The 57,671-nt window shown below is 61.1% G+C and carries 42 protein-coding genes, 1 tRNA gene and 1 pseudogene (2 of these 44 only partly in view); 23 read left to right on the top strand and 21 right to left on the bottom strand.

The genetic code is table 11. From position 1 onward, the window contains the following. The 3 genes from LU684_RS14280 to gnd form a co-directional block, all read right to left on the bottom strand. A protein-coding gene (locus LU684_RS14280) for a glycoside hydrolase family 15 protein (protein ID WP_016488152.1) crosses the window boundary here: on the bottom strand, window positions 1-1,724 show its 5' portion. It extends 73 nt beyond the left edge of the window; the window shows 1,724 of its 1,797 coding nt (coding positions 1-1,724); it begins with the start codon at window positions 1,722-1,724; the stop codon falls past the left edge of the window. Between the two features lie 162 nt (window positions 1,725-1,886). Next, entirely contained in the window at window positions 1,887-3,392 is a 1,506-nt protein-coding gene (gene zwf, locus LU684_RS14275) for a glucose-6-phosphate dehydrogenase (RefSeq protein ID WP_095115628.1), read from the bottom strand. Continuing rightward, window positions 3,389-4,372 carry a phosphogluconate dehydrogenase (NAD(+)-dependent, decarboxylating) gene (gene gnd, locus LU684_RS14270; RefSeq protein WP_016488154.1) on the bottom strand — a complete coding sequence of 328 codons (984 nt, stop codon included), beginning with the start codon at window positions 4,370-4,372 and terminating at the stop codon, window positions 3,389-3,391. The genes zwf and gnd overlap by 4 nt, the downstream gene beginning before the upstream one ends. A gap of 203 nt (window positions 4,373-4,575) precedes the next feature. Between gnd and LU684_RS14265 the strand changes: the two genes are divergently transcribed. Further along, the gene (locus LU684_RS14265; RefSeq protein ID WP_016488155.1) at window positions 4,576-4,743 is read left to right on the top strand and encodes a DUF6026 family protein; all 168 of its coding nucleotides are present in this window, start codon (window positions 4,576-4,578) and stop codon (window positions 4,741-4,743) included. 9 nt (window positions 4,744-4,752) lie between these two features. Here the strand turns inward: LU684_RS14265 and LU684_RS14260 are convergent, their stop codons facing one another. Then, complete coding sequence (locus LU684_RS14260) at window positions 4,753-5,502, bottom strand: RHS repeat-associated core domain-containing protein (RefSeq protein WP_232894751.1); 750 nt, start codon at window positions 5,500-5,502, stop codon at window positions 4,753-4,755. 621 nt (window positions 5,503-6,123) lie between these two features. Between LU684_RS14260 and glgA the strand changes: the two genes are divergently transcribed. The 8 genes and pseudogenes from glgA (at window position 6,124) to LU684_RS14220 (ending at window position 18,783) form a co-directional block, all read left to right on the top strand. Continuing rightward, window positions 6,124-7,683 (top strand): glycogen synthase GlgA, encoded by a 1,560-nt coding sequence (gene glgA / locus LU684_RS14255; RefSeq protein ID WP_016488156.1) that lies wholly within the window; start codon window positions 6,124-6,126, stop codon window positions 7,681-7,683. 14 nt (window positions 7,684-7,697) lie between these two features. Continuing rightward, window positions 7,698-9,440 carry a malto-oligosyltrehalose trehalohydrolase gene (gene treZ / locus LU684_RS14250; RefSeq protein ID WP_016488157.1) on the top strand — a complete coding sequence of 581 codons (1,743 nt, stop codon included), beginning with the start codon at window positions 7,698-7,700 and terminating at the stop codon, window positions 9,438-9,440. Then, the gene (gene malQ / locus LU684_RS14245; protein ID WP_070086565.1) at window positions 9,437-11,503 is read left to right on the top strand and encodes a 4-alpha-glucanotransferase; all 2,067 of its coding nucleotides are present in this window, start codon (window positions 9,437-9,439) and stop codon (window positions 11,501-11,503) included. Before treZ ends, malQ begins: the two co-directional genes overlap by 4 nt. Then, on the top strand, window positions 11,500-14,274 hold the full coding sequence (locus LU684_RS14240; protein ID WP_070086564.1) for a malto-oligosyltrehalose synthase: 2,775 nt from the start codon (window positions 11,500-11,502) through the stop codon (window positions 14,272-14,274). The genes malQ and LU684_RS14240 overlap by 4 nt, the downstream gene beginning before the upstream one ends. A gap of 14 nt (window positions 14,275-14,288) precedes the next feature. After that, window positions 14,289-14,573, top strand: coding sequence for a DUF2934 domain-containing protein (locus tag LU684_RS14235; RefSeq protein WP_016488160.1), 285 nt, complete (start codon window positions 14,289-14,291; stop codon window positions 14,571-14,573). Between the two features lie 153 nt (window positions 14,574-14,726). Next, on the top strand, window positions 14,727-16,880 hold the full coding sequence (gene glgX / locus LU684_RS14230; protein ID WP_016488161.1) for a glycogen debranching protein GlgX: 2,154 nt from the start codon (window positions 14,727-14,729) through the stop codon (window positions 16,878-16,880). Between the two features lie 142 nt (window positions 16,881-17,022). Further along, window positions 17,023-17,358: pseudogene (locus LU684_RS14225) on the top strand (endonuclease/exonuclease/phosphatase family protein); the annotation flags it as partial. Between the two features lie 348 nt (window positions 17,359-17,706). Then, the gene (locus LU684_RS14220; RefSeq protein ID WP_016488163.1) at window positions 17,707-18,783 is read left to right on the top strand and encodes an autotransporter domain-containing protein; all 1,077 of its coding nucleotides are present in this window, start codon (window positions 17,707-17,709) and stop codon (window positions 18,781-18,783) included. 116 nt (window positions 18,784-18,899) lie between these two features. Here LU684_RS14220 and glgB read toward each other — a convergent pair whose 3' ends face one another. The 3 genes from glgB to LU684_RS14205 all read right to left on the bottom strand — a co-directional run bounded on the left by glgB (window position 18,900) and on the right by LU684_RS14205 (window position 26,608). Beyond that, window positions 18,900-21,110 carry a 1,4-alpha-glucan branching protein GlgB gene (gene glgB, locus LU684_RS14215; RefSeq protein WP_016488164.1) on the bottom strand — a complete coding sequence of 737 codons (2,211 nt, stop codon included), beginning with the start codon at window positions 21,108-21,110 and terminating at the stop codon, window positions 18,900-18,902. Further along, on the bottom strand, window positions 21,111-24,428 hold the full coding sequence (gene treS / locus LU684_RS14210) for a maltose alpha-D-glucosyltransferase (protein ID WP_016488165.1): 3,318 nt from the start codon (window positions 24,426-24,428) through the stop codon (window positions 21,111-21,113). A gap of 161 nt (window positions 24,429-24,589) precedes the next feature. Next, entirely contained in the window at window positions 24,590-26,608 is a 2,019-nt protein-coding gene (locus LU684_RS14205; protein WP_232894750.1) for an alpha-1,4-glucan--maltose-1-phosphate maltosyltransferase, read from the bottom strand. 140 nt (window positions 26,609-26,748) lie between these two features. Here LU684_RS14205 and LU684_RS14200 point away from each other — a divergent pair, with 140 nt between their 5' ends. Next, window positions 26,749-26,910: a hypothetical protein gene (locus LU684_RS14200; RefSeq protein WP_016488167.1), complete on the top strand. Its 162-nt coding sequence runs from the start codon at window positions 26,749-26,751 to the stop codon at window positions 26,908-26,910. Window positions 26,911-26,988: 78 nt separating this feature from the next. Here the strand turns inward: LU684_RS14200 and LU684_RS14195 are convergent, their stop codons facing one another. Continuing rightward, complete coding sequence (locus LU684_RS14195) at window positions 26,989-28,671, bottom strand: AMP-binding protein (protein ID WP_016488168.1); 1,683 nt, start codon at window positions 28,669-28,671, stop codon at window positions 26,989-26,991. A 239-nt stretch (window positions 28,672-28,910) separates the two neighbouring features. Here LU684_RS14195 and LU684_RS14190 point away from each other — a divergent pair, with 239 nt between their 5' ends. The 4 genes from LU684_RS14190 to LU684_RS14175 are packed head-to-tail and all read left to right on the top strand — an operon-like array spanning window position 28,911 to window position 34,469. Next, entirely contained in the window at window positions 28,911-30,074 is a 1,164-nt protein-coding gene (locus tag LU684_RS14190; RefSeq protein ID WP_095115639.1) for an isovaleryl-CoA dehydrogenase, read from the top strand. 19 nt (window positions 30,075-30,093) lie between these two features. Next, window positions 30,094-31,701, top strand: a complete 1,608-nt coding sequence (locus LU684_RS14185) for a carboxyl transferase domain-containing protein (protein ID WP_016488170.1) — start codon at window positions 30,094-30,096, stop codon at window positions 31,699-31,701. A 3-nt stretch (window positions 31,702-31,704) separates the two neighbouring features. Continuing rightward, complete coding sequence (locus LU684_RS14180) at window positions 31,705-32,520, top strand: gamma-carboxygeranoyl-CoA hydratase (RefSeq protein ID WP_016488171.1); 816 nt, start codon at window positions 31,705-31,707, stop codon at window positions 32,518-32,520. Beyond that, window positions 32,517-34,469, top strand: a complete 1,953-nt coding sequence (locus LU684_RS14175) for an acetyl/propionyl/methylcrotonyl-CoA carboxylase subunit alpha (RefSeq protein ID WP_232894749.1) — start codon at window positions 32,517-32,519, stop codon at window positions 34,467-34,469. The genes LU684_RS14180 and LU684_RS14175 overlap by 4 nt, the downstream gene beginning before the upstream one ends. A gap of 216 nt (window positions 34,470-34,685) precedes the next feature. On the opposite strand, the gene LU684_RS14170 is transcribed toward LU684_RS14175, so the two are convergent. After that, a complete protein-coding gene (locus tag LU684_RS14170) occupies window positions 34,686-35,339 on the bottom strand; it encodes a LexA family protein (protein WP_016488173.1) in 654 nt (217 codons plus the stop codon). Window positions 35,340-35,469: 130 nt separating this feature from the next. Between LU684_RS14170 and LU684_RS14165 the strand changes: the two genes are divergently transcribed. Both LU684_RS14165 and LU684_RS14160 read left to right on the top strand, forming a co-directional pair. Continuing rightward, complete coding sequence (locus LU684_RS14165) at window positions 35,470-35,781, top strand: DUF6124 family protein (protein ID WP_016488174.1); 312 nt, start codon at window positions 35,470-35,472, stop codon at window positions 35,779-35,781. Window positions 35,782-36,217: 436 nt separating this feature from the next. Continuing rightward, the gene (locus LU684_RS14160; RefSeq protein ID WP_016488175.1) at window positions 36,218-36,733 is read left to right on the top strand and encodes a DUF4880 domain-containing protein; all 516 of its coding nucleotides are present in this window, start codon (window positions 36,218-36,220) and stop codon (window positions 36,731-36,733) included. 19 nt (window positions 36,734-36,752) lie between these two features. Here LU684_RS14160 and LU684_RS14155 read toward each other — a convergent pair whose 3' ends face one another. Then, the gene (locus tag LU684_RS14155) at window positions 36,753-37,730 is read right to left on the bottom strand and encodes a LysR family transcriptional regulator (protein WP_016488176.1); all 978 of its coding nucleotides are present in this window, start codon (window positions 37,728-37,730) and stop codon (window positions 36,753-36,755) included. 163 nt (window positions 37,731-37,893) lie between these two features. On the opposite strand from LU684_RS14155, the gene LU684_RS14150 reads away from it, so the two are divergent. Further along, window positions 37,894-38,910 (top strand): histone deacetylase family protein, encoded by a 1,017-nt coding sequence (locus tag LU684_RS14150; RefSeq protein ID WP_016488177.1) that lies wholly within the window; start codon window positions 37,894-37,896, stop codon window positions 38,908-38,910. Window positions 38,911-38,969: 59 nt separating this feature from the next. Here LU684_RS14150 and LU684_RS14145 read toward each other — a convergent pair whose 3' ends face one another. The 3 genes from LU684_RS14145 to LU684_RS14135 form a co-directional block, all read right to left on the bottom strand. Next, complete coding sequence (locus LU684_RS14145) at window positions 38,970-39,824, bottom strand: endonuclease/exonuclease/phosphatase family protein (protein WP_023047563.1); 855 nt, start codon at window positions 39,822-39,824, stop codon at window positions 38,970-38,972. A gap of 1,188 nt (window positions 39,825-41,012) precedes the next feature. Further along, window positions 41,013-42,773 carry a S8/S53 family peptidase gene (locus tag LU684_RS14140; protein ID WP_224372352.1) on the bottom strand — a complete coding sequence of 587 codons (1,761 nt, stop codon included), beginning with the start codon at window positions 42,771-42,773 and terminating at the stop codon, window positions 41,013-41,015. Window positions 42,774-43,064: 291 nt separating this feature from the next. After that, window positions 43,065-44,156, bottom strand: coding sequence for a hypothetical protein (locus LU684_RS14135; RefSeq protein WP_232894748.1), 1,092 nt, complete (start codon window positions 44,154-44,156; stop codon window positions 43,065-43,067). Between the two features lie 749 nt (window positions 44,157-44,905). Here LU684_RS14135 and LU684_RS14130 point away from each other — a divergent pair. Next, on the top strand, window positions 44,906-45,583 hold the full coding sequence (locus LU684_RS14130; protein ID WP_232894747.1) for a thioredoxin domain-containing protein: 678 nt from the start codon (window positions 44,906-44,908) through the stop codon (window positions 45,581-45,583). A gap of 119 nt (window positions 45,584-45,702) precedes the next feature. Here LU684_RS14130 and LU684_RS14125 read toward each other — a convergent pair whose 3' ends face one another. From LU684_RS14125 to LU684_RS14105, 5 genes are all read right to left on the bottom strand, one after another. Beyond that, entirely contained in the window at window positions 45,703-46,974 is a 1,272-nt protein-coding gene (locus LU684_RS14125; protein ID WP_232894746.1) for an OprD family porin, read from the bottom strand. 247 nt (window positions 46,975-47,221) lie between these two features. Beyond that, window positions 47,222-47,917 (bottom strand): hypothetical protein, encoded by a 696-nt coding sequence (locus tag LU684_RS14120; RefSeq protein WP_210668405.1) that lies wholly within the window; start codon window positions 47,915-47,917, stop codon window positions 47,222-47,224. Window positions 47,918-47,933: 16 nt separating this feature from the next. Beyond that, window positions 47,934-48,827: a fumarylacetoacetate hydrolase family protein gene (locus LU684_RS14115; RefSeq protein WP_060516994.1), complete on the bottom strand. Its 894-nt coding sequence runs from the start codon at window positions 48,825-48,827 to the stop codon at window positions 47,934-47,936. A 3-nt stretch (window positions 48,828-48,830) separates the two neighbouring features. After that, a complete protein-coding gene (locus LU684_RS14110; RefSeq protein WP_172455916.1) occupies window positions 48,831-49,631 on the bottom strand; it encodes a 2-keto-4-pentenoate hydratase in 801 nt (266 codons plus the stop codon). Window positions 49,632-49,636: 5 nt separating this feature from the next. Then, a complete protein-coding gene (locus tag LU684_RS14105; protein ID WP_232894745.1) occupies window positions 49,637-50,431 on the bottom strand; it encodes an IclR family transcriptional regulator in 795 nt (264 codons plus the stop codon). A gap of 274 nt (window positions 50,432-50,705) precedes the next feature. Between LU684_RS14105 and LU684_RS14100 the strand changes: the two genes are divergently transcribed. The 4 genes from LU684_RS14100 (at window position 50,706) to LU684_RS14085 (ending at window position 55,240) form a co-directional block, all read left to right on the top strand. Beyond that, complete coding sequence (locus tag LU684_RS14100; protein ID WP_016488188.1) at window positions 50,706-52,136, top strand: MFS transporter; 1,431 nt, start codon at window positions 50,706-50,708, stop codon at window positions 52,134-52,136. 155 nt (window positions 52,137-52,291) lie between these two features. Then, window positions 52,292-53,116, top strand: coding sequence for a shikimate dehydrogenase family protein (locus LU684_RS14095; RefSeq protein ID WP_060516988.1), 825 nt, complete (start codon window positions 52,292-52,294; stop codon window positions 53,114-53,116). A 288-nt stretch (window positions 53,117-53,404) separates the two neighbouring features. Beyond that, a complete protein-coding gene (locus LU684_RS14090) occupies window positions 53,405-54,403 on the top strand; it encodes a Gfo/Idh/MocA family protein (RefSeq protein ID WP_024717564.1) in 999 nt (332 codons plus the stop codon). A 30-nt stretch (window positions 54,404-54,433) separates the two neighbouring features. Then, complete coding sequence (locus tag LU684_RS14085) at window positions 54,434-55,240, top strand: IclR family transcriptional regulator (RefSeq protein WP_082421987.1); 807 nt, start codon at window positions 54,434-54,436, stop codon at window positions 55,238-55,240. Between the two features lie 69 nt (window positions 55,241-55,309). On the opposite strand, the gene LU684_RS14080 is transcribed toward LU684_RS14085, so the two are convergent. Then, a complete protein-coding gene (locus tag LU684_RS14080) occupies window positions 55,310-56,119 on the bottom strand; it encodes a sugar phosphate isomerase/epimerase family protein (RefSeq protein ID WP_095115666.1) in 810 nt (269 codons plus the stop codon). Between the two features lie 268 nt (window positions 56,120-56,387). Between LU684_RS14080 and LU684_RS14075 the strand changes: the two genes are divergently transcribed. Then, the gene (locus LU684_RS14075; RefSeq protein WP_024717565.1) at window positions 56,388-57,179 is read left to right on the top strand and encodes an SDR family NAD(P)-dependent oxidoreductase; all 792 of its coding nucleotides are present in this window, start codon (window positions 56,388-56,390) and stop codon (window positions 57,177-57,179) included. 289 nt (window positions 57,180-57,468) lie between these two features. Here the strand turns inward: LU684_RS14075 and LU684_RS14070 are convergent. Both LU684_RS14070 and pgsA read right to left on the bottom strand, forming a co-directional pair. Beyond that, a tRNA-Gly gene (locus LU684_RS14070) sits at window positions 57,469-57,544 on the bottom strand. A 63-nt stretch (window positions 57,545-57,607) separates the two neighbouring features. Further along, window positions 57,608-57,671: the 3' portion of a CDP-diacylglycerol--glycerol-3-phosphate 3-phosphatidyltransferase gene (pgsA, locus tag LU684_RS14065; RefSeq protein ID WP_016488197.1), read on the bottom strand. Its footprint extends 497 nt past the window's final position; 64 of the gene's 561 nt are visible here — the last part of the coding sequence; its start codon lies beyond the right edge, outside the window; it ends in the stop codon at window positions 57,608-57,610.

The raw sequence follows: 57,671 nt of genomic DNA, 5'->3' as shown, positions 1-57,671 counted from the left end.
ATATGGCTGAACGCCTGGGGGAAGTTGCCGAGCATGCGCTGGCCGGCCGGGTCGTACTGTTCCGCCAGCAAGCCAAGGTCGTTGCTCAAGCCGGTGAGGTGCTGGTACAGCGCTTCGGCTTCAGCCTGGCGCCCCAACAATACATAAACGTCTGCCAGCCAGAACGAGCACACCAGGAAGGTGCCTTCCCCCGGCGTCAGGCCGTCGCTGCAGCTGTCACTGTCGTAGCGCATCAGCAGGCCGTTCTTCAGCAGGCGCTGTTCGACCTGCTCCAGCGTGCGCAAAAAGCGTGGGTCATCTGCGGGCAAGAAGCCAGTCAGGGCGATCTGCAACAGGCTGGCATCCATCTCGGACGAGCCGTACGCCTGAACAAAAAACCGGCCACTGGGGTCCAGGCCTTTCTCGCAAACTTCGCGGTGAATGTCGTCAGCCACCTGGCGGTAATGGTCCCCGCGCTCGCGGCCTTCTTCAGTGGTGTCGGCCAACCCTGCGGCACGGTCGAAGGCGACCCAGGCCATCACCTTGGAGTGCACGAACTGTTGCCGGCCGCCGCGCACTTCCCAGATGCCTTCGTCCGGCTCGCGCCAGATGCCTTCGACGTAAGGCATGATCAGGCGGGAGATGGCGGCGCTGCGCGGATGGCGCGGCAAGCCGCCCTTGATCGCCTGGGACATGGCATCGGCCAGTTCGCCATAGATGTCCAGCTGCATCTGCTGCGACGCGGCATTGCCTACCCGCACGGGTTGCGAATGCTCGTAACCGGCCAGCCACGGCAAGGTGTATTCCTGCAGGTCACGCTCGCCGGCCAGGCCATACATGATCTGCATCTGCTCAGGGTTGCCGGCCACCGAGCGCAGCAGCCATTCGCGCCAGGCCTGGGCTTCGTCAAAGTAGCCGAGGTTCATGAAGGCCAGCAGTGTCATGGTGGCATCGCGCAGCCAGCAGAAGCGGTAGTCCCAGTTGCGCTCCCCACCCACACGCTCGGGCAGCGAGGTGGTGACGGCGGCGACGATACCGCCGGTGGGGGCGTAGGTCATGGCCTTGAGGGTGAGCAACGAGCGGCGCACCAGGGCGGTGTATGGCCCTACCTGCGGGCAGCGGGTGGCGAAGGCCTGCCACTGCTCGACGGTTTGGGCAAAAGCCTGGTCGATATCGCAGTCGGGCTGCACGGGCAGGTGCGAGGGTTGGTGACGCAGGCTGAAGATTTGGCGCTCGCCCGTGCCAACACGAAAGCGCGCGACGGTATGGTGGTCGAGTGCATGCGGGGGGACGGTGCTGCACAGGATCAGCCGGTCAGGGCCGGCAACGGCGCTGAGGGTCAGTGGGGCGAGCCGTTCCACCCATGGCACACTGCGACCGTAGTCGAAGCGCATGACCAGGTCCATTTCAAAATTGGTTTCGCCACTGAGACCCTCGACGATCCGCACCACCGAATTGACGTCGCCCAGCGGCATGAAGTCGAGCACCCGGGCACGGCCGGTGGCAGTGACCCAGGTGGTTTCCAGCACGAGGGTGTCGTCCAGGTATTGGCGGCTGCTGTGCTCGACGGGGTCGCAGGGGGCCACGCGCCAGCGGCCGTTTTCTTCGTTGCCCAGCAGGGCCGCAAACACGGCGGGGGCGTCGAAGCGTGGCAGGCAGAGCCAGTCGAGCGAGCCATCGCGGCTGACCAGGGCGGCGCTGCGGCAATTGCCCAGCAGGGCATAGTCTTCGATGTGGGCAGGCATTGAGTCTCCTTTCGGTTGAACCGGTTTGTTGCCTGTGCCGGCCGCTTCGCGGGGCAAGCCCGCTCCCACAGGTACTGCACACGGCTTAAGTGCAGTAGGGTTCCCTGTGGGAGCGGGCTTGCCCCGCGAAGCGGCCGGCACAGGCAACCCAGCTTGATCAGGTCAGCCCAAGCGGTGCCACTCGCGCTTGTCGCGGGTCAGCAATTCATTGCCAGCGTCAGGCCCGTCTTCACCGGCCGGGTACTGGTGCACCTCGCCATCCTGGGCCCAGGCATCGAGAAACGGCTGCACCGCTCGCCAGCCGTTCTCGATGTTGTCAGCCCGCTGGAACAGGGTCTGGTCACCGGTCAGGCAGTCGTAAATCAGCGTCTCGTAGCCGGTCGCCGGGGTCATCTTGAAGAAGTCTTTATAGGCAAAGCCCAGCTCCACATTCTCCATCACCAGCTCCGGCCCTGGCCGTTTGGCCTGCAGGTCGAACCACATGCCTTCGTTGGGCTGAATCTGGATTTTCAGGTAGTTGGGCTTGGGCCGCTCCAGCTCCGACTCGCGGAACTGCGCATACGGCGCCGGCTTGAAGCAAATGGCAATTTCGGTGTCGCGCACGCTCATGCGCTTGCCGGTGCGCAAGTAGAACGGCACGCCGGCCCAGCGCCAGTTGTCGATCATCACCTTCAGCGCCACGTAGGTTTCGGTCTGGCTGTCAGGCGCTACATTGGGCTCCTGCCGATAACCGGGCAGCGGCTTGCGCCCCTGCTTGCCGGCACTGTACTGGCCGCGTACCGAGTTCTTCAGGGCCATTTTCGCCGACCATGGGCGAATAGCACCGACCACCTTGGCCTTTTCGCCGCGCACCGCGTCAGCCCCGAACGCAGCCGGCGGCTCCATGGCCACCATCGCCAGCAACTGGAACAGGTGGTTGGGAACCATGTCGCGCAGGGCCCCGGTGCTGTCGTAGAACGCACCACGGGTTTCGACGCCGACCGTTTCCGCAGCGGTGATCTGCACGTGGTCGATGTAGTGGTTGTTCCAGAACGATTCGAACAGGCCGTTGGAGAAGCGGCTCACCAGAATATTCTGCACCGTCTCTTTGCCCAGGTAATGGTCGATACGGTAGATCTGCCGTTCGCCCATCACTTTCAACAGGCAGGCGTTGAGCGCCTCGGCGCTGGCCAGGTCGGTGCCGAATGGCTTCTCGACCACGACGCGGCGAAAGCCGCCGCCAGACTCGTCGAGCAAGCCGGCCTGCCCCAGGCGCTGCGCCACCTCGGGGAAGAAACGCGGCGAGGTGGCCAGGTAGAAGATCGCATTGCCGTGGCTGGTTTTGTCGATGCGCTTGGCGAGGGCCTGGTAAGTGGCCGGGTCGAGGAAATCGCCCGTCTGGTAATCCAGGCGCTTGGCCAGGCGTGCCCAGAGCTTTTCGTCCAGGCACTTGGCGCTGCCCTCGCCGCCTTTATCCCGCTCGAGCATGAACGCATGCAGGCGCTCTGCAAATTCCTCGGCGCTGGCCGGGTTGTGGTCCACGCCAACGATGCGCAAGTTGCGGTCCAGCAAACCGTCGCGGCTGAGGTTGTACAGCGCCGGCATCAGCAGGCGCTTGACCAGGTCGCCATTGGCGCCAAACAGGAACAGGGTACAGGGAGGTGCGGCTGGAATGGTCTGTTTGGTCATTCGCCTTTCTTCTCGACGTGGCCACCGAAGCCCAGGCGCATGGCCGAAAGGATCTTGTCACCATACGTGCCCTGCTGCTGGCGCGAGCGGAAGCGCGCAAACAGTGCGCTGGACAGCACCGGCACCGGCACCGCCTGCTCAACGGCGGCATCGATGGTCCAGCGGCCTTCGCCACTGTCGGATACCGAGCCACTGAACTGCGACAGCTGCGGGTCGGCCACCAAGGCATCGGCGGTGAGGTCGAGCAGCCATGAGGTTACCACGCTGCCACGCCGCCACACCTCGGCGATCTCGGCCACGTTCAGGTCAAAGCGCTGGTCTTGCGGCAGCTCGTTGCCGCCTTTGCTGCGCAGCAGGTCGAAGCCTTCGGCATAGGCCTGCATGAGGCCGTACTCGATACCGTTATGCACCATTTTCACGTAGTGCCCGGCGCCGGGTGGGCCCGCGTGGATATAGCCGTGCTCGGCGCGCTGATGCTCGCCGCTGCGGCCATGAGTACGCGGGATGTCACCCACGCCCGGGGCCAGCGCCTTGAACAGTGGCTCCAGGCGCTCGAACACGTCCTTTTCGCCGCCGATCATCATGCAGTAGCCACGGTCCAGGCCCCATACGCCGCCAGAAGTGCCGACGTCCAGGTAATGCAGGCCGCGTTTTGCCAGCTCGGCAGCACGGCGCATGTCGTCCTTGTAGAAGGTATTGCCGCCGTCGATGATCGCATCGCCCGGTTCCAGCAGGTCAGCCAACTGCGCGATGGTCTGCTCGGTGGGCTCGCCGGCCGGCAGCATCACCCACACTGCGCGTGGGGCTTTCAGCTTTTGTACCAGCGCACCAAGGTCGTGCGCGCCTTGGGCACCCTCGCCCTCCAGCCCGGTAATGGCCTCGCGGTTGCGGTCGTGCACCACGGTGCGGTGGCCGGCGCGCATCAGGCGCCTTGCGATATTGCCGCCCATGCGGCCCAGCCCGACGATTCCCAATTGCATGAGCCGATGCTCCCTTACGAAATGGATGACAACACAGTCCAGCGTTTCAGATTAGTCCAGCCTGCCGCCCGAGGGTTCAGCGACGAACGGCAAGACCACGATAAACAAAAAAGTTCCCACCAACTGCAAAAGAATTCAGAATGCGCCCCGCGTGAAGCGTCTACGCTTTGACTTGTCACCAGCCAAAACCGCGAGGTGTGCTCATGGGTACCTTGATGCCTGCAACCCCAACCCAGACACTTTATGTCTCCGTGCGCCGTGATGAGCTGCGTAAACTGAAAGACGAACGTGACCAGTTGCGCCAACAGGTCGCCCAGTTGAACCTGTTGCTGGCGCAACAACGTGATGGCGAAAAGGCTGTAAGCCTCTGATCGATTTCTTCAAATCAGGCTTCTGGTAATGCGCAATCGCAACTCACTATGGCTGTGCCAGCTGGCTGAATCTGAGACGGATAATCCGTGATTTTTTGTTTCACGAATCCTTTCCCGTACATGCAAGGCTAGCCATACCTGATCCCTCGGTTTAATCCGCTTGTGGGCATCAGCAAGTCGATGCTGCAAAACAGATAGGGTTTCGAGCTGAGCATTGACCTCACGAGGATTTTGCGGCGAAAAAACCCTCACATCCATAATGTCGCGTTCAAGACGCTGAATTTCCTCGAACGTTGTTTGAACGTGACTCGCACCGCTACCTCCCGAAGGCGCCCCAAAAGAGAGATCTGAACTCCGCTTAACTGAACCGGGTTCGCTTAGGGTAGTAGCGGTGATTGAATCTGTTCGGCGTCCTGGCGACCTGCCGGAGTTGCCAAAAATGCTGGCTACACCCCGTTTCAACCATTTGAAGAAATGGCCTGAGGGGTCCAGGCGATTCACCGGGTCGTTAGCGCAGTAGGCGTATGCGTTCGCCCCCCCTTTGCCGAACGGACTGAGCGTATCGGGTGAGTTAAACCGCATAAGTTCGGGCTTATATCCCCGATACCCGTTACCGAGCAGGTAAAATTTTGAGTGCAAATCCCTGTGTTGAGCGTTGAAGCTCAGAGATGAGTCGAGCCACACAGAGTATCCGTAGGGTGCATAAGGGATGCCTGAAGAGTGCTTATGCACTGAGGTCAGCTGATCAATTTTTTCCATGACCTTCGTCCTAGGGGAGATCCGGCACAATGGTGGTGCCCTAGCCCTGAATGACACAACTGTCAGAAATGCCAGCCAAGGGATTCACTGCGCGTAGAGAATCCAATGCCATGATGACCGGGTTGTCCACGATGAAGAAGTGACTTGCTGCTAGCACCATCATGGTGCGCTACCCCACCCTAGCCACAATTTGGCGCATCCTCCAAACACCCCGCACTGCCTTCGCCCACCTCTTTTCACATCCGGTCACATACGCCAACGTTTGCGTCTATTCCGCGCATGGCAATAGTGACCAATGGGTCACCTTTTTATCTTTTTCTCTCCTACACTCGGGTTTCGGCCCGCCATTTGCTCAACGGAAGAGCGACGAAAAAAAGTCGAACTTTCGCAAACGCCGGCAGGTCAGGAACTAAGTAGGCCAAACGCAAGGGACATTCCCTGGCTCGGCCCACCCATCCCAACCAGTCCAATCGCCTTCGGCCGGAGTGCTGATCGCGTTGTGCCTGCGCGCACGAACCTGGGGCATGGAACGCACTACGCAGAATCCAGAAACAGAGAGAACCAACACGCAATATCGTCACGGGTGCCAGCACCCGGTCAAGCATAGGGACGGAGAGAAGTATGATCAGTGCCGCTGTCGAGCCTCACGTAGATTCATTCAAACCGGACAACCGCGAGCCGCTCACCCCGGATTTCGCCACGACAGGCAAGGCACCCGGCGCCCAGCGCCAGCACAACCCGAACATGCGCAAGATTCTGTTCGTGACCTCGGAAATCGCAGACCTGGTGAAGACCGGCGGCCTGGGCGACGTGTCCTCCGCCCTGCCCCGTGCCCTGGCCCACCTGCACGATGTGCGGGTGCTGATCCCTGGCTACCGGCAGGTGATGGAAAGTGACAACCCGATCCACATCGTGGGTGAGCTAGGCGGCCACGCGGCCCTGCCGCCGTGCAAGATCGGGCGTATGGACATGGCCGACGGCCTGGTCATCTATGTGCTGATCTGCCCCGAGCTGTACCAGCGCGACGGCACACCCTATGGTGCCAACAATGGTCGCGACTGGCCCGACAACCACATCCGCTTCGCACGCCTGGGCCTGGCTGCTGCCGAAATCGCAGCTGGCGAAGGCAAGATCCACTGGACGCCAGAAGTGGTGCACGCGCATGACTGGCCCGCGGGCCTGGCCCCGGCCTACATGCATTGGCGCGGGCTGAACACGCCCACCCTGTTCACCATCCACAACCTGGCCTACCAGGGTGTGTACAGCCGAGGTTGCAGCCCGGAGCTGGCGATTCCCGATCACGCCATGCAGCAGGAAGGCATGGAGTTCTACGGCAAGCTGTCGTTCCTCAAGGCTGGCCTGGCTTACTCCAGCCACATCACCACCGTCAGCGCCACCTATGCCCGGGAAATCACCACGCCGGAATTCGGCTGCGGCCTGGACGGTTTTCTCGCCAGCAAAGCCCAGCAAGGCCTGCTTGGCGGCATCCCCAACGGCATCGACGAAAGCTGGGACTCGGCCACCGACAAACACCTGCAACACAACTTCAGCATCAACGACTGGGAAGGCAAGGCGCGCAACACTCATGAGGTACGCGAGCTGTTCGGCCTGGAGGAATCCGAAGGCCCGTTGTTCGCCGTGGTGTCACGGCTGGTCTATCAGAAAGGCCTGGACCTGACCTTGGGTGTGGCCGACTACATCGTCGAACAAGGTGGGCAGATCGCGATCATCGGCCGTGGCGAGCCGGAAGAAGAACAGGCCATGCGCGAGCTGGCGCTGCGCCACCCGGGCCGCATCGGTGTGCGTATTGGCTTCAACGAGACCGACGCCCGGCGCATGTTCGCCGGCAGCGACTTCTTGCTGATGCCGTCACGCTATGAACCTTGTGGCCTCAGCCAGATGTACGCGCAACGCTTCGGCTCGCTGCCGGTGGCGCGCAATACCGGTGGCCTGGCCGACACCATCGAGTGCGGCGTCACGGGCTTTCTGTTCAACGAGTCGACCGTGGAGAGCTACCGCGAGGCACTCAGCCGCGCCTTCTATGTGTACGGCAAGAAGGACTTGCTGAACGCCATGCGCTGCCTGTCGATGACCCAACCCTTCAACTGGTGCCAGGCGGTTGAGCCCTACGCCCGCCTTTACGAGGACCTGGTCAAGCAGGCACAGCTGAGCCATTACTGAGCGAGGGTCAGAAGATGCACAGGCATGGCGCACACTTAATGGACGCCACGTCGGCGCGCTTCGCCCTCTGGGCGCCGGATGCGCGCAGCGTGAGCGTGGAACTGGAGCAGCAGCCGCCCGTGGCGCTGCTGGCCGATGACGATGGCTGGTTCACCGGCGTTGCCCCGTGCAAGGCTGGCGACCTTTATCATTACCGTATCGACGGCGAACTCCAGGTGGCTGACCCGGCTTCGCGTTATCAGCCCCAAGGCGTACAAGGCCCAAGCCAGGTGGTGGATGTGGCCGGTTACCCCTGGCAACACCCGTGGCAAGGCCGGCCGTGGCACGAAGCGGTGATTCAGGAACTGCATGTCGGTTTGCTCGACGGCTACGCCGGGGTTGCCCGGCACCTGCAGCGCCTGGCCGAGGTGGGCATCAGTGCTGTCGAGCTGATGCCGCTGGGGCAGTTCCCAGGCGAGCGCAACTGGGGCTACGACGGCGTGCTGCCCTACGCGCCTCAAAATACCTACGGCAGCCCCGAGCAGTTATGCGCACTGGTCGATCAGGCCCACGGCGAAGGGCTGATGGTGCTGGTGGATGTGGTGTACAACCACTTTGGCCCCGATGGCAATTACCTGCACCAGTACGCCAGCGCGTTCTTCCGCGAAGACCGGCAGACACCCTGGGGCGCGGCCATCGACTTCCGCCGCCCGCAGGTGCGCGAGTACTTCATCCAGAACGCGCTCATGTGGCTGTGCGACTACCGCTGCGACGGCCTGCGCCTGGATGCCGTGCATGCCATCGACCAGCCCGATTTCCTGATTGAGCTGGCCCAGCGTGTACGCGCCGCCGTAGAACCGGGGCGGCACGTGTGGCTGGTGCTGGAAAACGAGCACAACCAGGCCGCCCTGCTGGAACAGGGTTTCGATGCGCAATGGAACGACGACGGCCACAATGCCCTGCATGTGCTGCTGACCGGCGAAACCGAAGGCTACTACGCCGACTACAAGCAACGCCCCATCGACCAGCTGGCGCGCTGCCTGGCCGAGGGCTTCGTGTTCCAGGGCCAGGCAAACCGCCATGGCACGCCACGCGGCGAACCCAGCGGGCACCTGCCGCCCAGCGCTTTTGTGTTGTTCTTGCAGAACCATGACCAGGTCGGCAACCGCGCCTTGGGCGAACGCCTGACCCGCCTGTGCCCGCCACCGGCCCTGCGAGCAGCCACTGGCCTGTTGCTGCTGGCGCCAATGATCCCGCTGCTGTTCATGGGCGACGACGAGGGCAGTTGCCGGCCGTTCCTGTTCTTTACCGACTTCCATGACGCGTTGGCAGACGCTGTGCGCGAAGGCCGCCGTGGCGAGTTCGCCCATTTCACCGCGTTCGCCGACCCCGAGCAGCGAGAGCACATTCCCGACCCCAACGCCGAACAGACCTTCGAGTCTTCCCGCCCGCAAAACAAGGAAGTGGTCGCCGGCTGGCACGGCCTTTATCAGCAACTGCTGGCCCTGCGCCGCCGCCACGTCATCCCGCACCTGCCCGGTAGCCGCTCACTGGGGGCCGAGGTGCATGGCGACAAAGCGCTGACCGCACGCTGGCGGCTGGGCGATGGCAATACCCTGCGCATCGACCTGAACCTGGCGGCAACTGCGCAGGCCGTCGAACTGCCCGCTGCCGCCACCCGGCTGTTCGACACCAGCGACACCCAACACCCTGATAGCCAACTGGCCCCGTACAGTTGCGTGGTCAGCCTGCTTCCCCCTGACCAGGAGCGCCCATGAGCGAAACCGCCCTGCACCGCTTGGCAAACCGCGTCGGGTTAAGCCGCGACTGGATCGACGCCAACGCCCGGCCCCAGCGCGTCAGCGACGAGGTGCTGTGCAAGCTACTCGCAGGCCTTGGCCACCCGGCCAGCGATGACACGGCCATTGCCGCCAGCCTGCGCGCGGTAGAAGCCGCCGAAGACAGCGAACATTTGCCGCCCTTGCTGACCGCCGACCAAGGCCAGCCATTGGCGCTGTCACGCTATTTCAGCGCTGCCAGCGTCGCCCGCTGCACCTTGGAAGACCAAACCTCGGTTACCCTCAGCCTGGACGAGCAGGCACGCCTGCCAGGTGACCTGCCCATTGGCTACCACCAGGTGGAAATAGACAGCCGCCGCTTCACCGTGGCCGTGGCCCCGCCGCGCTGCTACAGCCTTGCAGACAACGTGCAGCCCCCCCCACGCTGCTGGGGCCTGGCAGTGCAGCTGTACAGCCTGCGCAGGCCCGGCGATGGCGGTTACGGCGACTGCCTGGCGCTGGAGCAGCTGGCCCGCCTGGCCGCCGAGCGCGGTGCCGATGCCTTGGCCATCAGCCCCATTCATGCACTGTCGGCCATCGACCAAGAGCACTACAGCCCCTACTCACCCTCCAGCCGCCTGCTGCTCAACACCCTGTATGCCAGCCCCGCAGCCCTGCTGGGTGAGCGGGAGGTGCGCATGGCCATTGAAGCCTGCGGACTGGAGCAACAACTGGAAGAGCTGGAGCAACGCCCACTGGTTGATTGGCCACGCGCCGCCAGTGCCCGCCTGCGCTTGCTTGAAGCGCTGTACCACGGGTTCAGCCATGGCGACCATCCGCTGCGCAGGGATTTCGATAGCTTCCGCGAGGCCGGTGGCCAGGCCCTGGAGCACCACTGCCGCTTCGAGGTGTTGCAGGCACAGGCTGTAGAGCACGGCCTGGGCGCCGACTGGCGCAACTGGCCAAAGGCCTGGCACGACCCCTATCACCCGGAAGTGGCGGCCTTCGCCAATGCTTACCCGGCCAAGGTCGAGTTCCATGCCTTTTGCCAATGGCTGACCGAACGCGGCCTGCAACGTGCTCAGGAGGCAGCCCGCGGCAACGGTATGGCTGTGGGCTTGATCGCCGACCTGGCGGTGGGTGCCGACGGTGCCGGCAGCCAGGCATGGAGCCGCCAGGATGAATTGCTGGCCGGCCTGACCGTGGGTGCGCCGCCCGACATCCTCAACCGCGCCGGCCAGGATTGGGGCATCTGCGCCTTCTCGCCCGAGGGCCTCAAGCGTAATGGCTACCGCGCCTTTATCGAGATGCTGCGGGCGAACCTGGCACATGCCGGCGGCCTGCGCATCGATCATGTGATGGGCCTGCGCCGGCTGTGGCTGATCCCGCAGGGGGCCAAGCCCAGCGAAGGCGCCTACCTCAATTACCCGCTGGACGACCTGTTGCGCCTGCTGGCGCTGGAGTCGGTGCGCCACCAGGCAGTCATCCTTGGCGAAGACCTGGGCACCGTGCCCGACGGCCTGCGCGAAACACTTGCCGAGAAAGCAGTGTTGGGCATGCGCGTGCTGCCCTTCGAACAGACCCAGCCAGGCCAGTTCAAGCCCATTCTGGACTGGCCAGACAGCGCCCTTGCCACAACCGGCACCCACGACCTGGCCCCGCTGGCCGGCTGGCTGGAAAACCGCGACATCGACTGGAGCCACCGCTTGCAACTGATCGACGCTGCCACCGAACTGCATTGGCGCCAAGACCGCCAGAAAGAACACGACGGCCTGCGCCGCACCCTGGAGGCCAACTACGGCGAACTGAAGGACAACGACGCCGTGATCGACGCGGCCATCCGCTTCGTTGGCCACACCCGTGCGCCCCTGGTGCTGGTACCGCTCGAAGACCTGTTGGGCTGCGAAGAGCAGCCGAACCTGCCAGGCACTACAGCCGGGCACCCTAACTGGAGGCGGCGCTTCACCCAACCGGTGGCAGAACTGCTCGATGACGAAGATGCCGCACGGCGCCTGGAGCTGCTGGCCCAGGCCCGCGAACAGGCCTGGGAGCGTGACCGATGAAGCCGCTGACTGCGACCCTGCGCCTACAGTTTCACAGTGATTTCACCCTCGATCACGCCGTGCCGCTGGTGCCGTACTTCGCCCAGCTGGGTATCAGCCACCTGTATGCCTCGCCCATCCTCAAGGCCCGCGCCGGCTCCCGCCACGGCTACGATGTGGTCGACCCGACCTGCGTCAACCCCGAACTGGGCGGCGAAGCGGCGCTGGAGCGGCTAGTGGCGGCCCTGCGCCAGCATGGCATGGGGCTGATTCTCGACACCGTATCCAACCACATGGCCGTGGGCGGTGCCGATAACCCCTGGTGGCAAAGCCTGCTGGCCTGGGGCCGGCGTAGCCCGTATGCCGAGTTCTTCGATATCCAGTGGCACTCCAGCGACCCGCTACTGGCCGGGCAACTGTTGTTGCCGTTCCTTGGCAGTGACTATGGCGTGGCACTCAAGAACGGCGAAATCCCACTGCAGTTCGACCAGCAGCAGGGGCTGCTGCACGTGGTCCATTACGAGCATAGTTTCCCGATCTGCCCAGTCGATTACGGCTGGATTCTCGCACTCAGCCCGGAGCCTGCGCTCAAGGCCCTGGCCGAACATTTCACTGCGTTGAACGAGTCACCCACACCACTGGCCGCAGCGCTCCCGCTACAAACCGAACTGGCACGCCTGGTGCGTGAAGGGGCTGACCTTGAATCGGCCCTGGTGGCCTTCGACAGCCGCAGCGAGGCCGGCTTCAAACGCTTGCACCTGCTGCTGGAGCGCCAGACCTACCGCCTTGCCAGCTGGCGCACCGCCGCCGATGACATCAACTGGCGGCGATTCTTCGACATCAACGAGCTGGGCGGCCTGCGCGTGGAGCGCGCGGTGGTGTTCGAGGCCACCCACGCCAAGCTGTTCGAGCTGATCGAGCGCGGCCTGGTGGATGGCCTGCGCATCGACCATATCGACGGCCTGGCCGACCCGCGCGGCTATTGCCGCAAGCTGCGCCGTCGGGTCGATAGCCTGTTGGCGCAAAGGCCTTTGCAGGCTGCGTTGGAGCACTTCCCGATCTACGTGGAAAAAATCCTCGGTGCAGGCGAGCACCTGCACCGCGACTGGCTCACCGACGGCACCACTGGCTACGAATTCATGAACCAGGTCTCGCTGCTGCAGCACGACCCGGCCGGCGAAACGCCACTCACCGAGCTATGGGCGAACGTCACCGAACGGCCCGACTTCCCTGAAGAAGTGCGTCAGGCGCGTTACCTTGTGCTCAATGCCAGCCTCGCCGGTGACTGCGAATCGGTCGCCCAGGCGCTGCTGCAGGTCGCGCGCAACGACCTGATGACCCGCGACCTGACCTTGGGCGGCATTCGCCGGGCCTTGCAGGCAGTGGTAGCGCATTACCCCGTGTACCGTACCTACTTCAACGCCTGCGGGCGCCCCGCTGAAGACGAAGGGTTTTTCCAGCAGGCGCTGGCCAACGCCCGGCACGACCTCGGCGAAGCCGACTGGCCGCTACTGGACCACCTTGAACAATGGCTGGGGGGCCAAGCCTGGAAGCGGCTGCCACCGGGCCGCGCCCGCAAGCAACTGCGCCACGCCTGCGTGCGCTTCCAGCAGCTGACCGCGCCGAGCGCGGCCAAAGCCGTGGAAGACACTGCCTTCTACCGCAGCGCCCGGCTGCTGTCGCGCAACGACGTAGGCTTCGAGGCCGAGCACTTCAGCGCCCCGCCCATGCACTTCCATAACGAAGCCCAGCGGCGCCTGCGCGACTTCCCCGACAACCTGCTGGCCACCGCCACCCATGATCACAAGCGCGGCGAAGACACTCGCGCACGCTTGGCCGTGCTTAGCGAACGCGCCCCGTGGCTGGCCAGCCGAGTGGAACATTGGCGTGAACTGGCAGAACCGCTGCGCGCGCAGCTGAACGATGGCTTGGCACCCAGCCCCGGCGACGAGCTGATGCTGCTGCAAACCCTGCTCGGCAGTTGGCCGCTGGAGCTCGACCTGCACGACGAAACCGCCCTGCACCAATACGCCGAGCGTATCCGTCAGTGGCAGCAGAAGGCACTGCGCGAAGCCAAGTTACGCAGCAGCTGGAGCGCGCCGAACGAGGCTTACGAAAGTGCCTGTGCCCGCTACATCGATAGCCTGCTGCTAGGCAGCGAACACCAGCAACTGCGCAAATCCGTGGCCGATGCCGCGCAACTGCTGGCTTGCCCCGGCGCCCTCAATGGCTTGGTCCAAGCCCTGCTGCGCATGACTACCCCCGGTGTGCCCGACCTGTACCAGGGTAACGAATACTGGGACTTCAGCCTGGTCGACCCCGACAACCGCCGCCCCGTGGACTACGCTTCGAGGCGTCGCACCCTGGACGACGCCACGCCGCTAGCCGAGCTGCTGGCGCACTGGCGCGACGGCCGCATCAAGCAGGCCTTGATCGCACGGGTGCTGGACTGCCGCCAGGCCCACGCCGAACTGTTTCGCCGTGGCGCCTACCTGCCACTGACCGTACAGGGCAGGCATGCGGACAAGGTGATTGCCTTTGCGCGCGTGGGTGAAGGTGAACACGCCGTCGTCGTCGCCCCGCGCCTGGCCAGCGGCTTGCTCGGTGGCGCTGCTACACCGTTGATCCCGGCACAGAACTGGGACGACACCCGGGTGGTACTGCCGTTTGCCTTGTCGCCTGCCAACTCGACGGGACTTTTCCGTGGCGCGGCGGTCAGCTCTTCCAAGGAGTTGATGTTGAGCACCGTGCTCGCGGAGTTCCCGGTCAACGTGTTGATACAACAATCTTGAGCATCAGGAGCGTCATGATGAGTGTCGATGAAAAACGTATTCGCGAATTTGCCTATCAGATCTGGGAGTCTGAAGGTAAGCCTGTAGGGGAGGAAGAACGGCACTGGGATATGGCCCGCAAGCTGGCCGAGGCCGAGGCGTTGGCCCCCAAGGCGCAACCGCGCAAGCGCGCGCCGGCCAAGCCCAAGGCAGCCACTGAGCCGAAGGCCCCTGCCGAGCCCAAGGCGGCTGCGCTGCCAGGCGTCAAACCCGCTGCGGCGAAAAAGCCTCGGGCGGTGAAAAAGCCTACTGCCGGTTAAGCCTGTCCCGGCCTCTTCGCGGGTAAACCCGCTCCCACAGGTTCTGCACTGCGTTGAGCACCTGTAATGAACCTGTGGGAGAGGGTTTACCCGCGAAGAGGCCAATGCAGGACAGCACAATTCCCCTTCTATCACGGCCATTTGAGGATCGTCATGAGCCCCCGCACCCCTAAGAAAACCCGCTCGGTCGCACCATCGCGTATCCGCGAAGGCATGCCCTTCCCCCTCGGCGCCACCTGGGATGGCCTTGGGGTCAACTTCGCGCTCTTCTCGGCCAACGCAACCAAAGTCGAGCTGTGCCTGTTCGACTCCACCGGCGAGCAGGAGCTCGAGCGCATTGAGCTGCCCGAATACACCGATGAGATCTACCACGGCTACCTGCCCGACGCTCATCCTGGCCTGGTTTATGGCTACCGTGTATACGGTCCCTACGAGCCGGAAAACGGCCACCGTTTCAACCCCAACAAATTGCTGATCGACCCCTATGCCAAGCAACTGGTCGGCAGCCTGGAGTGGTCCGAGGCACTGTTCGGCTACACCATTGGCCACCCCGACGGCGACTTGTCGTTCGATGAGCGCGACAGTGCGCCCTTCGTGCCCAAGTGCAAGGTGATCGACCCGGCGTTCACCTGGGGCCGTGACCAGCGCGTGTCTGTTCCTTGGGAACGTACGATCATCTATGAAGCGCACACGCGCGGCATCAGCATGCGCCACCCGGCAGTACCGGAAGAACTGCGGGGCACCTTTGCCGGCCTTGCCAACGACGAGCTGCTCAAGCACATCAAAGACCTGGGCGTCTCCAGCATCGAGCTGTTACCCATTCACGCCTTCGTCAACGACCAGCACCTGCTGGACAAGGGGCTGAACAACTACTGGGGCTACAACAGCATCGCTTTTTTTGCGCCGCACCCGCGCTACCTGGCCAGCGGCAAGATTGCCGAGTTCAAGGAAATGGTCGCGCACCTGCACGACGCCGGGCTGGAGGTGATCCTCGACGTGGTCTACAACCACACCGCCGAAGGCAACGAACGCGGCCCGACCCTGTCCATGCGCGGCATCGACAACGCCTCGTACTACCGCCTGATGCCGGATGACAAACGCTACTACATCAACGATTCCGGCACCGGCAACACCCTGGACCTGAGCCACCCCTGCGTACTGCAGCTGGTCACCGACTCGCTGCGCTACTGGGCCGGCGAGATGCACGTGGACGGCTTCCGCTTCGACCTGGCGACTATCCTTGGCCGCTACCACGATGGCTACAGCGAGCGCCACGGCTTCCTCGTCGCCTGCCGCCAGGACCCGATGCTCAGCCAGGTCAAGCTGATTGCCGAACCCTGGGACTGCGGCCCCGGTGGCTATCAAGTGGGCAACTTCGCGCCGGGCTGGGCGGAATGGAACGACCGCTTCCGCGATACCGCCCGCGCCTTCTGGAAAGGTGACGAGGGCCAGCTGGCCGACTTCGCCGCACGCTTGACCGCCTCGGGCGACATGTTCAACAACCGCGGGCGCAGGCCGTATTCCTCGGTCAACTTCATCACCGCCCATGATGGTTTCACCCTGCGCGACCTCGTGTCGTACAACCACAAGCACAACGAAGACAACGACGAGAACAACCAGGACGGTACTGACAACAACCTGTCATGGAACTGCGGTGCCGAGGGGCCAACCGACGATCCGGACATCAATGCGCTGCGCATGCGCCAGATGCGCAACTACTTCGCCACCCTGCTGTTGGCCCAAGGCACGCCGATGATCGTCGCCGGCGACGAGTTCAGCCGCACCCAGCATGGCAACAACAACGCCTACTGCCAGGACAGCGAAATCGGTTGGGTGAACTGGGACCTGGACCAGGAGGGCAAAGAGCTGCTGGCCTTCGTCAAACGCTTGACCCGCCTGCGCCTGGCCTACCCGGTGCTGCGCCGCTCACGCTTCCTGGTGGGTGATTACAATGAAGCAATCGGGGTCAAGGACGTGACCTGGCTGGCACCGGATGGCAACGAAATGAGCGTGGCGCAGTGGGAAGACCCGCACGGGCGCTGCCTGGGCATGCTGATCGACGGCCGCGCGCAGGTCAGCGGCATCGCCCGGCCAGGGTCCGAGGCCACAGTGCTATTGATCGTCAATGCCCACCATGACGTTGTGCCATTCAAGTTGCCAGCGGTACCCGAAGGCGATTACTGGAGCTGCCTGATCGATACCGACCGGCCGGAGTTGCGCAAGGGCCAACATCTGCAGTTCGACAGCACGTTCGAGGTCAAAGGGCGGTCGATGCTGCTGATGGTGTTGCAGCACGAGGAGGAGTGAACCCGGGGTGGTCCTACCGCCAGCAAGCCACCTCCCACACGTTCTGCACCGCCTGAAGGCCTGCACCAACCTGTGGGAGCTGGCTTGCCGGCGATAGAGCCGGTAGATGCAACACACAGGCACCTGCGATCGAGGAGGAATTGTGAACCCCGAAGCCGGCAGCACAGGTTTTGCCAGCGTCAACCAGGCCCCGGCCGTGAAGCGGCTGCGGGTACTGACGGTGAAAACCCACAAGGGCTTCACCGCCTTCAACCGGCGCTTCATTTTGCCGAAACTGCGCGAGGCGGTACGCAGCACCCAGGGCGACATCGTCTTCCTCCAGGAAGTAGTTGGTAGCCACGACCGCCACGCCGCGCGCTATCCCGGCTGGCCGCAGACCTCGCAGTACGAATTCCTTGCCGCCAACACGTGGAGCGACTTTGACTACGGCCGCAACGCGGTGTATCCCGACGGCCACCACGGCAATGCGCTGCTCACCTGCCATTGGCGGTGCAGGTCAGGCTCTAGCAATCATTCGTCATAGCCACGCAGGGGGAAATAACGAACCCCGCTATGCCCTGGTGATTATCTCGGGAAATCAGGTGCTTAAGGTGAGTTACACAACCTGAACAGATCTTTCACGCTTTCTTGACGCAAGCGGCGTCCTCTCCTTAGCTGAACATTATCTAGCAGTAAAGATCTCGCGCCGGGCCTCTAGCTCGCGCCTTCGTGCGCGCTTCAGAAGGCTGGCGTGCTGGTTTGGGTCGCCCACTGTTTTTGCCGTACAGCTCGTGACAACAGGCCAGGTCCTTGGGCTGTAAAACCACAAAAACAAAGGAGATCCGCCATGAAAAGCACCTCGAACCCCGTGCGTTTCGACAGCATTTTCTACGCGGTTTCCACGTCGCTGCTTCTGGCAACCCCGGTGGAAACTTTCGCGTACGAACTGCAGGGTGACCCCACCTCGCCCGGTTTTCTGCAACAGCCAGCGATGCCGCAGCTGTCGCTAGACCCGGCCAGCGCCAGTGGTTTGAGTATCGGTACCCTGAATGCGTTTTCGCAAACGATGAGCGCGCGGCACGGGCAGGCGGCGCCGGACATGATCGCCAGCCAGTGGGCGCAGTTTTTCCCGACCAACGCCCGCATGGGTACACAACCCCCAGACCAGCTGGAGGCACCCAGCCAGCAACTGGTGATCGGCCCGGACCTGTTCGTGCGTGAAACTGCAGCGGGCAATGTGCACCGTGCAGGGGTTTTCGTAGGGCACAACAACCTGCAGAGCAGCTTCAACGGCATACGCCCACTGCTGGGCGACAAGCAGCGCAATGCGGTGAACCTGAGCGGGGAAAGCCTGGGCGTGTACTGGAGCATGACCCATGAACAGGGCTGGCACCTGGATGCCGTGGCCATGGGTTCGCGGATCGATGTGCTGGGCCGGGGCGAAAACGGCCAACGCCTTGACGAAAGCGGCCATGCGATGACCTTTTCGGTGGAAGGCGGCTACCCGATCCGCCTGAGTGGCAACTGGGTAATCGAACCCCAGGCACAGTTGATCAACCAGCAGTTCTTCCCCGGCAACCAGGTGCAGGAAGAAACCCTGCAAGCCTTCGACAGCCAGCCGAGCTGGAGCGGCCGGGTGGGTGCAAAATTGTCCGGGCGCTACGAAGTGCGCGGCATGCCCATCGAACCCTATGTGCGGACGAACGTGTGGTACGACTTCAGCAATGCCGATGAAGTGAAGCTGGACCAGGTCGACAAGATCTCCAGCTCGCGCTACTCGACCACGGTAGAGCTGGGCTTGGGGCTGGTGGCGCGTGTCACGCCTTCTGTGGCCCTGTTTGTCAGCGCCGATTACAGCAGTGATGTGGATGACAATGACCTGAACGGGCTGATTGGCAGCCTTGGGGTGCGGATGCGCTGGTAGCCAGGCCCGGCCCTTTCGCGGGCACGCCCGCTCCCACAGCGACAGCACAGGAACGAACATTGTGCAATCCCTGTGGGAGCGGGCATGCCCGCGAAGAGGCCAGTGCAGGCAAAACGTCAGGCCGGTTTCATTATCAACACGCCAAGCGGCGGCAAATTAAGGGCCAGCGACAATGGCTGCCCATGGCTGGCCACTGCCTCACTGGTTACAGCGCCCAAGTTGCCCACGTTGGACCCTGCATACAGCTCGGCATCGCTGTTCAGCAGCTCCTGCCAGCGCTCGCCAAACGGCACGCCAATGCGGTAGCCCTCACGCGGCACCGGGGTGAAGTTGGCCACCACCAGCACCGGCTCGCCACTGCTGCTCCAGCGCAACCAGGCGTACACGCTGTTTTGCGCGTCGTCACCGATCAGCCACTGGAAGCCCTGCGGCTGGCAATCCTGCTCATGCAGCGCCGGCACCTCACGGTACAGGCGATTGAGGTCGCCCACCAGGCGTTGCACACCTTGGTGCTCGGGGTACTGCAACAGGTACCAGTCCAGTTCGCTGTCATGGTCCCACTCACGCCACTGGCCGAACTCGCAACCCATGAACAGCAACTTCTTGCCAGGGTGCGCCCACATGAAGGTGAGGTAGGCACGCAAGTTGGCAAATTTCTGCCAGCGGTCGCCGGGCATCTTGTCGATCAGCGAGTGCTTGCCATGCACCACTTCGTCATGGGAGATGGGCAGGATGAAATGCTCGGAATAGGCATAGATCAGCCCGAAACTCATCTCGTTGTGGTGGTGGGCGCGATGCACCGGGTCGTTCTGGATGTAATGCAGGGTGTCGTGCATCCAGCCCATGTTCCACTTGTAGGCAAAGCCCAGGCCGCCCTGCTGGGTCGGCTGACTGACGCCGGGCCAGGCGGTGGATTCTTCGGCAATGATCAGTGCACCAGGGGCCTCGACGGCAGCCACGCCGTTGAGGTGGCGAATGAAGTCGATAGCCTCCAGGTTCTCGCGCCCGCCGTAGCGGTTAGGCACCCATTCGCCAGCCTTGCGCGAGTAGTCGCGGTACAGCATCGAGGCCACCGCATCGACCCGCAGGCCGTCAATGTGGAAGTGCTTCAACCAGTGCAGCGCCGAGGCCATCATGAAGCCGCGCACTTCGTTGCGGCCCAGGTTGTAGATCAGCGTGTTCCAGTCCTGGTGGTAGCCCTCCAGGGGGTTGTCGTATTCGTACAGCGCGGTGCCGTCGAAGCGGGCCAGGCCGTGTTCGTCGGTGGGGAAATGCGCCGGCACCCAGTCCAGGAGCACGCCTATGCCGCCTTGGTGGCAGGCATCGATGAACGCGGCAAAGTCCTCGGCACTGCCGTAGCGCGAGGTGGGCGCGAACATCGACAGTGGCTGATAGCCCCACGAGCCGCCAAACGGGTGCTCCATGATCGGTAGCAACTCGATATGAGTAAAGCCCAGCTCCTGCACGTAGGGCACCAGCCGCTCGGCCAGCTCGCGCCAGTTGTAGTAGCGCCCGACTTCGCCTGCCTCGTCCAGCTCGCAGCGCCATGACCCCGGGTGCAGTTCGTAAATCGACAGGGGGGCATTGTAACCATGGCGCTGGGCGCGTTGTGCCATCCAGTCGTGGTCCTGCCACGCATGGCTGAGCTCACCGGCCACCTTGGACGCGGTGCTGGGCGGCAATTCGGTAGCGCGGGCCAGCGGGTCTGCTTTGAGTGGCAGTATCCCGTCCTTGCCCAGCACCTCGAACTTGTAGGTTTCGCCCACGCCCAGGCGCGGCACGAACAGCTCCCACACCCCCGCGCCGTGGCGCAGGCGCATGGGGTGGCGGCGGCCGTCCCAGTTGTTGAAATCACCCACCACCGATACCCGCCGGGCATTCGGCGCCCACACCGAGAAACACACGCCATCGATGCCATCGACCTGGATCGGCTGGGCACCAAAGCGCCCGGACAAGTCGCGGTGGTTGCCCTCGGCGAACAGGTGCAAGTCCATGTCGCCCAATTGCGGGCCAAAGCTGTAAGGGTCTTCGGTGATTTGCTCGCCGCCGGCCCAGCCGATGTGCAGCAGATAGGCCTGCGCATCATCCAGGTGCGCCGTGAACAATCCCGGAACTGCACCTTGCACCATTTCAGCCAGCACGCGCCCATCATCGCGCGCCAGCACCCGTGCATTCAGGGCATTGGGCAGGAAGGCGCGGATAAACACACCGCCCTTGCCATCGCCATGGGGGCCGAGTACTGCAAAAGGATCGGCGTGTTCGGCGCGGGCCAGGGCATCCAGGTCCCGTTGCCGAAGGCCGCCGTTTTCACGCGTGGTTGCATTCATCTATGACTCTCCCCAGGTACTGATCAGTCCATGCAGGCCATGCAAAGGCACGGCCAGCCAGGTCGGACGGTTTTCGGCTTCATATGTGATCTCGTAGGCGGCCTTTTCCAGGCAGAACAATTCCAGTGCCGCGCGCTCGCCGTCGGCCATTTTCCAGGCATGGGGCATGGCGGCGGTGGCCAGGCCGTAGGCTTCGACGAAGGCGTGGCGCGACTGGTGCAGGTACTGCCGGGCGACCCGCTGACGCGCCTGCTGCGCTGGGCCGGAAAGGTCGACCGCAGACGCGCTGCGCAGGATCATCGCAGCAGCATAGTCGAAGGAACGCAACACGCCGCTGACATCCTTGTACGGGCTGTGTTTTGCCCGGCGCTCTTGCAGTGGACGTGACGGTTCACCCTCGAAATCGATCAGGTAGGCGTCACCCTGCACCACCAGAACCTGGCCCAGGTGCAGGTCGCCGTGCACCCGCATCAGCAGGCCGCCCTCAGCCTGGTCCGCCAGGCTAGCGATGTGCTGGGCCAGGCCATCGCGCTGTTGCTGCAGGTCGTCGATCAGGGCCTGGCTGTCGCTGTCGAGAGCGTCACGGTGCTGGGCCAACAGGTCGAGGGCGTGGGTCAGTTCGGCGCTGATCTGCGCACCCCAGCGCTGGCTGTCGTCAGCATCGCTGGGGCGTGGGCGGAAGGCCTCATCATCGGTCGGCGCGGCCAGCAACAGGTGCATCTCGCCCAGGCGTTGGCCGAACAAGGCGGCAAAGCCGGTGAGTTCCTCCAACGCATCGGTGTGTACCTCGGCATCGCCGCCAGCCGGCGCCATCTGGTCGCGGATGGCCCGCTCCAGGGTGTTCTGGGTCCAGGCCCATGCATCGCCCTGGTTGCTCAGGTAGCCCTGGGCGATCATCAGCAGGTGGGGGGCATTCTGCTCGTCCACCCGGCTGACCCAGGCAAGCAATGGCGAGATATTGGCAAAGCCGGCGGCGGTCAGGTAGGCACTCATTTCCAGTTCTGGGTGAATGCCCGGGTTGACCCGGCGGATCAGCTTGAGCACCACGCTGTCACCGATCACCACCGAGCTGTTGGACTGCTCGGCGCTGAGGTAGCGCACTGCACTTTCATCGTTCAACCCAAGGGCCGCCAGCAGGTCGGTGCACTCGAAACGCAGTTCGCCCGCGCCGCTGCCACAGGGCAGGCGCAGGCCATTCTGGCAGGCGTGCAGCACCGCGCGGATAAACGGTTCGAGCACGAAGGCATCGGTAATCAGGCCAACCTGATGGGCACGGCGCACCCGCGACAAGGCCAGCTGCTGCGGCAGCGCTGTGTTGATCTGGTCTTCGGGCAGCAGGCCAAACGGCAGCTGGTAGTGGTTGGCCGTCCCCCCGCCAAGCACTTCGATTTCGCTGAGCAGTACGGGCGTGGTGGCGGTAGCGAAGCGCACGCCGTAGCACAGGCGCACCTGGTCGATGGGCCCTTCCTTGCCGGCGAACCAGCGCCGCTTGGGCAGGTATTGCGGCAGGATGGTGGTTTGCAGGGTTTCGCGGGCGGGTGCTTCCAGCAGTTCTTCCATGCGCTTGCGCAATACCAGTGTAGTCAATTCGGGTAACCCCTCGGTGGCCTGGATGTGCCAACTGGGCATGCGGTCGTGGGAGGCCAGCAGGAACCAGTAAAAGGCATAGGGTGGCAGCGTCAACAGGAACGGCAGTTGCCCAATGGGCGGGAAGGCGCTGCCGCCGAGCATCTCCACCGGTACTTTGTCGGCGTATTGTGACAATTCCAGTTCGGCAGCCTGGGCGGCGCGGGACACGTTGGCCACGCACAGGATGACCTCGGTGTTGCCATCGGCATCGGTGTACTCGCGGATGTACGCAAGAATGCGCCGGTTGCTGGGGGTAAGGGTTCGCAGGCTGCCGCGGCCAAAGGCCTTCTGCTGCTTGCGCACGGCCAGCATGCGCCGGGTCCAGTTCAGCAGCGAGTGCGGGTCATGGCTCTGGGCCTCGACGTTTACCGTCTGGTAGCCGTACAGCGGGTCCATGATCGGTGGCAGCACCAGGCGCTGCGGGTCGGCGCGGGAGAAACCACCGTTGCGGTCGGGCGACCACTGCATGGGCGTACGCACGCCGTCGCGGTCACCGAGGTAGATGTTGTCGCCCATGCCCAGCTCGTCACCGTAGTACAGGGTTGGCGTGCCCGGCATCGACAGCAACAGGCTGGTGAGCAGCTCTATACGCCGACGGTCACGCTGCAGCAGCGGCGCCAGGCGCCGCCGAATGCCCAGGTTGATGCGCGCGCGGCGGTCTTCGGCGTAGTAGTTCCACAGGTAGTCGCGCTCGCGGTCGGTGACCATTTCCAGGGTCAACTCATCGTGGTTGCGCAGAAAAATTGCCCATTGGCAGTTGGCCGGGATCTCCGGCGTCTGGCGCAGGATGTCGGTGATCGGGAAACGGTCTTCCATGGCCAGGGCCATGTACATGCGCGGCATCAGCGGAAAATGGAAGGCCATGTGGCACTCGTCACCATCACCTTCGCCAAAGTAAGGCCGGGTATCTTCCGGCCACTGGTTGGCCTCGGCAAGCAACATGCGGTCGGGGTAATTGGCGTCGATTTCAGCGCGGATTGCCTTGAGCACAGCGTGGGTTTCGGCGAGGTTCTCGTTGTTGGTGCCGTCGCGTTCGATCAGGTAAGGGATGGCATCCAGGCGCAAGCCATCGACACCCAGGTCCAGCCAGAAGCGCATCACCCCGATCACCGCCTTGAGCACCAGCGGGTTGTCGAAGTTGAGGTCTGGCTGGTGCGAGTAGAAGCGGTGCCAGAAATACTGGCCGGCGACCGGATCCCAGGTCCAGTTGGACTTTTCGGTATCGAGGAAGATGATCCGCGTGCCGTCGTATTTCTGGTCGTCGTCCGACCACACGTAGAAGTCGCGCGTCTTGCTACCGCGCTTGGCGTGGCGGGCACGCTGGAACCAGGGGTGCTGATCGCTGGTGTGGTTGATCACCAGTTCGGTAATTACCCGCAAGCCGCGCTTGTGTGCCTCGCTGATAAAGCGCCGGGCATCGGCCATGCTGCCGTAGTCGGGGTGCACGGCCTTGTATTCGGCGATGTCATAGCCGTCGTCGCGCCGCGGCGAAGGGTAGAACGGCAGCAGCCACAGGGTATTGACGCCCAGCTCGGCGATGTAGTCCAGCTTGCTGATCAGGCCTGCAAAATCGCCGATGCCGTCGTTGTTCGAGTCGAAGAACGACTTGATGTGCAACTGGTAGATGACGGCGTCCTTGTACCACAGCGGGTCATCGATGAAGGCTGCCGGGCGTGAACGCTTGGCCATGGGTGACTCCTTTCATTTTCCGGGTTGCTCTGCCAGCAACTGACTTGACCCCATCCCCGTAAGAGCGGGTATGACCGCGAACCAGACACCGCGGTGTTTGGCACCCGCAGCGCCGGTGCTCGCGGGCACGCCCGCTCCCACAAGGAGATGTGTGCCTTGCTCTACCGGGCTTTTTCGATACGCCAGATCCCGAAAGGCTGATGCCAGGGCTCGATACGCATCCATTGGGTCTTGCCATGCCAGGTCCAGCGGTGGCCGTTCATCAGGTCTTCGCCCTGGGTGTCGGCGTCGTCATCCAGGCCTAGCTCCCAAAGCGGCAGCTCGAAATGCGCCTCTTGGGCGTTGTGCGGGTCGAGGCAGATAGCCACCAGGATGTAGTTGTCGCGCTCAGGCGTACGCTTGGCGAAATACAGGATGTTGTCGTTCCAGCAGTTGAAAAACGCCACGCCCAGGTGCGTTTGCAAGGCGCGGTTCTGCCGGCGAATACGGTTGAGCTGGGCGATCTCGGCAATGATGTTGCCAGGCTGGGTGAAATCGCGCGGGCGGATCTGGTATTTCTCCGAATCCAGGTACTCCTCCTTGCCCGGCAAAGGCGCGCTTTCGCACAGTTCGAAGCCTGAGTACATGCCCCACAGGCCCGAGCCCATGGTTGCCAGCGCGGCGCGGATAAGGAAGCCGGCGCGACCAGACGTGTGCAGGAAGAACGGGTTGATATCCGGCGTATTGACGAAAAAGTTCGGCCGGTAGCACTGGCTCCATGGCGGCTGGTTTAGCTGCTCGAAATACTCGCGCAGTTCCTGCTTGTGGTTGCGCCAAGTGAAGTAGGTATAGCTTTGCGCGTAGCCAACCTTACCCAGGCGCGCCATCATCGCCGGCCGGGTGAACGCTTCGGCAAGGAAGATGACGTCGGGGTGCTGGCTGCGCACATTGGCAATCAGCCATTGCCAGAATGGCAGTGGTTTAGTGTGCGGGTTGTCGACGCGGAAGGTTTTCACGCCCTCCTCTACCCAGCCGACCACCACGTCGCGCAGCGCCAGCCACAGCGAAGGGACGGCGTCCGGGGCGTAGAAATCGACGTTGACGATGTCCTGGTACTTTTTCGGCGGGTTCTCGGCGTAGCGAATGGTGCCGTCGGGGCGCCAGCTGAACCAGCCGGGGTGCTCTTTGAGCCATGGGTGGTCCTGCGAGCACTGAATGGCGAAATCCAGCGCGATTTCCAGGCCATGCTCGGCAGCGGCAGCCACCAGTCGACGGAAGTCTTCGCGGGTGCCCAGTTGCGGATGGATGGCGTCATGGCCGCCTTCGGCACTGCCAATCGCATACGGGCTGCCAGGGTCGCCGGGCTCGGCCTTGAGGGCGTTGTTGCGGCCCTTGCGGTGCTGCATGCCGATGGGGTGGATGGGCGGGAAGTACAGCACGTCGAAGCCCATGTCACGGATCATTGGCAGGCGTTGGTGCACGTCGTTGAAGGTGCCGTGGCGCTGTGGGTCGTCAGTGATCGAGCGGGGGAACAGCTCGTACCAACTGGCGAACTGCGCAGCCGGGCGGTCGACATCAATGGGGAATTCACAGCTGCGGGCCAGGTAGCTGCGGTGCCCGGCTTCGCTCATCAGGTGTGCAACATCAGGGCCCAGGAACAGCGCCACCTGCCCGTCGCTATCCAGCTCCGCGAGGCGCTGCTGCACCGCTTCGAGCTCCTCACGCACGGCGCCGCTGCACAGTTCGATGCCTTTGCCCAGCATCAAGCGGCCCTCTTCCAGTTCGAGCTGTACCTCGACGCCGGCGTTGTACTTTTTCTCCAGATCGTGGCTATAAGTGGCGAACGGGTCGACCCAGGCCTCGATGCTGAACAGGTGTGGGCCAAGCTCGGTGGGGGTGAATTCTGCCAGCCACAGGTCGTTGCCCGGCGAGTGCATGGGCACGCAATGCCAGCGGCGGCTGTTGGCCTGACGCCAGTTGAGCATCACGGCCAGGCGGTCGTGGCCGTCGCTGTACACCTTGGTGCTGACCGCCACAGGCTGGCCGCTGATGGCCTTGGCGGCAAAGGTGCCGGCGTCGAGCACCGGTTGGGTGTCTTCGATCACGACACGCGGCGCCAACAGCGCCTGGGACAGGCTGATGGCCTGTTCGGGGTGATCGTTCGCCATGGGCACGCTTTCAAAGGGCTCGTTACGTGACATCGACCTTGCTCCCTCAGGCTGGTGGCGGTAAGGGTTCAGAGCCGGGCACAGGCGTGGGGTTCAAAAAAATTGAGCGAACGGCAGCTACCAGCGGTCAGAGCCTGCAGCACCTCTTCATTCCACCCACGCGAGGTCAGGCCATGAACATTCCCATTCCACCGGAAACCCCCGATCCCAACATTGACGACCCCAGCTTGCCACCGCCCGTGCCGGAAAAAGAGCCGGACGAGCTGCCGATCAAGCCAACCATGCCGCCGACGGTGGGCGACCCGCCGAGCCAGGAGCCACCGGTGAAGGCTTAAGGATAGACAAGGTTTTTATGCAGCATTGGCTGGTCTGTGGGCGGGTAAATCTGCCGAGAGGCCAGCCAAGCCAACGCATCAACCTGCAGATAGCGCCGAGATCTCCGCCACGCTGATCTCCCGCATGCGGAATTTTTGCACCTTGCCCGTCACCGTCATCGGGTATTCGTCAACAAAGCGGATATGCCGCGGCACTTTGAAATGTGCGATGCGTCCCTTGCACCAACCCTGCAGTTCCTCGACCGTGGCGTGGTGCCCGGGATGCAGCTTGATCCAGGCCACAATCTCCTCGCCATAGCGGCTGCACGGAATGCCGATCACCTGCGCATCAGCCACTGCCGGGTGGGTGTAGAAGAACTCCTCCAGCTCACGCGGGTAAATATTCTCGCCGCCGCGAATGATCATGTCCTTGTTGCGCCCGACGATACGCACATAACCGTGCTCATCCATCACCGCCAGGTCGCCCGAGTGCATCCACCCGGCCGGGTCGATGGCGTCCGCCGTGGCTTGGGGGTTGTCCCAGTAACCAAGCATCACACTGTAGCCGCGGGTGCACAACTCGCCGATCTCACCGCGCGCGACGATGCAGCCATCGGCGGCTACCAGCTTGTTTTCCAGCTGCGGCTGGGTACGGCCGACGGTGGTCACGCGCAGCTCCAGGTCATCGTCCGGGCCGGTCTGCAGCGACACCGGGCTGGTTTCGGTCATGCCGTAGGCGATCTGCACTTCTGCCATGTGCATCTGGTCGATGACCCTACGCATCACCTCGATCGGGCAGGTGGCACCGGCCATGATGCCGCTGCGCAGGCTTGACAGGTCCATCTGCGCACGCGAGGGGTGATCGAGCATCGCGATGAACATGGTCGGCACGCCGTACAGGATGCTGGCACGCTCCTCGGCCACGGCGCGCAGGGTGAGCTCGGCGTCGAAGGCGTCGTTGGGGTAGATCATGGTGCTGCCGTGGGTGATGCAGCCGAGGTTGGCCATGACCATGCCGAAGCAGTGGTAAAGCGGCACCGGGATTACCATGCGATCGCAGGCCGTCAGGCCCAGGCTCTCGCCGACCATGAAGCCGTTGTTGAGGATGTTGTAGTGGCTGAGCGTGGCGCCTTTGGGCGCACCGGTGGTGCCGGAGGTGTACTGGATATTCACCGGCTGGTCGAATTGCAGGCTTTGCTGGCGGGCAGTACAGGCATCGGTCGATGTCTGCCCTGCCCGCTCGGCCAATGCGTGCCAAGGCAGGAAGCCGGCAGGCGGGTTGGCGGCCAGGCTGATCACGCCGCGCAACTCAGGCAGGCGCGGACTGGCCAGTTCACCGGGCGTGGTACTGGCCAATTCTGGCACCAGCTCCTGGACCATGGCGTGATAATCAGACGCCTTGAAGGCATCGGCGCACACCAGCCAGCGGCAGCCGGACTGACGCAACACATAGTCCAGTTCGCCCACGCGATAGGCCGGGTTGATGTTGACCAGGATGGCGCCGACCTTGGCACTGGCCAACTGCAGAATGCACCACTGGGCGCAGTTGGGCGACCAGATGCCGACACGGTCGCCGGTGTTCACGCCCAGGGCCATCAGCGCACGGGCATGCACTTCGACCTGTTCGGCCAACTGCCGCCAGCTGTAGCGCAAGCCCTGGTGGCGCGACACCAGCGCCTCGCCATCGGCACAGCGAGCCACCGTGGCATCGAAGGCCTGGCCGATGGTCTGGGTCAGCAAGGGTTGGTCCTGGCGACCGCGGGTATAGCTCGGTTGACTCATGGGTGTCCCTTCTTGTGGTTGTTCTGGGCACGACTGAAGCAAGCGGGAATACTCTGGCGCAGATTTACGTTTACGTAAAGGTGATGAGTAGATTGACAGTCACACCAGGCAGGTTTACGTTAACGTAAAGGTGATGAACGACATCTGACCTATGGCTTGACGTCGACCCTTGTGGGAGCGGGCGGTGAGTCCATAAGCGCCGATGTAACCCAATTTCAAGAACAAGAAGGTGCCCCAGCATGCATTACCCCTCCCTGAACTTCGCCCTGGGCGAAACCATCGACATGCTCCGCGACCAGGTGCGCACCTTCGTCGCCGCCGAACTGGCCCCACGCGCTGCGCAAATCGACCATGACAACCTGTTCCCCGCCGATATGTGGCGCAAGTTTGGCGACATGGGCCTGCTGGGCATCACGGTGTCGGAAGAGTACGGCGGCGCCGGCCTGGGCTACCTGGCCCATGTAGTGTCGATGGAAGAAATCAGCCGTGCCTCGGCCTCGGTGGCACTGTCGTACGGCGCCCACTCCAACCTGTGCGTCAACCAGATCAACCGCAACGGCACCCATGAGCAGAAGCTCAAGTACCTGCCCAAGCTGATCAGCGGCGAGCACATCGGTGCGCTGGCCATGAGCGAGCCGAACGCCGGCTCCGACGTAGTCTCGATGAAGCTGCGCGCCGAAAAGCGCGGCGATCACTACGTGCTCAACGGCAGCAAGACCTGGATCACCAACGGCCCCGACGCCAACACCTACGTGATCTACGCCAAGACCGACCTGGACAAGGGCGCCCACGGCATTACCGCGTTCATCGTCGAACGGGACTGGAAAGGTTTCAGCCGCAGCAACAAATTCGACAAGCTGGGCATGCGCGGGTCCAACACCTGCGAGCTGTTCTTCGATGACGTGCACGTGCCGGCAGAAAACATCCTTGGCCAGCTCAACGGCGGCGTGCGCGTGCTGATGAGCGGCCTGGATTACGAGCGCGTCGTGCTGTCCGGTGGCCCGACCGGCATCATGCAAAGCTGCATGGACCTGGTGGTGCCCTACATTCACGACCGCAAGCAGTTCGGCCAGAGCATCGGCGAATTCCAGCTGATCCAGGGCAAGATCGCTGACATGTACACCCAACTGAACGCCAGCCGCGCCTACCTGTATGCCGTTGCCCAAGCCTGCGACCGTGGCGAAACCACGCGCAAGGACGCCGCCGGGGTCATCTTGTACACCGCCGAACGCGCCACGCAGATGGCCCTGGAGGCGATCCAGATTCTCGGTGGCAACGGCTATATCAATGAATTCCCGGCGGGCCGCCTGCTGCGCGATGCCAAGCTGTACGAAATCGGTGCCGGCACCAGCGAAATCCGCCGGATGCTGATTGGCCGCGAGCTGTTCAACGAAACCCGCTGAGCATAAAGGACGGGCGCACATGGCTACCTTGCACACCCAGATCAACCCGCGTTCGGCGGAATTCGCCGGCAACAGCGCGGCCATGCTCGAACAGGTTCAGGCCCTGCGTGGCCTGCTCGCCCAGGTGGCCCAGGGCGGCGGGCCCAAAGCCCAGGAGCGGCACACCTCACGGGGCAAGCTGCTGCCGCGCGAGCGCATCGACCGGCTGCTGGACCCGGGCTCGCCGTTTCTCGAAATCGGCCAGTTGGCTGCCCACCAGGTATACGGCGAAGACGTGCCCGCCGCCGGCGTGATCGCCGGTATTGGCCGGGTCGAAGGCGTCGAATGCATGATCGTGGCCAACGATGCCACGGTCAAAGGCGGTTCCTACTACCCGCTGACAGTGAAGAAGCACCTGCGTGCGCAAACCATCGCCCAGCAGAACCGCCTGCCGTGCATCTATCTGGTGGACTCGGGCGGTGCCAACCTGCCGCGCCAGGATGAAGTGTTCCCCGACCGCGAGCATTTCGGGCGGATCTTTTTCAACCAGGCAACCATGAGCGCGCAGGGCATCCCGCAGATTGCCGTGGTGATGGGCTCGTGCACGGCTGGCGGCGCCTACGTACCCGCCATGGCCGACGAAGCGATCATGGTGCGCCAGCAGGCGACCATTTTCCTGGCGGGCCCACCGTTGGTAAAGGCCGCGACCGGTGAAGTGGTCAGCGCCGAGGACCTGGGCGGCGCCGATGTGCATTGCCGCATCAGCGGCGTCGCCGACCATTATGCCGACAATGACGAACACGCCCTGGCCATCGCCCGGCGCAGCGTGGCCAACCTCAACTGGCACAAGCTGGGCAAGCTGCAGCGCCTGGCCCCGGTGGCCCCCCTGTATGCCGCCGACGAGTTGTATGGCGTGGTCCCGGCGGATGCCAAGCAACCGTTCGACGTGCACGAGGTCATCGCGCGGCTGGTCGATGGCTCGGTGTTCGATGAGTTCAAGGCGCTGTTCGGCACCACCCTGGTGTGCGGCTTCGCCCACCTGCAGGGCTACCCGGTGGCGATCCTGGCCAATAACGGCATCCTGTTCGCCGAAGCTGCGCAAAAAGGCGCGCACTTCATCGAGCTGGCCTGCCAGCGTGGTATTCCGCTGCTGTTCCTGCAGAACATCACCGGCTTCATGGTCGGCAAAAAGTACGAAGAAGGCGGCATCGCCAAGCACGGTGCCAAGCTGGTCACCGCCGTGGCCTGCGCCCAGGTGCCGAAGTTCACGGTGATCATCGGCGGCAGCTTTGGCGCCGGTAACTACGGCATGTGCGGCCGCGCCTATGACCCGCGCTTTTTGTGGATGTGGCCCAACGCGCGCATTGGCGTGATGGGCGCCGAACAGGCCGCTGGCGTGCTGGCGCAGGTCAAGCGCGAGCAAAGCGAGCGCAGCGGCCAGCCCTTCAGTGCCGAAGACGAAGCCAGGCTCAAGCAACCGATCCTCGACCAGTACGAGCACCAGGGCCACCCCTACTACTCCAGCGCCCGCCTGTGGGACGACGGCGTTATCGACCCGGCACAAACGCGCGATGTGCTCGGCCTGGCATTGTCTGCCGCACTGAACGCTCCGATCGAACAGAGCCGCTTCGGCATTTTCCGGATGTGACCCATGAGCGATTTCAGCACCCTTGAAGTAACCCGCGACCCACGCGGCTTCGCCACCCTGTGGCTGAGCCGCGAGGACAAGAACAACGCCTTCAACGCGCAGATGATCCGCGAGCTGATCGTCGCCATCGACCGACTGGCCGAAGACGCAAGCCTGCGCTTTGTGCTGCTGCGCGGCCGTGGCCGGCACTTCAGCGCCGGTGCCGACCTGGCCTGGATGCAGCAGTCGGCGCAGCTGGACTTCAACACCAACCTGGATGACGCCCACGAACTGGGCGAACTGATGTACGCCCTGCACCGCCTCAAGGCCCCTACCCTTGCCGTGGTGCAAGGTGCCGCCTTTGGCGGCGCGCTGGGCCTGATCAGCTGCTGCGACATGGCCATCGGCGCCGAAGATGCCCAATTGTGCCTGTCGGAAGTTCGCATCGGCTTGGCCCCGGCAGTCATCAGCCCGTTTGTGGTCAAGGCCATTGGCGAGCGTGCCGCGCGCCGCTACGCCCTTACCGCCGAGCGTTTCAGTGGCGTACGGGCCCGCGAGCTGGGGCTGCTGGCCGAGGTGTATCCGGCCAGTGAGCTGGACGCCCAGGTCGAAGCGTGGGTGAACAACCTGCTGCAGAACAGCCCGCAAGCCTTGCGCGCCACCAAGGACTTGCTGCGCGAAGTGGACGACGGCGAACTCAGCCCAGCCCTGCGTCGCTACTGCGAAAACACCATTGCCCGCATCCGCGTCAGCGCCGAAGGCCAGGAGGGCCTGCGCGCTTTCCTGGAAAAACGCCGCCCCGCCTGGCAAACCGATGACAAGAAGGAACCGCGCCCATGAGCCGCCCCGCTTTGACCACCCTGCTGGTCGCCAACCGTGGCGAAATCGCCTGCCGCATCATGCGCACCGCCAAGGCCATGGGCCTGACCACTGTCGCCGTGCACAGCGCAACCGACCGCGACGCCCGGCACAGCCGCGAAGCGGATATCCGCGTTGACCTGGGCGGTACCAAGGCCGCCGAAAGCTACCTGCTGGTCGACAAGCTGCTGGCCGCTGCCAAGGCCAGCGGTGCCCAGGCCATTCACCCGGGCTATGGTTTCCTTTCCGAGAACGCAGGCTTCGCCCGGGCAATTGAACAGGCCGGGCTGATCTTTCTCGGCCCACCGGCCAGCGCCATCGACGCCATGGGCAGCAAGTCGGCGGCCAAAGCGCTGATGGAAGCCGCAGGTGTACCGCTGGTGCCGGGCTACCACGGCGAAGCCCAGGACCTGGACACCTTCCGCGCCGCCGCCGAACGCATCGGCTACCCGGTGCTGCTCAAGGCCAGCGCCGGCGGCGGCGGCAAGGGCATGAAAGTGGTTGAGGAAGAAAGCCAACTGGCCGATGCCCTGGCCTCGGCCCAGCGTGAAGCGCAGTCGTCGTTCGGCGATGCGCGCATGCTGGTGGAAAAATACGTGCTCAAGCCGCGCCATGTGGAAATTCAGGTGTTTGCCGACCAGCACGGCAACTGCCTGTACCTCAACGAACGCGACTGCTCCATTCAGCGCCGCCACCAGAAAGTGGTAGAAGAGGCCCCTGCCCCTGGTCTGTCTCCCGAACTGCGCCGGGCCATGGGCGAAGCAGCGGTGCGTGCGGCTCAGGCGATCGGTTACGTGGGTGCCGGCACCGTGGAGTTCCTGCTGGATGCCCGTGGCGAGTTCTTCTTCATGGAGATGAACACCCGCCTGCAGGTGGAACACCCGGTCACCGAGGCCATTACCGGCCTGGACCTGGTGGCCTGGCAGATCCGCGTGGCCTGCGGCGAGCCCCTGCCGATCACCCAGGAGCAGGTGCCGTTGATCGGCCATGCCATCGAAGTGCGGTTGTACGCCGAGGACCCGGCCAACGAGTTCCTGCCGGCTACCGGCAAACTGGCGCTGTACCGGGAATCGGCGCCTGGCGAAGGTCGGCGGGTGGACAGCGGGGTCAGCGAAGGCGACGTGGTGTCGCCGTTCTATGACCCGATGCTGGGCAAGCTGATTGCCTGGGGTGAAAACCGCGAACAGGCACGCCTGCGCTTGCTGGCCATGCTAGACGAGTTTGCGATTGGCGGGTTGAAGACCAACATTGCCTTCCTGCGCCGCATTTTGGCCCACCCTGCGTTTGCGGCGACAGAGCTGGACACCGGATTCATTCCACGCCACCAGGACGTGCTGCTGCCAGCGCCAGGTGCGCTGCCGGCGGGCTTCTGGGAGGCGGCAGCCGAAGCCTGGCTGCAAAGCCAGCCCGGGCATCAGCGCGATGACGACCGCAGTTCGCCATGGGGTGCGCACAACGGCCTGCGCCTGGGCCTGCCGGCACGCAGCAGCCTGCACCTGGTGAGCGGCGGGCAGGACCAGGCGGTTGCACTGGAACGCAGCGCTGCGTCCACCTGGGAGTTAGTGGGCGAGCAACTGGTGCACGATGAGGCAGGTGTGCGCCGCCAGCATTTGGCGATTCGCCGCGACGGCACGCTGTACCTGCACTGGGATGGCGAGATGCACGCCATTCAGGCCTTCGACCCGATTGCCGAAGCCGAGGCCAGCCATGGCCATCAAGGCGGCCTGGGTGCGCCCATGAACGGCAGCATCGTGCGGGTGCTCGTCGAGCCGGGACAGGTAGTTGAAGCCGGTACGGCACTGGTGGTGCTGGAGGCCATGAAGATGGAACACAGCATTCGTGCGCCGCATGGCGGGACGGTGAAGGCGTTGTTCTGCCAGGAAGGGGATATGGTCAGCGAAGGGACGGTGCTGGTCGAGCTGGCTGAGTGAGGTAAGCGGGGTCCACCGCCTAGCTCGGACGGCGAAAGTTTGCGCGATCACTGTGGGAGCGGGCATGCCCGCGAACACCGGCAAAGCCGGTGCCATAAACCGCGTTGGATTCTTCGCGGGTGAACCCGCTCCCACAGGGCCAGCGCAATGCTTGAGATCGGCACCGTACTTGTGGGAGCCCCGCTTGGCGATGGGCTGCGCAGCAGCGCCGGCTATCTAGAAGGCCCCATGCACCCGCACGACCACCCCCAGGAACTCGCAGCCCTCTTCACACAGGATTGTCGGATAGCGCGTATTCAACGGTTTGAGCATCTTGTCGCCACCCTCCTCGACCAACTGCCGCAACACTGCAGGCCGCCCCGGCTGCCGCGCAATCACCAACCTGCCGGGCTCTGCCTGCAGGCCCGTGTCCACCAGCACTCGCATGCCCTCAGGCACGCTCTTGCCACTGGCTGCATTCATCGAGTCGTTTTCCACCACTAGCCAGAACGCATTGCCTGCGGGCATGTAATCCGTCTGTTCGTGGCATTTGCCCGCTTCAGGCAAAGGCCCCTGCAAGTCAGCCCAGGTCAGAACCGGGAAGCGGAAGCTTGCATAAAGCAGCGCTTGGGCTGATACCGGGGGCTCGACCGCATAGCGCCCAGGGGCTTCGCGCAAGATGTCACGCTCTACCACCATGACTTGTGCTTCCAGAAACACCAGGCCAAGTTTCTCGAGCTTTTCGTTTATGGTTTCCAGCGTCGGCCGCCGCGTGCCACGTAGCCAATGACCCACGCCACCCTGAGTCATGCCCAGCCGTTCGGCCAGCTTCAGCTGGCTGAGGTTGTGTTCGCGCTTGTAGCGCTTGAGAAATGCGTTCCAGTTTTCCATGAGCGGAAACAATACGGACTGTATTATTCGCAGCAATACACAATCTGAATTATTTATTTGATCATAATCAGTACAGATTGACCTATCCTCTGATTCCATTGTGTTTAAAGGGAAATCACAAGGTATCGCGATGAAACCACCGAAAAACGACGAAACAGATCTCGACAGCGAAGCCGCCCGCCGCGCCCTCGACTACTACCTCAATCCCAAGCCACAGCGCCCTACCCTGGACAACAAGATCTGGACCCTGCACGAGAGCGTCACGAGCGACCAGGCCCAGGAACATGCCATCGCCCTGCTGCGCTGCGCCGCCGCCACCGCGCAGGAAACTGCCAGCCACCAGCATGGCAGCCAGCGCGAACTGACCTACGCGTTGATGCACATGATGGACATGGCCCGCGCCCTGCTGGAGCACAATCGCGCCGCAGATCCGGAATTCTGAAGTAAAAAAGAAAGGGAGAGAAGGTGATGGCCTGGAACGGCAAATGCCCCGATTGCCGGGACAAGGAAGCGCATCGGTAAAACTTTTTTACCGAAATGGATAAAAATCATTTGACTGGCAAATGATAACGATTATTATTGCACTCAGCTGATCGCGAGACCAGCTGGATAACCTGGAGCTTAGGTCGCTCTCAGATTATCTCCTCATCAGGCTAATCACGGTTTTTGACCCGGCTTTTTGCCGGGTCTTTTTTTTGGCTCTTCAGGCTAATGAAGATCGTAATGGCGCGCATGATAGCAAAGGTGTTTCAGGGCGTGAACGCTCATTACAAAACTTTGCGGAATCAGCACTTGAGAATCAATCTCGTTTCGCCTACGCTGGTCCCGCATCAAGGAAGATGCCCCCACCCCTCCCCCTTTCATGCAAGGAGCTGTCCATGACCCGTCTGTTACTGCCCCTTGAGCACCCAACGCCTGTTACCGAACACGATCCCGATCGCGCCTTGCTGCATGCGCTCAAGCGGCTGCCACGGCGTGTGCAGCAAGTGTTCCTGCTCAACCGCCTCGACCAACTGGACTTTGCCAGCATCGCTGCCCGCCTCGACTTGCCCCTGGCGAGCATCGAGCAAAACATGGACCAGGCGCTGCAGGCCGGGCGCTCACGCCGTGATGTGCTGTCGAGTGTTGCCGGGCAATGGTATGTGCGCTTGCAAAGCCCACAGGTGACCGCTTGCGAACGGATCGACTTTCGTCGCTGGCTGGATGCGGATACGGCAAACCTGCAAGCGTTTCACGAAACCGAACTGCGCTGGCGCAGCCTGTTGGCCCCGGCACGGCAACTGGGCCATGACGGCTGGTACCGGCAAGGCCGGGCGGCGCTGTCGCTGGGTGGGTGCTCGATTGCGGTCGGGCTTGGCGTGGCGGCGTTGGTAGTGTTTGGTCTCTGGGCCTGATTACGCACCCGTACGTCGGTCAAAAGCGCTCGGCCGGGTCTGTGGTCATGAGCATCTGCTGGAAGCGCTCCAGAAAGATCGACTCGGCTTGGGTAAACTTCTGTTCCCGGTTCCACAGCAGGTACACGTTCACATCGATCACCCCGTCCCACGGCGGCAGTCGCCACAGCTCATTGGCCTGGACATCCGCCGCGACGATGTGCTCCGGCAGGCAGCCGATGCCGTAACCGGCCCCCACCAGCCGCAGAATTTCATCCAGGCTCGGTGACGATGCAACAATACGCCCGGTAAACCCCTGCTGATCACGAAACACCGTCAGCGGCGACAGGTTGCCGCCCATCTGGTCACTGGTGAAGCTCACAAAGTTCTCGCCCTGCAGATCCGCCAGGGTGAGGTTCTTGCGACCGAACAAGCGATGGCGCTTGCCACAGAAAAACGCGTAGCGTTGTTCTAACAGCACCCGTTGTTCAAGCCGGGGCTGGGGCGTGCGGCACAGGCTCAGGCCGAACGAGGCGGTCTTCTGCAACAAGCCACTGGCCACATCCGAACTACGCAGCACATCGATCTCCACCTCCACCTGGGGGTAGTCACTGTGGAATTGTGCAAGAAACTCATCATACACGCGGGACTGGATACGGCTGATGCTCAGCAGGCGGATCTTGCCCGTCACTGTTTCGGCAGGGCGGTCCAGCGCAGGCCCCAGCCGCGAGACCGTGCCGTATAGCTCGGCAGCGATCTGCATTACCTCCTCCCCCGCCTGCGACAGGTTGATGCGTGGCCCGCGGCGTACCACCAAGGCACTGCCCAACTGCTCCTCAAGACGTCTCAGCGCCTGGCTTACCGCCGGCTGGCTCAAGTGCAGCCGTGCCGCAGCGCGGCTGATACTGCCCTCCTGGCCGATCACCAGAAATGTTCGCAACAGGTTCCAGTCGAGGCGATCGTTGAGGAAACGCTTGGCTTCGGGGTCCCTGGTGAAGGGCGTTGTCGTCGGCATCATTATTTGTTGATCTTATACTGGAGTATTCGAATTAGAAGCTTTTCCTAGCATAGGACTTGGCCCAATATCTGGCAACGCACCACCAGGGTGCCTTTGTCATACCCGTGCTGAGGGTTCTCCCCGAACTGGGCGATTGATCGCACGCGTTACCAAGAGGTGATCCATGAAAGCGTTTTTCCATCCAGCTCAACGCCTGCACCACCCCCGCTCCTATCTGTCACGTGGGCAGATGCGCCAACCACAGGAAGTGCCGGCACGCATCGAACCGCTGCTGGCAGTGGTCAATAAGCTAGGCTACCCGCTGTTCGAGCCCGCTGACCACGGCCTGGCGCCGCTGGCGGCGGTGCATGGCCAGGCGTATCTGGACTACCTGGGCAGCGCCTACCAGCAGTGGCATGAAGTGCCGGAAGACTGGGGCGATGAGGTGATGTCCAACATCTACATCCGTGAAGGCAACCCGTTGCGCGGCATCCTCGGCAAGACCGCCCGCTACCTGGCCGATGGCAGTTGCCCGATCGGCGAGCACACCTGGCAGGCCGCCTACTGGTCGGCGCAGAGCGCAGTGGCCGCAGCACACGCGGTGATCGAAGGCGACCAGGCCGCTTATGCGCTGTGCCGGCCGCCAGGGCACCATGCCCGCGCCGAAGCGGCGGGTGGGTTCTGCTATCTGAACAATGCCGCAATCGCCGCCCAGGTGCTGCGTGGCAAGTTCGACAAAGTGGCCATGCTCGACACCGACATGCACCACGGCCAGGGCATCCAGGAAATTTTCTACGAGCGCAACGATGTACTGTACGTGTCGATTCATGGCGACCCGACCAACTTCTACCCCGTGGTCGCCGGGTTCGATGATGAGACCGGAGCGGGTGCAGGAGCAGGCTTCAACCTGAACCTGCCCATGGCACACGGCGCCAGCGAAGCGGATTTCTTAGCCTGCATGGACCAGGCGGCAACAGCGCTGCACGCCTTCGCTCCCGACGTGCTGGTGCTGTCGCTGGGCTTTGATATCTACGAAAACGACCCCCAATCCAAGGTCCACGTCAGCCATGAAGGGTTTTACCTTCTGGGGCAGCGCATCAAGGCGCTGGGCCTGCCTTGCGTGGTGATCCAGGAGGGTGGCTACGACATTGCGACCCTCGATGAAAATGCCTCGCGCTTTTTTGCCGGGATGGCTGCCTAAGGCAACACCCGTGCGGCGCCGAACCTGAGCGACACGCGAGCTTGTGCAGCAATAATCGACTACGGGCTGGTCCACTCCAGCTCAACCACCACTGGGAAGTGATCCGAGGGAAGCACGCCGTTGATGAGGCGATCGTCGGTAACGAAGCTGCGCGCATGGAAGCCGCGCTCCAGCACCCAGTCCACGCGCACTGTGGCCTTGCCGGTGAAACCATGGAAGGTATTGCTTGGCCCCCGCGGGGTTTTCACTACAGGACGGGTATCCTGCAATACGCGGGAAAGCGCCAGGTAAGCCGAACTGCCGGGTTCAGCATTGAAATCACCTGTTAGCACCACGGGCACGCCAATGGGTAATTTGTCGACGCGGGCGGCGATCAGCTCTGCCCCCTTGACCCGCGCCGTCTCATCCTCTGCGCGATAAGGCAGATGGGTATTCAGGAAATAGAAGCGGCGGCCGTCCTCGATCCGACGGAATAACGCCCAACTGACCATGCGAGGAAAGAGATTGCCCCAGCTGACGCTCCCTGCAACGTCAGGCGTGTCCGACAGCCAAAAGTCACCCCATTGTTCCGCCGTCATCTGCGTGCTGTCGTAGAACACACCCATATGTTCATCGCCGTCGCCGCCGCGTCGCCCCTCCCCGAACCAACGGTAGCCGGGAAGGTGAGCTGCCAGATAATCAGCCTGCTCCTGCACGAGCTCCTGAGTACCGATAACAGCGGGCTGGACATCCAGAATCATCGTGACCATCGCGGCCCGACGGTCTTCCCACCGCTTACCAGGCGCAGCGTCGACCGGTGTGCGCACATTGAATGACATGACCTTCAACGATTCGGGCAGCCCTGCCCAAACATTACCCGGCAGTACAAGTATCAGCAGCGCCAGCAGTATAGGTTGATAGATGGACACCCTCATGGAATCCCTCCGTAGATCCGCATAGGGGGGTAGGCTACTGATGAAGGCACATCAGGTTCACACATTACCTCTGCGGGTCAGCGCACGCCCTGACGACGTCTTTTAACTCATCAACATTCGCTCGCTTACGCGCCTCTCGAGCAATGACTTTGAATCGCGTGACGCTTTGTGTCCACTAGCAAAAATGACAGGTCAGTTCAAACTCGTGCCGGGCAGCATTGGCATTGCGCCAACCTGCTTGGTTTACGAAAAAGGCAGAACCTCGGCAAGCACGACCCAGCCGTGAAGCGCGGCTGGTGTTTATAAGCACGCTCGAGATCGAGGATGAGACTCAAGGTAAAACCAAAGCAAGGCGACTGAGGGCGTAGATAAGAAAAAATCAATTGCCAGGCACTGTAGTCCAGCGTGTTTGACCTGGGAACTGCCTCCCCTATATGCAGTGACTGACAACACATTTTGCTCATTTATGCCAAGCAGGCGCAACGATAAAGTTGACTATCAAGCTGGGGTTTACTGTAATCCTATAGTTTGTTGAACGTGGCAGGTCCCGCTACGTGTATTCCTACACGGAGGTTAGATGCTCAACAGGACCACAGAAGATTGGGAGCGATTGCGAGAGTTACCGGCATTGCTCAAGGAGCTCCCTCATCTCGCTGCAGGGTTGGGATTTACCTTCTACAGCTTCAGATACACCAGCCCCCCCTACGAGCTCCACTCAGAAAACCTCTTGCCCGGCGGACGCAGGATCGTCCAGGCGGCATTGGATTTTCGACCCCCTTATCTTCAAAGCTCGGACATCCCATTGTTATGGGAACCCAAAACATTCGCCAAGGGCCCGGCTCTGTGGTCGCAGGCTCGGGAACTGGGCCTTTGTCATGGGTGGTTACAGCCTGTGCATCAAGGGGTTATCCGCAGCTGCCTGGCCCTGCTACGCCCCCACGTCAGCATGTCTATTACAGAGCTTTATGAGAAAGCTGCCGGCGTCATGTGGTTGACCGAACGACTGCACCTTGCCGCCGGACGCGATGCAGCTGTCAGGTCAAAGTCAGTTTCCCTGGGACTGGGATAGCCAGAACAACGTGTTGAAGCGCCCGCTGGCCCCACAAGGGCGAAGGTGTCAATGAGCGGCGTTTCGATGAGGCTCGACATGTAACAGCCGTCCCGCGTGCTGGTGCTCATCCACTCCTGCTATTCAAGTAACTCACCACCACCATCTTCAGCCATGGACGGGTGACGCTTTGTCTTGACCGCAAGCGCCAAGGCTTGATGCATATCCAGCCGTGCAAACTGCTCAACTGCGCAAGCAACATTGTTCGAGCAAGCGGCAGCTCTGATCGGTCGCGTCGGCCCAATGCGGCGTGCCTGATCAGGTCTGGCAATCATCGGCAATGCACTCTCGCGTAACAAGTGCTTGATTTGTCGTGGGGTGAGATCAGGGTTGATGGAAATCATCGCAGCGACCACGCCAGTGACCAGGGCTGCGGCATACGAAGTGCCACACCCTCCACCCCGCCCGGCCCTCACCGCAGTCGATCGAGAGGGATTCGGACACGCGGCAGCACTGATGTCGATACGAGGGCCAACGTTTGAACTGCTACGAGGCACTGCGAAACGAGGGTCAGCCACATCCACAACCTGGCGACTTCGCTGATGCCCACCCACTACTACAAGCTGAGCTGATGACAATGATGCAGGCAGATGATCATCGGTAGTGGAGGCGCTATTACCCGCTGAATTGACCACCACAACGCTCGAATGCCGGTGTTCTAACCAATCAAAGAAACGCCTCAATAACAATTCGTACCCGGCCATTGCCTCGTCGGTGCGGACGTTGATATCTACAGGTTCGCCCCTCAGGTTGAGCGTTCCTATCCGGTGAACCCCCCAGCTCCAATTGAGCACCCGCGCACCGTCTTCAACAAGGTTCACCGAAGCAGCGATGCGAGCCGTAACACCTGACGCTGCGCCGCGATCCACAATGATGTCGAAGCGCCCGCCCACGGCACCCAACCGACTTAGAAAAGCCACATTGCCGCGCGGATACAGGCGAGCCGCAAGTATTCCGGCAACCACTGAGCCGTGCCCGTTTATCGCAGAACTGTGGCGGGCGTAAAGGCACGTGCCGACGCCTTTGCACGGCGCTGCAAACGCCGAGAAATCAGTCGATTCAAAATTGACACCCTTCTCTACCACGCCGACTACCACGTTAGTTGGCTGAAAACTCCGCCCTTGCTCACGAACATTGTGCTTGAAGGCCTCCACTGCCTGCTCGAGTTTGTTGGCGATCCACCCCGCCTGGTCAGGCGGCTCGATGATTCGTTCAGGATCTTCCGGTCGCTCTGGGTTGTCATCCTCCACTACGATCCCCTGCACGGCAGGGTCGCTTTTCATGCTGCTCACGATGCTGTGACGCGCTGCCAATGTGCGAGCGCGCAGACGCACTTGAACAACATTCAAAGGCGGTATCACCCCAACGATGTCCACGTCGTACTGAAGCGCAATCCTTCGCGTCTCCAGCAGGCCGTTAGTATTTTCACGCAAGATCAAACTGACCAAATCCAGAGCAGTCACCACCCGGTCATTGATAGTCACGAGACGGTCTTGGCTGGGAGATTGCACCCAGCTTTGCCTTGTGCTGAGCCAGACCGCGTTGCTCGTAAACCCGCCAGCACTTAGCCAAACCGGGCCACTGTTTACCCCCTCAGCTAAGTTGAAGCACAGGGAATCCCGCTGCTGCTTGACACGCGATATGGGCAAAGTAACTCCATCGACCACCACAGCTGGAGGTGCCTGATTCACACCCCGCACTTGCGCGCACCATTTTTGAAAGCCGGCCGTGTCGCCACGACCATAAGGCGCGAGGTCATCTATTCGTAACGTGTCGGAAGCTTCAGCGCCGCAGGTCAGGAGGATCGCCGCCCAAGCCGTTAACAACATTCGTCCGTTCATTTCTGCCACTTCCCTGTTGCTGTGAGGAAGTGCCCGACGGTTGTTCTTGTGACTCGCGCAGCTCAGCCTCCTCGCTGACCATGACCCTAAATCGCTTGGCGAGGCCTGCCTACTGGTAAAAATGTCAGTCCTGCGCCAGCGGCTTCAAGCTCCGAAGCCGTCCAACTGAATGGCTTTAAAGTGGAGAAATAGATCTTCACTACCGCCTGCTGGCGTAAATCAGCCCGATGATTTCCGTGGCCGGTGATCGCTGGCTACCCGAATGAGACCGATCAGCACCTAGGTTCCAACTTACTCTGCGCCGAAGGTTACGACACTGTAGCCAAATTCGTGCTCTTGACGCCTGGTGTGCGTCTCGGGATCTTCCACCCTTACCCGGTCGTCGTCATGCACGATCAGCACATGGCTGTCGTCAAGTACCTCCACACCCTCGGGCTTGTGGTTGAAGGCCACCACAGCCCCTTCTTCAAGCCTGACAGGCTGAGGCTCACCAAGCTTAGAGCCTTCAAACGGCAACACCCACAAGAAGCCGCCAATCTCTTTCTGGCCGACCTCCTTACCGTCTCGCTCGTAACTGGTAACTGCGTAAAGGCGGTCTTGGTTGTAGCGGTCAAACTCGAGCCCAGAAAGCCCCAACTCAGGATACGCCCCTGCCTGCATACCCAGTTTTTCGACCAGTTGGTCAGGCGTCAGGCTCAAAACAATCTCAAATTGGTCGCCAAGCTGAACGCCCTGCTCATTGATGGAGCAAGAAATTGACAGCAATAAAAACGAGAATTTTGCTTGTTTGCTCTCTTTACCATGCTTACGAATACCTATCAGCAAACGGTCGCCAGGCGAAGTAGAAATCGCCTCAATCTGATAATAAGACGAGCCTACGGCTTCCCTAATTTTCGCCCGCAAATCTTGCGAGTTTGTCACCTGATTTCCCGTTGATACAGAGATGACCGTAGCATTTTTTGGTTCGCTCACTGGCCAGTAGAGCAACGTATTGAGGGCGTCATTGGAAGGATTGTTGAACGCAGTGATGGCGATGACATACTTCCCATCCAGCGTGGTTGTAAGGCCTTCAAACTTGTCTGCCTTGAGCAGCACCGTTCCCTCTAGATAGGAGGGCGTGCCGACGATACGATGATCATCAAGTGCCATTGTAAACATTGCAGGACCGCCAGGCCTAGGCATTTTCTTGTCATTAGCAAGGATGAGATTTTCGCCGACTCGCGCCACACCCGAAACTTCACAGTTCACACCGTTACCGGCCGTGAAACAGGGGGCCAGGTAATTCTGCACAGCTTTAGCAGGTACACCAACTGGAGCAGCGCTTGGGCTCTGCAGGTGAAGCATCAGGCCCGCGACTGCGAGTGATTTGACAAGTGTGTTCATAGGTCCCACTCCTTGTACGCGACATTCCGTGTGAAGGAACAACATACATAGAATTGGACCTATGAAGAACTGGCAATTTTGACAGGTAGTGGTTTTCCGGTCTTCACGGCGGCGACCTTGTATAGCGCGTTCAGCCGCGGATTGTTCTAATGGCAGCAATGCATCCTTTGACAATACGTTCCGCTTGATCATCTGAAATACTACTATTCATCGAAAGCCGAACCAACGCGGCAACAGATGGCGCCCGCCCCACACTGCATTCAAACGCTCTTGTACAAACGACTTCACTCTGGTACTGACAAAATCTGGCAGCCTTGGTCCGGCGTCGTTATCTATAGGCTTCATCACACTCACCCAGCCCGTTGCCCTTGATCATATGAATCCGCTTTCATCAAATTGACTACTGGCGAAAATATCAGGCAAAGATCTGATATTTTTTAGGCGGTACCTTGAGATGAAGCCAGACTGGCTTATATGGCCGAAACCGGTCGTTCGGCGGTCGGATAGCTAAATGGCCGAGGGAAATAGCCTGTGAGGGTGGGATTCTGTCCAAGTCGATAGACCTGCTGTTTCGCGCCGTGCGAGCCAGCCTGTGCCTGCCGTTGGCAATGACGGAACTGGGGGGAAAAACCGCGCGTCATACCCTCATGCAGGGACACGGCATCACCGAACTCGGCTCATGACATCGACCGTGCACGTGGCAACGAGCCTTTAAAGCGGGTTAACCAGGAACTGTCAGGAGCGACACCATGCGCAAACGGATAACGGCGCAAAACCTGAAATGGACCTGCGGTTGGCTCGCTGTCGCGGGTCTGGCTCTGTGCTGGTGGCTACCGCTACCCTTACACCCCGCTGCCGATAGCGGCCCACCGTGGATCTATGGCAACCCCGAAGCACGCTTTACGGTCACGCTCTATACCAACCTTAAATGCCCCCATTGCCGGTTCTACCTGCCCCAACTGCAGCGCTGGATCGTCACCAACGATCACGTCAACCTGGCCTGGCCCGATCTGCCGTTGCCACAAAACGAGCCTGCATCCAGTCGCGAAGCGCGGCTGCTCGAATGCGTAGGCCAGCCCGAAGGCCCAGAGGGCCTGTGGGGGGCAGGTGTCTGGGTCTACCTGCACTCGCAAAGCAACGGCCAGGGGTTGGCCACCGTCAGCACCTCTTCCGGTGGGACGCCAGGCCTGCAACGCTGCCTGGCGGGTGAAGAGGTGGCTCAAACCGCGGCCCGCCAAAACACGGAAGCCTCGCAGAAAGGATTGAACGCCACACCGACTCTGCGCCTGATCGACAATCACACCCACCACACCGTGATCCTGGAAAGCCCCATCGAACCCGATGCGCTGCTGTCCGCAGTGGACCTGTTGAGCGCACCCGAACTCTCCGAAATGCCTGCGGACGTGATAAGCGATATGCCCAGGTAAGCCATGTTCGTTACGGCGCTCAGCAACGCGTCGCGGTCTTTGTACCTAAAATTCAGGGCTACCTGCCTACGGGCTGGACGCTGCGTGGCCTGATACAGACTGCCGCCCATCCCTACGCATCAAAACAGCGAAAACGGATAGTTGAGGACCAATCGGTTTTCATTGAAGCTTGTATGGGTGCCCCAACCCCGACGTAACGTCGAATTCCGCCATTTGATATTCAAGTCTTTGAGCGCGCCAGCCTGGAACACATAGGCCAGTTCGGTCTCCCGCCCCCACTCCTTGACACCGGTCTCTCCCCCAACATGAATACCGCTACCTTTGATATAGCGGTTCATAAGCACCAGGCCCGGAACGCCCAACGCCACAAAATTATAATCGTGGCGCACCTGCCAGGAACGCTCATTGGCATTTTCGTAGCTGGAGCTGAAGCTGTCGTTGGCCAATGAGCCACCTGAAGTGCCGTTGACTTTCATCCAGCCGTCCTGGCCGGAAACCTTCTGCAGGCCTATGTAAAAGGTGTTCGCACCGTGCATCGCGGAAAACAATCCAGACCAGGTCCGGTTGTCGAGACCACCCGCCAATGATCGCCCGTCATCCTTCCCCGTGAACCATTGGACGTTGGCACCCAGTGTCCATGTGCCAATGGGCTGGCTGTGAGTGATCTGGATCATCTGCTGGCGGTAGATATCCTTCAACTCAGCGCCCCAACCACCGAGCAACGTCCGCTTGTCGTTGAACGTGTACTCACCACCCACAAAGTTGAACCGATCCGAGAAGACGCCCGGCTTCTGGGCAAGGAACATATCGTCCATGCTGGCATCGTTTCGTGGGCTGTTGGCTCGGAATTGGCCGCCATACAAAGTGAGATTTTCGATCTCTCGAGAAGTGACCTGCGCACCTCTGAACGTCTGCGGCAACGAACGCCCGTCATCGGAACGCAAGATCGGTAGTGTAGGCATCCATTCGCCGACCTTGAGCTCCGTAGCGGAGATCCTGACTTTGCCTGCAATGGCCAGCCGCCCATAATCATCTGCCGCTTGGCCATCGTCATGAATCGGCAGCAATTGGGTCCCCGGCGTGCCACGGCCACCGTCCAGTTTCACAGCGTAAAGACCCATGGCGTCCAGTCCAAAACCTACCAAGCCTTGGGTGAAGCCGGACTTGTAGTTCAAGATGAACGCCTGGCTCCACGCCTCGGCCTTACTTTGAGTCGCAGAGTCGCTGACATAGTTGCGGTTAATATAATAATTACGCAGGTTCAATCCTGCCGTTGAATCCTCTACAAACCCGGTTTCGACTGCCTGTGCGCTGATTGCAGTACTCAGCAGCGGCACGGCGATAAACACGTTTGCGTGACTGAAAATAGAGCCGGATGCGCGGATTTTCATTTTTATTTTTTCCACAACAGATAGTTAATTGAAACGCAGCCCTTCACGCCGAACATTCATTCAACGAGGTTTTAATTCTTGTTGTCGTTTGACGCATCACCCTTGAATAGCGTTTTTTTTCGCACGCACTGCAGCGCCGGGACGCTGGCTGAAAAAGAGCGCGCCCGCAGCGTGCTTATCTGCACGCGCGGCGCACCCAAAGGAGCAAAACGCGGAACGTTGTTTGTTTAGTGCAGCTCGACAATTATCACCCGGCGCTGGAAGGGGTTTTGCAGCGGGTGTATTCCAGTTGATAAAGCGTCGTGGCAAGTTGCGGTTCAGGTTCGTCCAGCACGTTGCCAACGGCCTCGACCAGTTGCGCTCTGGCATGCCCGACATAGTCTGCGGCACAGCCTTCGATGATGATGACCCAGGATGGGATTTCAGTACCCTCCGATCGGGCCTTTTTCTCCGCAGTCTCAACCTTGCTGACGGCCTCATCGGCGGTGCAAAGGTGGATCCCCGTGATCCCCTGAGCATCGGCCAGTGGAGGCAGCACCTGATCACGCAACGCCTGGAGAACGTCTGCGTGGCGTTCGGCGGTTACATTGAAGCGCAGGGTGACCAGGTAGGCGCCATTTCCTACGCCGGCGGTGTAGTGCACGTCACAGATCGATCGAGCAACATTGCGATACGACTGCACGACTTTCTGTGTCCAGGGTGTCGGCGCATTGAGGCGAGCCAGGTAATCTGCCCCCCCTAACACCCCGACGGTATCGGCCTCGTACAGATTGAAATAGAGAGGCCCCGCATCGAGCGCGATGTATCGCCGTCCCCGCTGAAAACCAGGGATCGCCGCGCGCTCTGGCATGTGCTCACGGTTATGCCACTCGTAGAACTCATCCCGCGCCTCGGGCAAAAGATCATGCCAAATTGCGACTACGCCTGTTCCTGCAAAACTCATATCTTTTACTCCGGGGTCAATCAACGTTAGGGTAGCGACCGTCAACCCAGGCTGCGCCCATCTCCGAAACATAGGGAACTACAGTCTGGCACTGCTCGCCCAACCCCGTTCCACCTACGCGCATGACGTCCCCGGCCTTGAGAAACACATGCGGCTTCTGGCCCAGGCCTACGCCGGGCGGTGTGCCGGTGATGATGACGTCACCCGGCAGCAGGGGCATGAAACGACTGAGGTAGGACACGATGTGAGCCACGCTGAAAATCATCGTCCGAGTGTTACCGTTCTGATAACGCTTGCCGTTCACTTCCAGCCAGAGGTCGAGGTTCTGCGGGTCGGCGATTTCATCACGAGTCACCAGCCAAGGGCCAAGTGGCGCGAAGGAAAAGCTGCTCTTGCCCTTTGTCCATTGCCCTTCGTACTCAAGCTGATAGGCGCGCTCGGAGACATCGTTTGCCAGGCAGTAACCGGCGATATGATCCAGCGCCTTGCTTTCCTCTACGTGCCAGGCAGGTGAACCAATCACGATGGCCAGTTCGACCTCCCAGTCGAGCTTCTTTGCATCACCCGGCAGGATCACAGGGTCATTGGCACCACTGATCGCCCCGGTGTGCTTGTTGAACACCACAGGTTGGCTCGGAATGGGCGTGTTGGTTTCGGCGGCGTGGTCAGAATAATTGAGGCCGATACAGATCAGGTTCGGCACGCTGCCCACGCACGGGCCCAAACGTGTCCCGGCCGGTACCAGTGGCAGGCGCTCAATGTCGATGCCTCGTAGTTTTTCGAGACTGGACGGTGCCAGCGCTGCGGCATCGATATCATCGACGATGCCAGAAAGATCCCTGACCTGTCCTCGAGCATCCAAAATCCCAGGCAGTTCTTGTCCTGGCAAACCGAAACGAACCAAGCGCATACGTTACTCCTCAAGCGTTGAAAAAAAGACAGACAGAGATCCTGCCTCGCCGAACTGGATGTCCAGCGGCTGGTGGGTGGGAACTTCGAGCAGCCCTGCATAGGACCCGGTGATAACGACCTGACCCGCTTGCAGATCGATGCCATGTGCAGAAAGAAAATTTGCCAGCCAGACAATCGGTGAGACGGGGTCTTGATCCGGGTGAGTGCCGGCAATGCTCACAGGCTCTACACCTGGATGACTCAGGGTTACATCGAGGTGAGTGGGCAAATTGTTCGCGTTCAGCGAAATGGCACGTGGCCCCAGCACTAACCCATGGTTGAACAACCCGTCAGCCAGCAACTGCTCGAACGGGACTTTCTGCGGATCGGTGTACCGACAGTCGATTACCTCGAGTGCCAGGTGTACCTGGCCGATGGCCCGCGCAATGTCATCGGCCGTGTACGGCGCCGCGCGGGCAGGAAGACTGGCGCCCAACACGCAAGCAAGCTCGGGTTCGATTCGCACTGTGGAAGTTGCGAAGCCCAGGGGGTATCGGTCGCAACTCACGATGCTATCGGTGTAGATGGGCGCGACTATCCACTTGCCAGGTTTGGGCAATGCGCATTTCCATCCGCCCACTTTTTTCCCGGCCAGCACACCGACATGCTGCTGTATCTGGAAGCCTTGCTCCAGGCTCAGTGACGCCTCATTGCAGGGCAGAGCATCTAGTCGATTACCCGTTTGGCGTGCTTTCGCGAGGTACGCGGCGGCTTGCATAAGGGTTGGTTCACGCGCATCAGCTGATTGACTGCACTGATCCATGAGCTTCACCCCTGCACGCTGGGTTGCCGAGGCCATACCGTCCCGAGCTTGTTCGCAGCATCCTCGAGCAGTGCATGCAATTCGTCATAGCGGTCTGGATGCATCCGTAACACCGGGCCGGCAATACTCATGGTCCCGACCACAACTCCCGACGGGATCATCTTCACCGGCACCGCGATAGCCCACACACCGGCCTCAGCCTCTTCCACAACGAGGCCATAACCCCGTGACCTGGTCGCCGCCAAATCGGAAAGCAAGCGTTCAACGGTATTGATAGCCTTAGGGCCTTTGCCTACACCCAGGTCTTTGCCCAGACCGTCGCGGATAGCAATTTCGACAGCTTGCTCGTCAGGCATGGATGCAAGCCAGGCTTTGCCGTTTGCAGTGGTGTACAGATTGATTGGCTGATCCATGGCTGGCGAGTACATCAACCCAGGTGCAGCGCCTTGAGCCGAGGCGAGCCAGGACAAACCGCCCTGGCAGACGACAGTCAGGCGTACCAGCTCATGGGATAAAGACGCTACGTTTTCGATAATCGGCTGCACAAGCTCCGGCAGCCCGATGCCGTTCAGGTAACGCTGCCCTAAAAGCGCCAGCTTGAGTGTCAGCCGGTATTGGGAGGTCGCCTCATCCTGCTCGGCCCAGCCTTGTTCTACCAACTGCGCAAGCACACGGTGGGCCGGCCCCTTTTCCATCCCCAGTTCACCTGCAATATCAGACATTCGCATCCAGCGGGCCTCACGAGCCAGCAGCTCGATAGCCTCAAGGCAGCGATCAACAGCACCTTTAACGACTCTCATGGAATTCTTCTCAGCTGGTTATGAGCAGCGCCAACCAAAATGTCACGCTGTTCTATTTGGAACACAGTTACAATAGTAAGCACCGTGTCCTCGTCAAGTCAACGCAAATGCACGCCTGCCATCAACACCGAACCGGGCTTGAGCTGCCAGCCTATTGCAGGTCGACGACCGGGGCGTGAGACCTGCCAGCAGCCTTGACAAAGGCAATGCTCCGGAACAACATTACAAATGGAACGACGTTACAATAACAAAATCACGGTACCGGAGACACTTCATGAGCCATGGCATCCCGAGCGATCCACACTCCAAGCGTCAGTCGAGGAAGGCCGCCGCTAGCGGCTGGATCGGCTCGGCGTTGGAGTACTACGACTTTTTCATTTATGCCACTGCCGCAGCCTTGCTTTTCCCGCAGCTGTTTTTTCCAACGGACAATCCCACCGTCGGCATCATCGTTTCACTTGCCAGCTTCGGGGTTGGGTACATCGCACGACCTATAGGCGCGGTGGTGCTGGGGCACCTGGGTGACCGCCATGGGCGCAAGACAGTCCTGGTCTACTGCATGTTCTTGATGGGCTTTTCGACCATGTGCATTGGCTTGCTCCCGACCTACGACCAGATCGGCGTGTGGGCTCCCGCGATACTGATTACCTTGCGTCTGATCCAAGGGTTCGCGGTTGCCGGCGAGGTGTCTTGCGCAAGCTCCATGACCATGGAGCATGCACCTGACGGGCGCCGTGGTTACTTCGCCAGCTTTACCCTTCAAGGCGTGCAAGCCGGGCAACTGCTAGCGGCGGCGGTGTTCCTGCCACTGGCCCAATTCATGCCCGCAGATGCTTTTGCGTCCTGGGGCTGGCGAATTCCGTTCCTGCTGAGCGCTGTGGTGCTTGTGGTCGGCTGGATCATCCGCCGTGAAGTCCATGAGGCCCCGGTCTTCGCTGAGGCGCAAGCAGGGGACAAGCCTCGCAAATTGCCAGTGGTCGAAGTGCTCACCGAAAGCTGGAAGGATGTGTTGCGCGTCGTCTGCATGGCACTCTCTGCAGTCCTTGCAATCCTCGCCTCCGTGTTCGGCGCCACCTATGCAGTCCAGCCTGCTTACGGTATTGGCTTCCCCTCAGGCTTGTTCATGTGGATTCCTGTCCTGGGCAATTTGTGCGCGGTGATACTTATCCCATTCGTCGGTAGACTCTCTGACAGAATTGGGCGTCGCCCCCCAGTGATCGTGGGCGTGCTCTGCGGCGGCCTGTTGTCGTTTGGGTACCTCTATGCCATCAGCATCCACAATCTCTGGCTGTCTCTGATCCTGTCGCTTCTCATGTGGGGCGTGGCCTACCAAGGCTTCAATGGTGTTTTCCCAAGCATGTTCCCAGAGTTGTTCCGCACCCGGGTACGCGTCACCGGTATGGCTATCGGTCAAAACATCGGCGTGGCATGCACAGCGTTTCTGCCAGCGCTGTTCGTATCGGTTGCGCCGCCTGGCACCGAAAATATCCCGCTGAAAATTGGCGCCCTGACGTTTGGTATCTGTGCGATCTGCGCAATTGCGGCGTTCACGACCCGCGAAACGTTCCGTATTCGTCTGAGCGAACTTGGCGACCCCAACGCGGTGCCGATGTCGAAGGAGGAGTACGAACTGCTGCAGGAAAAGTCCAATCCCAGATCGAGCAGTAGCGCCCCCAATCAAGCGCTGAAAAATCAACTGCTGTGACGCACACCTGACAACCAGACCCATCACGCTCAACGTGTTGCGCAATTGCCCTGCGCAGCACGTTGAGCCCCAAGGCGATGAACGTGTGCGCCGCCAGCAAGCATCCAACCCGCGAGCTGGCAATTGCGTGCACTCGCCACCTACAGTAGGTTCACATGCATCCCCACATCACCGGCAAAACACGCATCTACGGACTGATAGGTGACCCGCTCAAGAGCGCCAGGTCGCCGATGCTGCTGAACAGGCTATTCGCCGAAGCACAGACTGACGCCGTGTGCATTCCATTGGAGGTCGGTACGCAGGCCCTGGCCGAGTTCGTCAAAGGCGCGCGCGCTTTGCGCAACCTAGACGGGCTTCTGGTCACCATGCCGCACAAGCAGACCATGCTTGAAGTCGTGGACATCCTTCACCCCTCCGCGCGCCAGGTAGGGGCAATAAATGTGGTTCGCTGCGATAAGGACGGTCGCTGGGAGGGCGCTGTGTTCGACGGGCTCGGCTGCGTACTGGGGATGCAGCGTCAGGGTGTTTCTGTGCTTGGGAAATCTGTCCTGCTGGTCGGAGCCGGCGGCTCGGGAAGGGCTATCGCTTTTGCCGTGGCCGCTGCTGGCGCCTACTCACTGACCATTTCTGATCTGGACCCGCACCGCGCCGCTGACCTGGCGCAAAGCGCTGGCAAAGAGGGTTCGTGCAATGTGCATGCAGGTCCACCAGACCCGGAAGGTCATGACATCGTTATCAATGCGACGCCTCTCGGCATGAACCCCGATGATCCGATGCCAGTAGAAGCAGAGCGTTTAACCCCCGCCATGGTGGTGGTCGACATCATCACTCGATCCGAGCCAACCGCGTTGTTACTGACGGCACAAGCGCGCGGATGCAAAACCCTTGATGGCGAGCCCATGCATTTAGGACAGGCCTTGCTGGCACTTGATTTTCTGGGCTTCAAAAACATCGAGCGTCGCTACCCAACGGGACTTTAGTACCCCTCCTCCCCTCGGCAGCCAGCACGAGGGTTCTTCATTGCGTCAATCAAAACCTCCACGATGCGCATGCTCTCGGCCCGCTCACCTCCGTGATGCTGGCCGCCATGCCTTCCCAGCGCTTGGCACCCCAGTAGAACGTAACTTACTTCCGTTCGTAACAGGGTCATGCTAGCCTGCTGGCAACCTCTGCAGTGTCGCTTGCGCGCTATTCGTCGGTGGTCCGATCCGAAACCCCGTTAGCGTCGCCAAGTTTGTCAAACATACTTATTAATAAAGGGTGGATGTTTGAAAGTCGTTCTCCTGGAAGTCAGCCACTGGCACACCCCGCTCTATCTTGATGCTCTGGAGCGTCTGCCTGATGTAACGGTCACGGCGGTATCCGACGCAACGGGGTCGCGGGGGCCTGCTCTCGCCCAGCGTTTCGGAGCAAAACTTTACGATCACTGGGAAACCCTGCTGGAAAACGAGGAAGCTGATTTTGCCTTCTCCTTTGGCCCGCACGATGAGCTGCATGCCATGGGCGAGGCATTGATCGAGCAAAAGGTCCCCTTCGCGATGGAAAAGCCTTGCGGGCTAACCCAACACGAAGTGCTGGATCTTTACCAACGCACACAAGCCAGCGGCCTGTTCGTGGCGGTGCCGTTGATATGGAGGCACAGCGAGTTATTGAACCGCCTGAAACAGCAAGCCAGGCAGAGTGATGCCAAGTGGAGAACCCTGGCGTTTCGATTCAACGCTGGCCCGCCTGGACGCTACCTGACCAACAGCTGCTCCTGGATGCTTGAGCCGAAACGCTCGGGTGGCGGATGCACGATCAATCTCGCCCCTCATTTCGTCGATCTGGTTCAGGAAATTTCCGGCGAGGCGATTCGAAGCGTGTCAGCCGTGATGTATCGCGACCCGCTACTGACAGCCGTAGAGATTGGCTCGTTGATGACCCTGGTGACCGAGAGTGGGTGCATCTGCACTATCGAAACGGGGTACAATTATCCCGCCAATACGCCCGAGCAACGGGAGTATTCATTTTCAATGTCAACGGATCAGTTCTACGCACGCTCCACCGCAGATGGCATGCGGCTGGTGGACGCGTCCGGGCAGGCAAGTGACCTGCACATGAGCTTGAACTCTGACGTGTATTACGACAACTTCGTAATCGACATACTCGCGCCTGACCGTGATAGTGCTTATGCAGGTGCCGGGCTCGCCACCATGCACCGCGTCATGCGTATCATCGAGGCGGCCTATGAGTCAGATCGCCTGGGTGGTGTTCCCATCAAGGTCTAAAACGCTGGCACGAAATTAAGGATTAGAAAATTGTCACATATAGGCCGCTACTTCAATACTTTGGAACTGCTCCTTTCCCATCCAGGCGGCCTCGCCCTGTCTGACATCAGTGAACAGACTCAAGTGGCTATGGCCACAGCTCACCGTATATTGAGCGCCCTGCGGGAAAGAGGCTACGTTTACCAAGACGAGCAGGACCACTACTGCCTGACGCTTAAAATTCCCAGCATGGGCGTGAACTACATCAGTGAAACCGGCTTTGCCAGAATAATGCAACCTTTGCTCGACGAACTCGCCAGCGAAACCGGCGAGCATGTTCGCCTGGCGGAAGTTGCTGAGGATCATCTGAGTTGGGTGCTGCAGGCCACGAATAACACCAGGGGCCTTCAATACCGCCGCGCCCTGGACGAAAAAATCATCCCCCATACCACCGCGGCTGGTAAAGCATGGCTCTCCACCATGCCTGATGAGCGCGCCATGCGCATTCTCGCCGCCTGGGATATCGAGAAAAGCCGAGAGTACGCAGGGCCCAACGCTCGCGTTTCGATACGCGATATTTTCGATGACATCGCCCTGATCCGCAAAGAGGGGCATGCTGTAGTCAGAGAAGAAGGTGAAGTGGGTGTGTGCGTTGTGGCAGTGCCTGTATTCGATAAAACACGCCCGGCCAACTCAGCCCCGGTGGCAACCCTCAGCATCGCCGGCCCTATCGCCCGCATGCGAGAGGAAACCCTGAATGCTCATATCGAACATCTGAAACAGTCCGCCATCAAGGTTGGCGAGTGCTGGTCGCTGTGGACTTCGGTCAACGGTGAAAGCCCGCTACCTGCACGCTGACGCTCTGACTTGGACCTGGGCCCATTGCGGGCCTCAGGGCTACTGTGATGACGAGCGATTGAAACGCAATTACGGAATGTTCCAACCCTTCTCCCGCAGATCCTGCACACCTTTGTTCAGCTCGTACAAGGCGTTTTCTTCGCGGATGATTTCGAGCACGCAGTTTTCAATACCGCAGGTCGCCTGAACGGCCTCACCCAGTCCGACGAAATCCACGACTCCGGTGCCCACTGGATCATGGCCCCAAACATCCATGCCGGTGTCGGACACATGCACAAAGTCGATAGCGCTGCGATAGGTCAGCAGACTGGCTACCGGATCCTCACCTATGTAAGCAGCGTTGGCGATGTCATATACGACCCTGACGACATCATCATTGATAGTGGCAACAACCTCTGCCAGCTCCCCCATCGTAGGCGTGAAGCAATACGGGGTATTTTCCAGCAGCAAGCGAACACCCGCCTGTTTCGCAAGCGGCGTTAAAACCGCCAGGCTCTCGTACATCCAGTCATAAGTCTTTTCAAGCGGTGGAGAAATCATCGGGCGCCGGGTACCCGGGGATATCACCACCTCTTGGGTATCCCAAGCGACTGCCAGGTCAATCACTGCCTTGATGTGATCGATGCTCTTCTGACGCATATTGGCGGCGGGACTGGCCAGGTTGACGTCATAGCCGCCGGCATTGAGCGACCTGATCTTTGCGTCGTACTGACGCAGACGCACGCTTGCAGCAGAACGCTCTGCAATAGACATTTCCACCGGCCAGCAATGGGGCGAGCTTACGGGCACCTCGAACACGCGGTGCCCATGCTCTGACAACTGCGCAATTGCATCGATTGCCGTGGATGACCACAGATAAGAAAACGTGCTGATGATCATATCGAAACATCCTTTCAGTTGAGGACTCACCGAAGTGAAACGGGCCATTCATATTATGAATTTTGTAGGGTGACCACTATCGCCTGCAGGAAGACGCGATGATGGATGCACCTGGAGAGCGACAGCCACTGCGCTGTCAAGGACATCCTGATGACGAAAAAAACGATAACGGAACTGGATTCCATTGTCAATTTGATTGCAAAGTACCTTCCAGTTTTGTAGTTTGAGCCTTCCACCTAAAACAAAATCTACGTGTGAGGGCAATTGAATGAGAGCTTTGGTGAGTGGCGGTAGTAGCGGCATCGGTGCTTCTACATGCCTGAGGATCGCGGAGGCTGCACTTGCCCGGGGCTCGCAGCCGAAAATTGCCGTGTGCGGGCAGACGTCAAACGCGACGCAGGACGACGTCGTTCGAACGATAGAGTCGATGGGTGGCATCGCGATCTCGCTGTCGGGTGATCTCGGCGACCCTGCAGTACCTGACCAACTTGTAGCAGCTGCAGTAGCCGAATTTGGGGGGCTTGACGCGCTTGTTGCGAATGCTGGCATCGCCAGCCCGGGCGCGATCTGTAGCTTGTCCATCAAGGATTGGGACGACATGTTCGCCGTGAATCTTCGCGGCGCCTGGCTGCTAGCCAAAGCGGCCTACCCGCACCTTCGCGAGAGCCGAGGCTCAGCGTGCTTCACCTCGTCGATGTCTGGCCAGCTTCCGCATGCCGGCTCTGGCGCCTACAGCCCCACCAAGGCAGCATTAACCATGTTGGCGCAAACGCTGGCGCTGGAGTGGGCACCTGATGGCATCCGAGTGAATATCGTGTCGCCAGGTATGACGCATACACCCATGTCTGAAAAAATGTACGCAGACCCACAGATCAAGAGAGCACGGGAAGGGATTATTCCGCTGGGGAGAATTGGTGAGCCAATGGATATCGCGAACGTGATCGAGTTTCTCGTTAGCCCGCTAGCCGGCTTTGTTACCGGGCAGGATATTTGTGTCGATGGCGGCTTTTCCAAGTCGATACTTAGCCATATCCCGGGGCGACCGAGCTCGAAATCCTAGCCACGGCAGCAGATTGAGCTCCATGTTGAATGGATTCAGGCCAGACTCACAGCCTGGCGGGCTCAAAGGGCATTTTACGAATGCGGGGGCGCGGCTTTTAGCGAATGTGAGGATTCATGAGCAGCTCTCCCCGCAGAAACGAATTGGGCGATTTCAATTCTGGACTAGTTGCTGCCTTTGAAATGCCGGGATAACGCTGATTTTCGGTGAAGACTGCAGAAACGAAAAAAGGCCCCTAAGGGCCTTTTCGACGATATACCGATTCTGATTAAACCTGTATATCTTTATTTGGAGCGGGAAACGAGACTCGAACTCGCGACCCCGACCTTGGCAAGGTCGTGCTCTACCAACTGAGCTATTCCCGCGTCGTGATGGGTGCCATTCTAGCGATTTCTAAAACAGCGTCAACCCCTTGATTCAAAAAAAGTTTATTTCTGTTCAGAACCTTCGCGCAGGTGCGGCCAGGCGGCCAGCAGGTAATGCACCATCGAC

The sequence above is a fragment of the Pseudomonas sp. NMI542_15 genome (assembly GCF_021283425.1).
GTDB lineage: Bacteria > Pseudomonadota > Gammaproteobacteria > Pseudomonadales > Pseudomonadaceae > Aquipseudomonas > Aquipseudomonas fortuita.
This window is presented reverse-complemented; position numbering and strand designations above follow the sequence as displayed.

What these genes read in the sequence shown, in the direction of transcription:
- zwf (WP_095115628.1), bottom strand. Translation starts at nt 3,392, where the DNA reads ATGACCAAACAGACCATTCCAGCCGCACCTCCCTGTACCCTGTTCCTG.
- gnd (WP_016488154.1), bottom strand. Translation starts at nt 4,372, where the DNA reads ATGCAATTGGGAATCGTCGGGCTGGGCCGCATGGGCGGCAATATCGCA.
- LU684_RS14265 (WP_016488155.1), top strand. Translation starts at nt 4,576, where the DNA reads ATGGGTACCTTGATGCCTGCAACCCCAACCCAGACACTTTATGTCTCC.
- LU684_RS14260 (WP_232894751.1), bottom strand. Translation starts at nt 5,502, where the DNA reads ATGGAAAAAATTGATCAGCTGACCTCAGTGCATAAGCACTCTTCAGGC.
- glgA (WP_016488156.1), top strand. Translation starts at nt 6,124, where the DNA reads ATGATCAGTGCCGCTGTCGAGCCTCACGTAGATTCATTCAAACCGGAC.
- treZ (WP_016488157.1), top strand. Translation starts at nt 7,698, where the DNA reads ATGCACAGGCATGGCGCACACTTAATGGACGCCACGTCGGCGCGCTTC.
- malQ (WP_070086565.1), top strand. Translation starts at nt 9,437, where the DNA reads ATGAGCGAAACCGCCCTGCACCGCTTGGCAAACCGCGTCGGGTTAAGC.
- LU684_RS14240 (WP_070086564.1), top strand. Translation starts at nt 11,500, where the DNA reads ATGAAGCCGCTGACTGCGACCCTGCGCCTACAGTTTCACAGTGATTTC.
- LU684_RS14235 (WP_016488160.1), top strand. Translation starts at nt 14,289, where the DNA reads ATGATGAGTGTCGATGAAAAACGTATTCGCGAATTTGCCTATCAGATC.
- glgX (WP_016488161.1), top strand. Translation starts at nt 14,727, where the DNA reads ATGAGCCCCCGCACCCCTAAGAAAACCCGCTCGGTCGCACCATCGCGT.
- LU684_RS14220 (WP_016488163.1), top strand. Translation starts at nt 17,707, where the DNA reads ATGAAAAGCACCTCGAACCCCGTGCGTTTCGACAGCATTTTCTACGCG.
- glgB (WP_016488164.1), bottom strand. Translation starts at nt 21,110, where the DNA reads ATGAATGCAACCACGCGTGAAAACGGCGGCCTTCGGCAACGGGACCTG.
- treS (WP_016488165.1), bottom strand. Translation starts at nt 24,428, where the DNA reads ATGGCCAAGCGTTCACGCCCGGCAGCCTTCATCGATGACCCGCTGTGG.
- LU684_RS14205 (WP_232894750.1), bottom strand. Translation starts at nt 26,608, where the DNA reads ATGTCACGTAACGAGCCCTTTGAAAGCGTGCCCATGGCGAACGATCAC.
- LU684_RS14200 (WP_016488167.1), top strand. Translation starts at nt 26,749, where the DNA reads ATGAACATTCCCATTCCACCGGAAACCCCCGATCCCAACATTGACGAC.
- LU684_RS14195 (WP_016488168.1), bottom strand. Translation starts at nt 28,671, where the DNA reads ATGAGTCAACCGAGCTATACCCGCGGTCGCCAGGACCAACCCTTGCTG.
- LU684_RS14190 (WP_095115639.1), top strand. Translation starts at nt 28,911, where the DNA reads ATGCATTACCCCTCCCTGAACTTCGCCCTGGGCGAAACCATCGACATG.
- LU684_RS14185 (WP_016488170.1), top strand. Translation starts at nt 30,094, where the DNA reads ATGGCTACCTTGCACACCCAGATCAACCCGCGTTCGGCGGAATTCGCC.
- LU684_RS14180 (WP_016488171.1), top strand. Translation starts at nt 31,705, where the DNA reads ATGAGCGATTTCAGCACCCTTGAAGTAACCCGCGACCCACGCGGCTTC.
- LU684_RS14175 (WP_232894749.1), top strand. Translation starts at nt 32,517, where the DNA reads ATGAGCCGCCCCGCTTTGACCACCCTGCTGGTCGCCAACCGTGGCGAA.
- LU684_RS14170 (WP_016488173.1), bottom strand. Translation starts at nt 35,339, where the DNA reads ATGGAAAACTGGAACGCATTTCTCAAGCGCTACAAGCGCGAACACAAC.
- LU684_RS14165 (WP_016488174.1), top strand. Translation starts at nt 35,470, where the DNA reads ATGAAACCACCGAAAAACGACGAAACAGATCTCGACAGCGAAGCCGCC.
- LU684_RS14160 (WP_016488175.1), top strand. Translation starts at nt 36,218, where the DNA reads ATGACCCGTCTGTTACTGCCCCTTGAGCACCCAACGCCTGTTACCGAA.
- LU684_RS14155 (WP_016488176.1), bottom strand. Translation starts at nt 37,730, where the DNA reads ATGATGCCGACGACAACGCCCTTCACCAGGGACCCCGAAGCCAAGCGT.
- LU684_RS14150 (WP_016488177.1), top strand. Translation starts at nt 37,894, where the DNA reads ATGAAAGCGTTTTTCCATCCAGCTCAACGCCTGCACCACCCCCGCTCC.
- LU684_RS14145 (WP_023047563.1), bottom strand. Translation starts at nt 39,824, where the DNA reads ATGAGGGTGTCCATCTATCAACCTATACTGCTGGCGCTGCTGATACTT.
- LU684_RS14140 (WP_224372352.1), bottom strand. Translation starts at nt 42,773, where the DNA reads ATGAACGGACGAATGTTGTTAACGGCTTGGGCGGCGATCCTCCTGACC.
- LU684_RS14135 (WP_232894748.1), bottom strand. Translation starts at nt 44,156, where the DNA reads ATGAACACACTTGTCAAATCACTCGCAGTCGCGGGCCTGATGCTTCAC.
- LU684_RS14130 (WP_232894747.1), top strand. Translation starts at nt 44,906, where the DNA reads ATGCGCAAACGGATAACGGCGCAAAACCTGAAATGGACCTGCGGTTGG.
- LU684_RS14125 (WP_232894746.1), bottom strand. Translation starts at nt 46,974, where the DNA reads ATGAAAATCCGCGCATCCGGCTCTATTTTCAGTCACGCAAACGTGTTT.
- LU684_RS14120 (WP_210668405.1), bottom strand. Translation starts at nt 47,917, where the DNA reads ATGAGTTTTGCAGGAACAGGCGTAGTCGCAATTTGGCATGATCTTTTG.
- LU684_RS14115 (WP_060516994.1), bottom strand. Translation starts at nt 48,827, where the DNA reads ATGCGCTTGGTTCGTTTCGGTTTGCCAGGACAAGAACTGCCTGGGATT.
- LU684_RS14110 (WP_172455916.1), bottom strand. Translation starts at nt 49,631, where the DNA reads ATGGATCAGTGCAGTCAATCAGCTGATGCGCGTGAACCAACCCTTATG.
- LU684_RS14105 (WP_232894745.1), bottom strand. Translation starts at nt 50,431, where the DNA reads ATGAGAGTCGTTAAAGGTGCTGTTGATCGCTGCCTTGAGGCTATCGAG.
- LU684_RS14100 (WP_016488188.1), top strand. Translation starts at nt 50,706, where the DNA reads ATGAGCCATGGCATCCCGAGCGATCCACACTCCAAGCGTCAGTCGAGG.
- LU684_RS14095 (WP_060516988.1), top strand. Translation starts at nt 52,292, where the DNA reads ATGCATCCCCACATCACCGGCAAAACACGCATCTACGGACTGATAGGT.
- LU684_RS14080 (WP_095115666.1), bottom strand. Translation starts at nt 56,119, where the DNA reads ATGATCATCAGCACGTTTTCTTATCTGTGGTCATCCACGGCAATCGAT.
- LU684_RS14075 (WP_024717565.1), top strand. Translation starts at nt 56,388, where the DNA reads ATGAGAGCTTTGGTGAGTGGCGGTAGTAGCGGCATCGGTGCTTCTACA.